Annotated in this window: 60 protein-coding genes (1 of these 60 cut by a window edge); 42 read left to right on the top strand and 18 right to left on the bottom strand. The window is 61.3% G+C overall.

Going from position 1 to position 54,052, the window contains the following annotated elements; genetic code table 11:
* On the top strand, window positions 1-721 hold the 3' portion of the coding sequence (locus tag PPL01S_RS19115; RefSeq protein WP_016394637.1) for a lipoprotein-releasing ABC transporter permease subunit. Its footprint begins 521 nt before the window's first position; the window shows 721 of its 1,242 coding nt (coding positions 522-1,242); the start codon falls outside the window, past its left edge; its stop codon occupies window positions 719-721.
* Between the two features lie 60 nt (window positions 722-781).
* Here the strand turns inward: PPL01S_RS19115 and PPL01S_RS19110 are convergent, their stop codons facing one another.
* Window positions 782-2,119: a heavy metal sensor histidine kinase gene (locus PPL01S_RS19110; protein ID WP_174435907.1), complete on the bottom strand. Its 1,338-nt coding sequence runs from the start codon at window positions 2,117-2,119 to the stop codon at window positions 782-784.
* Window positions 2,119-2,799, bottom strand: coding sequence for a heavy metal response regulator transcription factor (locus PPL01S_RS19105; protein ID WP_016394635.1), 681 nt, complete (start codon window positions 2,797-2,799; stop codon window positions 2,119-2,121). Before PPL01S_RS19105 ends, PPL01S_RS19110 begins: the two co-directional genes overlap by 1 nt.
* A gap of 149 nt (window positions 2,800-2,948) precedes the next feature.
* Here PPL01S_RS19105 and PPL01S_RS19100 point away from each other — a divergent pair, with 149 nt between their 5' ends.
* Window positions 2,949-3,467, top strand: coding sequence for a cupredoxin domain-containing protein (locus tag PPL01S_RS19100; RefSeq protein ID WP_016394634.1), 519 nt, complete (start codon window positions 2,949-2,951; stop codon window positions 3,465-3,467).
* Window positions 3,468-3,535: 68 nt separating this feature from the next.
* Window positions 3,536-4,366 carry an NADPH-dependent 7-cyano-7-deazaguanine reductase QueF gene (gene queF / locus PPL01S_RS19095; RefSeq protein WP_016394633.1) on the top strand — a complete coding sequence of 277 codons (831 nt, stop codon included), beginning with the start codon at window positions 3,536-3,538 and terminating at the stop codon, window positions 4,364-4,366.
* 61 nt (window positions 4,367-4,427) lie between these two features.
* On the opposite strand, the gene PPL01S_RS19090 is transcribed toward queF, so the two are convergent.
* On the bottom strand, window positions 4,428-4,691 hold the full coding sequence (locus PPL01S_RS19090) for a DUF4404 family protein (RefSeq protein ID WP_004376395.1): 264 nt from the start codon (window positions 4,689-4,691) through the stop codon (window positions 4,428-4,430).
* A gap of 123 nt (window positions 4,692-4,814) precedes the next feature.
* Window positions 4,815-5,378 (bottom strand): HAD superfamily inactivated hydrolase PcrP, encoded by a 564-nt coding sequence (pcrP, locus tag PPL01S_RS19085; protein ID WP_016394632.1) that lies wholly within the window; start codon window positions 5,376-5,378, stop codon window positions 4,815-4,817.
* A 190-nt stretch (window positions 5,379-5,568) separates the two neighbouring features.
* Here pcrP and PPL01S_RS19080 point away from each other — a divergent pair, with 190 nt between their 5' ends.
* The 3 genes from PPL01S_RS19080 (at window position 5,569) to rssC (ending at window position 8,277) form a co-directional block, all read left to right on the top strand.
* The gene (locus tag PPL01S_RS19080; RefSeq protein ID WP_016394631.1) at window positions 5,569-6,276 is read left to right on the top strand and encodes an MlaA family lipoprotein; all 708 of its coding nucleotides are present in this window, start codon (window positions 5,569-5,571) and stop codon (window positions 6,274-6,276) included.
* 337 nt (window positions 6,277-6,613) lie between these two features.
* The gene (gene rssB, locus PPL01S_RS19075) at window positions 6,614-7,798 is read left to right on the top strand and encodes a two-component system response regulator RssB (protein WP_016394630.1); all 1,185 of its coding nucleotides are present in this window, start codon (window positions 6,614-6,616) and stop codon (window positions 7,796-7,798) included.
* Complete coding sequence (rssC, locus tag PPL01S_RS19070; protein ID WP_016394629.1) at window positions 7,795-8,277, top strand: anti-sigma factor antagonist RssC; 483 nt, start codon at window positions 7,795-7,797, stop codon at window positions 8,275-8,277. Before rssB ends, rssC begins: the two co-directional genes overlap by 4 nt.
* A 107-nt stretch (window positions 8,278-8,384) precedes the next feature.
* On the opposite strand, the gene PPL01S_RS19065 is transcribed toward rssC, so the two are convergent.
* The 3 genes from PPL01S_RS19065 to dusA all read right to left on the bottom strand — a co-directional run bounded on the left by PPL01S_RS19065 (window position 8,385) and on the right by dusA (window position 12,544).
* Window positions 8,385-10,235, bottom strand: coding sequence for an alkaline phosphatase D family protein (locus PPL01S_RS19065; protein ID WP_028625751.1), 1,851 nt, complete (start codon window positions 10,233-10,235; stop codon window positions 8,385-8,387).
* Between the two features lie 123 nt (window positions 10,236-10,358).
* Complete coding sequence (gene tal, locus PPL01S_RS19060; RefSeq protein ID WP_016394627.1) at window positions 10,359-11,285, bottom strand: transaldolase; 927 nt, start codon at window positions 11,283-11,285, stop codon at window positions 10,359-10,361.
* Window positions 11,286-11,560: 275 nt separating this feature from the next.
* Window positions 11,561-12,544 (bottom strand): tRNA dihydrouridine(20/20a) synthase DusA, encoded by a 984-nt coding sequence (gene dusA / locus PPL01S_RS19055; protein WP_033743531.1) that lies wholly within the window; start codon window positions 12,542-12,544, stop codon window positions 11,561-11,563.
* A gap of 128 nt (window positions 12,545-12,672) precedes the next feature.
* On the opposite strand from dusA, the gene PPL01S_RS19050 reads away from it, so the two are divergent.
* The 3 genes from PPL01S_RS19050 (at window position 12,673) to PPL01S_RS19040 (ending at window position 19,130) form a co-directional block, all read left to right on the top strand.
* Window positions 12,673-13,794 (top strand): site-specific integrase, encoded by a 1,122-nt coding sequence (locus tag PPL01S_RS19050; RefSeq protein ID WP_016394565.1) that lies wholly within the window; start codon window positions 12,673-12,675, stop codon window positions 13,792-13,794.
* A 360-nt stretch (window positions 13,795-14,154) separates the two neighbouring features.
* Entirely contained in the window at window positions 14,155-18,018 is a 3,864-nt protein-coding gene (locus tag PPL01S_RS19045; protein ID WP_244212834.1) for a response regulator, read from the top strand.
* The gene (locus PPL01S_RS19040) at window positions 18,015-19,130 is read left to right on the top strand and encodes a response regulator (protein WP_016394563.1); all 1,116 of its coding nucleotides are present in this window, start codon (window positions 18,015-18,017) and stop codon (window positions 19,128-19,130) included. Before PPL01S_RS19045 ends, PPL01S_RS19040 begins: the two co-directional genes overlap by 4 nt.
* A gap of 263 nt (window positions 19,131-19,393) precedes the next feature.
* Here PPL01S_RS19040 and PPL01S_RS19035 read toward each other — a convergent pair whose 3' ends face one another.
* The 6 genes from PPL01S_RS19035 to PPL01S_RS19005 all read right to left on the bottom strand — a co-directional run bounded on the left by PPL01S_RS19035 (window position 19,394) and on the right by PPL01S_RS19005 (window position 22,425).
* The gene (locus tag PPL01S_RS19035; protein WP_016394562.1) at window positions 19,394-19,669 is read right to left on the bottom strand and encodes a pyocin activator PrtN family protein; all 276 of its coding nucleotides are present in this window, start codon (window positions 19,667-19,669) and stop codon (window positions 19,394-19,396) included.
* Window positions 19,666-20,094: a nucleoside/nucleotide kinase family protein gene (locus PPL01S_RS25755; protein WP_248694078.1), complete on the bottom strand. Its 429-nt coding sequence runs from the start codon at window positions 20,092-20,094 to the stop codon at window positions 19,666-19,668. Before PPL01S_RS25755 ends, PPL01S_RS19035 begins: the two co-directional genes overlap by 4 nt.
* Window positions 20,091-20,588: a hypothetical protein gene (locus PPL01S_RS19020; RefSeq protein ID WP_016394560.1), complete on the bottom strand. Its 498-nt coding sequence runs from the start codon at window positions 20,586-20,588 to the stop codon at window positions 20,091-20,093. Before PPL01S_RS19020 ends, PPL01S_RS25755 begins: the two co-directional genes overlap by 4 nt.
* An 85-nt stretch (window positions 20,589-20,673) precedes the next feature.
* Complete coding sequence (locus PPL01S_RS19015) at window positions 20,674-20,919, bottom strand: pyocin activator PrtN family protein (protein ID WP_016394559.1); 246 nt, start codon at window positions 20,917-20,919, stop codon at window positions 20,674-20,676.
* Window positions 20,916-21,425 (bottom strand): hypothetical protein, encoded by a 510-nt coding sequence (locus PPL01S_RS19010; RefSeq protein WP_016394558.1) that lies wholly within the window; start codon window positions 21,423-21,425, stop codon window positions 20,916-20,918. The genes PPL01S_RS19015 and PPL01S_RS19010 overlap by 4 nt, the downstream gene beginning before the upstream one ends.
* 298 nt (window positions 21,426-21,723) lie before the next feature.
* On the bottom strand, window positions 21,724-22,425 hold the full coding sequence (locus PPL01S_RS19005) for a S24 family peptidase (protein ID WP_016394557.1): 702 nt from the start codon (window positions 22,423-22,425) through the stop codon (window positions 21,724-21,726).
* A gap of 97 nt (window positions 22,426-22,522) precedes the next feature.
* On the opposite strand from PPL01S_RS19005, the gene PPL01S_RS19000 reads away from it, so the two are divergent.
* From PPL01S_RS19000 to PPL01S_RS18975, 6 genes are all read left to right on the top strand, one after another.
* Window positions 22,523-22,747, top strand: a complete 225-nt coding sequence (locus PPL01S_RS19000) for a transcriptional regulator (protein ID WP_016394556.1) — start codon at window positions 22,523-22,525, stop codon at window positions 22,745-22,747.
* Between the two features lie 126 nt (window positions 22,748-22,873).
* On the top strand, window positions 22,874-23,362 hold the full coding sequence (locus tag PPL01S_RS18995; RefSeq protein ID WP_016394555.1) for a phage regulatory CII family protein: 489 nt from the start codon (window positions 22,874-22,876) through the stop codon (window positions 23,360-23,362).
* Window positions 23,355-23,558, top strand: coding sequence for a TraR/DksA C4-type zinc finger protein (locus PPL01S_RS18990; RefSeq protein ID WP_016394554.1), 204 nt, complete (start codon window positions 23,355-23,357; stop codon window positions 23,556-23,558). Before PPL01S_RS18995 ends, PPL01S_RS18990 begins: the two co-directional genes overlap by 8 nt.
* Complete coding sequence (locus PPL01S_RS18985) at window positions 23,555-26,335, top strand: bifunctional DNA primase/polymerase (protein ID WP_028625749.1); 2,781 nt, start codon at window positions 23,555-23,557, stop codon at window positions 26,333-26,335. The genes PPL01S_RS18990 and PPL01S_RS18985 overlap by 4 nt, the downstream gene beginning before the upstream one ends.
* Window positions 26,336-26,660: 325 nt before the next feature.
* Window positions 26,661-27,209 (top strand): hypothetical protein, encoded by a 549-nt coding sequence (locus PPL01S_RS18980; protein WP_016394553.1) that lies wholly within the window; start codon window positions 26,661-26,663, stop codon window positions 27,207-27,209.
* Between the two features lie 206 nt (window positions 27,210-27,415).
* On the top strand, window positions 27,416-27,799 hold the full coding sequence (locus PPL01S_RS18975; RefSeq protein ID WP_016394552.1) for a phage holin family protein: 384 nt from the start codon (window positions 27,416-27,418) through the stop codon (window positions 27,797-27,799).
* 190 nt (window positions 27,800-27,989) lie between these two features.
* On the opposite strand, the gene PPL01S_RS18970 is transcribed toward PPL01S_RS18975, so the two are convergent.
* Window positions 27,990-28,274, bottom strand: a complete 285-nt coding sequence (locus PPL01S_RS18970; protein ID WP_016394551.1) for a hypothetical protein — start codon at window positions 28,272-28,274, stop codon at window positions 27,990-27,992.
* 353 nt (window positions 28,275-28,627) lie between these two features.
* On the opposite strand from PPL01S_RS18970, the gene PPL01S_RS18965 reads away from it, so the two are divergent.
* Window positions 28,628-29,215 carry a hypothetical protein gene (locus PPL01S_RS18965; RefSeq protein ID WP_016394550.1) on the top strand — a complete coding sequence of 196 codons (588 nt, stop codon included), beginning with the start codon at window positions 28,628-28,630 and terminating at the stop codon, window positions 29,213-29,215.
* Between the two features lie 4 nt (window positions 29,216-29,219).
* Window positions 29,220-31,259, top strand: a complete 2,040-nt coding sequence (locus tag PPL01S_RS18960) for a phage terminase large subunit family protein (RefSeq protein ID WP_016394549.1) — start codon at window positions 29,220-29,222, stop codon at window positions 31,257-31,259.
* Window positions 31,260-31,262: 3 nt separating this feature from the next.
* Here the strand turns inward: PPL01S_RS18960 and PPL01S_RS18955 are convergent, their stop codons facing one another.
* A complete protein-coding gene (locus PPL01S_RS18955; RefSeq protein WP_016394548.1) occupies window positions 31,263-31,700 on the bottom strand; it encodes a hypothetical protein in 438 nt (145 codons plus the stop codon).
* 281 nt (window positions 31,701-31,981) lie between these two features.
* On the opposite strand from PPL01S_RS18955, the gene PPL01S_RS18950 reads away from it, so the two are divergent.
* The 25 genes from PPL01S_RS18950 (at window position 31,982) to PPL01S_RS18830 (ending at window position 51,875) form a co-directional block, all read left to right on the top strand.
* On the top strand, window positions 31,982-32,188 hold the full coding sequence (locus PPL01S_RS18950; protein WP_016394547.1) for a phage head-tail joining protein: 207 nt from the start codon (window positions 31,982-31,984) through the stop codon (window positions 32,186-32,188).
* Complete coding sequence (locus PPL01S_RS18945; protein WP_016394546.1) at window positions 32,185-33,672, top strand: phage portal protein; 1,488 nt, start codon at window positions 32,185-32,187, stop codon at window positions 33,670-33,672. Before PPL01S_RS18950 ends, PPL01S_RS18945 begins: the two co-directional genes overlap by 4 nt.
* Window positions 33,669-34,826, top strand: a complete 1,158-nt coding sequence (locus PPL01S_RS18940) for a head maturation protease, ClpP-related (RefSeq protein WP_016394545.1) — start codon at window positions 33,669-33,671, stop codon at window positions 34,824-34,826. Before PPL01S_RS18945 ends, PPL01S_RS18940 begins: the two co-directional genes overlap by 4 nt.
* Window positions 34,823-35,170: a head decoration protein gene (locus PPL01S_RS18935; protein ID WP_016394544.1), complete on the top strand. Its 348-nt coding sequence runs from the start codon at window positions 34,823-34,825 to the stop codon at window positions 35,168-35,170. The genes PPL01S_RS18940 and PPL01S_RS18935 overlap by 4 nt, the downstream gene beginning before the upstream one ends.
* 62 nt (window positions 35,171-35,232) lie before the next feature.
* The gene (locus PPL01S_RS18930) at window positions 35,233-36,228 is read left to right on the top strand and encodes a major capsid protein (protein ID WP_028625748.1); all 996 of its coding nucleotides are present in this window, start codon (window positions 35,233-35,235) and stop codon (window positions 36,226-36,228) included.
* Between the two features lie 2 nt (window positions 36,229-36,230).
* A complete protein-coding gene (locus tag PPL01S_RS18925) occupies window positions 36,231-36,545 on the top strand; it encodes a head-tail joining protein (protein ID WP_028625747.1) in 315 nt (104 codons plus the stop codon).
* Window positions 36,542-37,204, top strand: a complete 663-nt coding sequence (locus tag PPL01S_RS18920) for a hypothetical protein (RefSeq protein ID WP_028625746.1) — start codon at window positions 36,542-36,544, stop codon at window positions 37,202-37,204. The genes PPL01S_RS18925 and PPL01S_RS18920 overlap by 4 nt, the downstream gene beginning before the upstream one ends.
* Window positions 37,197-37,730 (top strand): hypothetical protein, encoded by a 534-nt coding sequence (locus tag PPL01S_RS18915; protein ID WP_016394540.1) that lies wholly within the window; start codon window positions 37,197-37,199, stop codon window positions 37,728-37,730. The genes PPL01S_RS18920 and PPL01S_RS18915 overlap by 8 nt, the downstream gene beginning before the upstream one ends.
* Complete coding sequence (locus tag PPL01S_RS18910) at window positions 37,727-38,287, top strand: phage baseplate assembly protein V (protein ID WP_028625745.1); 561 nt, start codon at window positions 37,727-37,729, stop codon at window positions 38,285-38,287. The genes PPL01S_RS18915 and PPL01S_RS18910 overlap by 4 nt, the downstream gene beginning before the upstream one ends.
* Window positions 38,288-38,329: 42 nt before the next feature.
* Entirely contained in the window at window positions 38,330-38,566 is a 237-nt protein-coding gene (locus PPL01S_RS18905) for a hypothetical protein (RefSeq protein WP_033743525.1), read from the top strand.
* A gap of 4 nt (window positions 38,567-38,570) precedes the next feature.
* Window positions 38,571-38,897: a GPW/gp25 family protein gene (locus tag PPL01S_RS18900; RefSeq protein WP_028625744.1), complete on the top strand. Its 327-nt coding sequence runs from the start codon at window positions 38,571-38,573 to the stop codon at window positions 38,895-38,897.
* Entirely contained in the window at window positions 38,894-39,775 is an 882-nt protein-coding gene (locus PPL01S_RS18895; protein ID WP_028625743.1) for a baseplate assembly protein, read from the top strand. Before PPL01S_RS18900 ends, PPL01S_RS18895 begins: the two co-directional genes overlap by 4 nt.
* Window positions 39,775-40,383: a phage tail protein I gene (locus PPL01S_RS18890; RefSeq protein ID WP_028625742.1), complete on the top strand. Its 609-nt coding sequence runs from the start codon at window positions 39,775-39,777 to the stop codon at window positions 40,381-40,383. The genes PPL01S_RS18895 and PPL01S_RS18890 overlap by 1 nt, the downstream gene beginning before the upstream one ends.
* Complete coding sequence (locus PPL01S_RS25750) at window positions 40,376-42,316, top strand: phage tail-collar fiber domain-containing protein (RefSeq protein ID WP_050483671.1); 1,941 nt, start codon at window positions 40,376-40,378, stop codon at window positions 42,314-42,316. Before PPL01S_RS18890 ends, PPL01S_RS25750 begins: the two co-directional genes overlap by 8 nt.
* Window positions 42,317-42,319: 3 nt before the next feature.
* Window positions 42,320-42,748: a phage tail assembly chaperone gene (locus PPL01S_RS18880; protein ID WP_016394533.1), complete on the top strand. Its 429-nt coding sequence runs from the start codon at window positions 42,320-42,322 to the stop codon at window positions 42,746-42,748.
* Window positions 42,749-42,830: 82 nt separating this feature from the next.
* Window positions 42,831-44,009 (top strand): phage tail sheath subtilisin-like domain-containing protein, encoded by a 1,179-nt coding sequence (locus tag PPL01S_RS18875; RefSeq protein WP_028625741.1) that lies wholly within the window; start codon window positions 42,831-42,833, stop codon window positions 44,007-44,009.
* Window positions 44,010-44,021: 12 nt separating this feature from the next.
* Window positions 44,022-44,531, top strand: coding sequence for a phage major tail tube protein (locus PPL01S_RS18870; protein ID WP_028625740.1), 510 nt, complete (start codon window positions 44,022-44,024; stop codon window positions 44,529-44,531).
* 33 nt (window positions 44,532-44,564) lie between these two features.
* A complete protein-coding gene (locus PPL01S_RS18865) occupies window positions 44,565-44,867 on the top strand; it encodes a phage tail assembly protein (protein ID WP_028625739.1) in 303 nt (100 codons plus the stop codon).
* Between the two features lie 125 nt (window positions 44,868-44,992).
* Entirely contained in the window at window positions 44,993-47,650 is a 2,658-nt protein-coding gene (locus tag PPL01S_RS18860) for a phage tail tape measure protein (protein WP_028625738.1), read from the top strand.
* A 9-nt stretch (window positions 47,651-47,659) separates the two neighbouring features.
* On the top strand, window positions 47,660-48,505 hold the full coding sequence (locus PPL01S_RS18855) for a phage tail protein (RefSeq protein ID WP_028625737.1): 846 nt from the start codon (window positions 47,660-47,662) through the stop codon (window positions 48,503-48,505).
* Entirely contained in the window at window positions 48,480-48,686 is a 207-nt protein-coding gene (locus PPL01S_RS18850; protein ID WP_028625736.1) for a tail protein X, read from the top strand. The genes PPL01S_RS18855 and PPL01S_RS18850 overlap by 26 nt, the downstream gene beginning before the upstream one ends.
* 61 nt (window positions 48,687-48,747) lie before the next feature.
* The gene (locus PPL01S_RS18845) at window positions 48,748-49,800 is read left to right on the top strand and encodes a phage late control D family protein (protein WP_028625735.1); all 1,053 of its coding nucleotides are present in this window, start codon (window positions 48,748-48,750) and stop codon (window positions 49,798-49,800) included.
* Between the two features lie 19 nt (window positions 49,801-49,819).
* On the top strand, window positions 49,820-50,371 hold the full coding sequence (locus tag PPL01S_RS18840; protein WP_028625734.1) for a glycoside hydrolase family 19 protein: 552 nt from the start codon (window positions 49,820-49,822) through the stop codon (window positions 50,369-50,371).
* Complete coding sequence (locus tag PPL01S_RS18835; protein ID WP_028625733.1) at window positions 50,368-50,928, top strand: lysis protein; 561 nt, start codon at window positions 50,368-50,370, stop codon at window positions 50,926-50,928. The genes PPL01S_RS18840 and PPL01S_RS18835 overlap by 4 nt, the downstream gene beginning before the upstream one ends.
* Before the next feature lie 152 nt (window positions 50,929-51,080).
* Window positions 51,081-51,875, top strand: coding sequence for a DNA adenine methylase (locus PPL01S_RS18830; protein ID WP_028625732.1), 795 nt, complete (start codon window positions 51,081-51,083; stop codon window positions 51,873-51,875).
* Window positions 51,876-51,988: 113 nt separating this feature from the next.
* Here the strand turns inward: PPL01S_RS18830 and PPL01S_RS25195 are convergent, their stop codons facing one another.
* Genes PPL01S_RS25195 through PPL01S_RS24770 form a run of 3 tightly spaced genes read right to left on the bottom strand, consistent with a single transcriptional unit; the run spans window position 51,989 to window position 53,931 of the window.
* Entirely contained in the window at window positions 51,989-52,513 is a 525-nt protein-coding gene (locus PPL01S_RS25195) for a hypothetical protein (RefSeq protein ID WP_156042668.1), read from the bottom strand.
* A gap of 13 nt (window positions 52,514-52,526) precedes the next feature.
* On the bottom strand, window positions 52,527-52,853 hold the full coding sequence (locus tag PPL01S_RS18825; protein ID WP_028625731.1) for an STAS-like domain-containing protein: 327 nt from the start codon (window positions 52,851-52,853) through the stop codon (window positions 52,527-52,529).
* Window positions 52,834-53,931: an ATP-binding protein gene (locus tag PPL01S_RS24770; protein WP_081833311.1), complete on the bottom strand. Its 1,098-nt coding sequence runs from the start codon at window positions 53,929-53,931 to the stop codon at window positions 52,834-52,836. Before PPL01S_RS24770 ends, PPL01S_RS18825 begins: the two co-directional genes overlap by 20 nt.
* Window positions 53,932-54,052: the final 121 nt, after the last annotated feature.

Here is a 54,052-nt window from a genome sequence, read left to right as displayed (position 1 = left end):
GGAACCGGGCGGCATCACGCCGCGCATGCAGCGCCTGACCGTGGTCGGCATCTTCAAGGTCGGTGCCGAGCTGGACGGCTCCCAGGCCTACATGCACGTGGCCGATGCCGGCGAGATGCAGCGTTGGGCACCGGGCCAGGTGCAGGGCGTGCGCTTGAAACTGCACGACCTGTATGCCGCGCCGCAGGTGTCCAAGGCCATTGCCGCGGGGCTGGGCGATGCCTACCGCGCCGACGACTGGTCGCACACCCAGGGCAGCCTGTTCAGTGCGATGAAAATGGAAAAGACCATGATCGGCCTGTTGCTGCTGATGATTATCGCGGTGGCGGCGTTCAACATCATCGCCACGCTGGTGATGGTAGTGAACGACAAAGGGCCTGACATCGCCATCCTGCGTACCCTGGGCGCCACGCCGGCGCAGATCATGGGCACGTTCATGGTCCAGGGCAGCCTGATCGGTATCGTCGGCACCTTGATCGGTGGCGTGCTCGGGGTGATTGCCGCGTTCAATGTCAGCCAGATCGTCGGTTGGCTGGAGCGGGTGAGCGGGCAGCACATCTTTACCTCGGATGTGTACTTCATCAGCAGCTTGCCGTCGGAGCTGCAGTGGGGGGATGTGGGGATCATCTGTGTGGCGGGGTTGGTGATGAGCTTCCTGGCGACCATTTACCCGGCGTATCGCGCTTCGCAGGTACAGCCGGCGATCGGCCTGGCTGTCTGATGATTTGTTGAGGGCCCTGTCGCTGGCTTGCCAGCGATGGGCTGCGAAGCAGCCCCAGATTCACTGACTTTCGGGCAACTCGATCACGAACCGCGTCCAGCCACCCGCGCATTCTGCGCGAATGCTCCCGCCATGGGCTTGCACGATCGACCGGGTAATTGCCAACCCCAATCCGGCATGCTCGCTACTGCCTTCCCGTCGCGCCGGGTCCACCCGATAAAACCGATCGAACAGCCGTGGCAATGAAGCAGCCTCGATCGGCGCACCAGTATTGGCCAGGCATATCCGCAACCCCGGTTCCAGCGTCACGCGAATCTGCCCGCCAGGCGGCGTAAACCTCAAGGCATTGTCCAGCAGGTTCGACAAGGCCCTGCGCAGCATGTGCCGGTCGCCCCGTAACATCGCCTGTCCCTCGCGCAACAGCCGCACTTCGCCGTCCTCGGCCAGCGGCGCGTAGTATTCCAGCAGCGCATCGACCTCCTCGTGCAATGCCAATGGCGCCTGGCCCGGCACCAGCAGGCCGTGGTCGGCCTTGGCCAGGAACAGCATGTCGTTGATCATTTGCGCCATCCATTGCAGCTCTTCCAGGTTGCCGTGCAGTGCCTCGCGGTATTCTTCCAGGCTGCGCGGGCGGGTGAGGGTGACTTGGGTATGGGTCAGCAGGTTGGACAGTGGCGTGCGCAGTTCATGGGCGATGTCGGCCGAGAACGCCGACAGGCGCTGGAAGGCGTCGTCCAGGCGTTGCAGCATGGCGTTCACGTTGCAGGCAAGCACTGCCAGTTCCTCGGGCATCTGCTCCGCGGGCAGGCGGGTGGTCAACGAGCGCGCCGAAACGCTGTCCGCCACCTGGCCCATCTGGCGCAACGGTCGCAACCCGCGGCGAGCGGCCCAGGCACCGAGCAATGCCGTGGCCAGTGCCGACAGGCCTACGGTAAGCCAGATCAGGCGTTGCATGCCTTGCAGGAAGTGCTGGTGGTGGGTGATGTCGAGGTACAGGGTCAGCCGGGCGCTCTCGTTCAAGGGTACGGACAGGCTGCGGTAGTCGACGCCTTCGGCATGCACGGTCGCCAGGCCCGTGCCGGAGGGCACTTCGGGCAAGGGATTGCGGCTGGCGTACCACAGCGCCCCGTCGCCGCCTGATAGGCGCAAGGCCAGGTCGGCCTGATGGCTGAGCTCGTTGCGCAGGGCTGGTAGCCGGCTTTCCAGGCCACCTGGGCTGTTCAGGCCGGCGAGCTGGGTACGAAACAATGACAGGCGCGATTCGAGCAATTGCTGGTCAAGCTCGATGAAGTGCTGCTTGCTTGCGTGGGTGAAAAGCAACCCGGCGCCCAGCGAAACGGCAGCGGTGCAGGCCGCGAACAGTAACGCCAGGCGGTTGCCGAGGGAGAGCCTGCGCATCAGTCGGGCCGCTCTTCCAGCACGTAGCCCATGCCACGCACGGTGTGGATCAGCTTGTTGGAGTGGGCGTCGTCGATCTTCAGACGCAGGCGGCGGATGGCGACTTCGATGACGTTGGTGTCACTGTCGAAATTCATGTCCCACACCTGCGAGGCGATCAGGGATTTGGGCAGCACCTCGCCCTGGCGCCTGAGCAGCAGTTCGAGCAGGGCGAATTCCTTGGCGGTCAGGTCGATGCGCTGGCCAGCGCGGTCGGCACGGCGGCGCAGCAGGTCCAGGCGCAGGTCGGCGAGCGCCAGGGTGGTTTCCTGGCTGACGCTGGTGCCACGGCGCAACAGGCTGCGTACCCGAGCGAGCAGTTCGGAGAAGGCAAACGGTTTGACCAGGTAATCGTCAGCACCGAGTTCCAGGCCATGTACACGGTCCTCCACGGCGTCGCGGGCGGTGAGGAACAGTACCGGCGTGTCCAGCCCGGCCTGGCGCACTGCCTGGAGAATCTGCCAGCCGTCGCGGCCAGGCAGCATCACGTCGAGGATCAGCAGGTCGTGATCGCCGGTCAGGGCCAGGAACTGGCCGGTTTCGCCGTCGGCCGCAAGCTCGGTGGCAAAACCGGCTTCGTTGAGGCCCTGGCTCAGGTACTGGCCGGTGCGGGCCTGGTCTTCGACGATCAGCAGTTTCATGCAGTGTCCGCGGTCTGAGTAGTGGCTGAAATGATACGTGACTCTGCCCGCCGTCGCCCGAGCTGACAAAGTTGTAATCTTGCCGTCAGGTGGCTGCCAGTCAGCCCGCCCTAAAGTGGCCCTATCCCATTGAAAGACCTGGAGTCATCATGAAACACCTGTTCGTCGCCGCCACGCTTGCCCTGGCAAGCCTGCCCGCTTTCGCAGGCGAGGCCGGCACCTTTGCGTTCGGCGAGCCGGCCTCGGCGGCCAAGGCCACTCGCACCGTCGAGGTGGTGCTCAAGGATATAGCCTTCGAGCCGAAGAGCCTGCAGGTCAAGGCCGGCGAAACCGTGCGCTTCGTGCTGATCAACCAAGGCAAGCTGCCTCACGAGTTCAACCTGGGCGACAAGGCCATGCATGCCGAGCACCAGAAGGAGATGGTCGCCATGCAAGGCCAGATCTTCACCGCTGGCATGAACCACGAGGGCATGGACCACGGCCAGATGAACCACGGCCAGATGAGCCATGGCGCCCACGGTCATGACGCGGGCAACACCGTGCTGGTGCCGCCCGGCCAGCGCGCCGAGCTGACCTGGACCTTCCGCAAGTCCGCGCCCATCGAGTTCGCCTGCAACGTGCCGGGGCATTACCAGGCCGGTATGGTGGGGCCACTGACCATCGAGTGACTGGCGCTCCAAGGCAGCAGGTAAAACCGGTAGACTAGGAGCATTTACGAACCTTCAGGTCAGTTTCCATGCATCCTGCTGCCGAACACTCTCCGCTGGGCAAGTCCAGCGAATACATCGCCACCTACACGCCTTCGCTGTTGTTCCCGATCCCGCGCACCGCCAAGTGGGCCGAGCTGGGCGTGACTGCCCAGACCCTGCCTTGGCAGGGCGTGGACTACTGGAACTGCTTCGAGCTGTCGTGGTTGCTGCCGTCCGGCAAGCCGGTGGTGGCCATCGGCGAATTCGCCATACCGGCCGACTCGCCGAACATCATCGAGTCGAAGTCGTTCAAGCTGTACCTCAACTCGCTGAACCAGACCGTGTTCGCTTCGATCGACGCGCTGCGCGGTTGCCTGGAAAAAGACTTGTCGGCAGCCGCTGGCAAGCCCGTGGCGGTGCAGGTGCGCACGTTGGCCGAGGTGGAGGCGCAAGGGGTGGTGGCGTTGCCAGGCCAGTGCATCGATGGACTGGACATCGCGATCAGCAACTACGAACAGCCTCAGCCTGAACTGCTGCGCTGCAACCCGGAACAGGTAGTGGAAGAGACCCTGCACAGCCACCTGCTCAAATCCAACTGCCCGGTCACCGGGCAGCCTGACTGGGGCAGTGTGGTGGTGGAGTACAAGGGCAGGGCGCTGGACCACGCCAGCCTGCTGACCTACCTGATCAGCTTCCGCCAGCATGCCGACTTCCACGAGCAATGCGTCGAGCGCATCTACCTGGACTTGAAGAACCTGCTGCAGCCGGGGCATTTGACGGTGTACGCACGCTACGTGCGCCGCGGTGGGCTGGATATCAACCCGTATCGCAGCATGGGGGCCATCAGCCCGGCGAACCTGCGGCTGGTTCGTCAGTAAGGCAGGCAAGCAAAACCTGTGGGAGAAGGGTCACCTGCCTCCCACAGCGCGCCTGGCGATCTCAGATGCCCATGCTGTGCAGCGAGTTGGCGATGCTGCGCAGGGTGGCGGTCAAGTCGGGGTGATCGGCTTCGAAGCGTTCGATCGCCAGATTTACGCCATCCACCAGGTTGTTGTCCGGGGTGGCCTCTTCGAGCTTCAGCTGCGCTTCGATCTGTCTGGCCTCCTCGTGCAGCGCGGCCAGCTCTTCATCCGAAAGCGGTACGTTTCTATCCAGTTGCTCGCGCAAGCTGTTCAGGCGCTCTTGCAATTCGCGGGCAGGCATTGGTTGTTCTCCATCAATGGCTTGGCATGGCATTGACCTCAGCGAAGCGGCAAAGGTTCGTGCCTGTCTCCAAGCGTAATCCACTCGCCGGCGCTTTGCATGATCCGCATCAATGGCGCTGTGTCAGGGTTTTTCACCCTTGCGGCGGCGCTGGGCGATGTCCAGCAGGCAAGTGTCCAGTGCTTCGAGGTGGTCGATCACCGAATGCACCCCCAGGCCGAACAACTCCAGGGTTGCCTTGCCGCGGGCCTGTTCCTGTTGCTGTGCGGTCATGGCTTGCCACTGCTGTGAAGCAGGGTCGCAGGCGGGGCTGCAGGCAGCCAGGCCTATGGTCCACAGCCCTGCATTGAGCCCGGACTGCAGCACGCGCGGCTCGCCGCTGACCAGCACACAGCCGTCCAGCCTTGCGCTGGCCAGGGTCATCAGGGCCTGCCAGCAGGCATCCGGCGCTGGCCAGCGCACACCATTGACGCGCTGGCCCGGCAACCAGTCGGGCAATACGCTGGCAAGGCGCTGGCTTTGCGCGCTGTTCAGGTCATCCAGCCAGATGCACGGCACTTGCTGGCGGCGCAGGCTGGCCAGGGCTTCGAGGGCGCCGGGGGCGGGCAGCGGGCTGGCGCTGGTGGCCCGGACCAGGCAACCGCGCAGGCCGAACAGCACAGCGGTGAAGGCGGGTGCATCATGCATGGCAACTTCCCTGAAATAGTCCGCAGGCTATTCGCCGATTGTTACGCGCCGGTGACTTGCAACAGTTGTTCACAAAATATTTAGCAAAAATGTGTAAAGCTGTTTATCAGCTCGCAAGGCTCTATACTGCCGCCGTACCTGCAGCGCGACCCGTTGCGCTTGTGGCCAAGACATTCGATGGAGAATATTTATGCGTAGGATCGGTGCCGGCGTGATCGAGCGAGTCACCCAGGCCTGTGTCTGTGCCAGTCTGTTGCTGGCACCCGTGGCAGCCACCCAGGCCGCTACCGAAGAGGATCCCTGGGAGGTGGTCAACCGGCCTATCTTCCGCTTCAACGACACCCTCGACACGTATGCCCTCAAGCCATTGGCCAAGGGTTACCAGGCAGTCACCCCGCAGTTCCTCGAGGACGGCATCCACAATGTCTTCCGTAACCTGGGCGATGTCACCAACCTGGCCAACGACCTGCTGCAGCTCAAGCCACATGCGGCTGGCGTGGACACGGCGCGGCTGATCGTCAACACCACCTTTGGCCTTGGCGGCTTCTTCGACGTCGGCACCAAGATGGGCCTGGTGCGCAACGACGAGGACTTCGGCCAGACTCTGGGCTACTGGGGCGTACCCAGCGGCCCCTATGTGGTCATCCCGCTGCTTGGCCCAAGTACCGTGCGTGATGGCCTGGCCAAGTACCCGGACACCTACACCAAGCCCTACCGCTACATCGACCATGTGCCGACCCGCAACTCGATCTTCGCGCTGGACGTGGTCGATACCCGGGCCAGCCTGCTGTCGGCGGAAAAGCTCATCCAGGGTGACAAGTACATCTTCATTCGCAATGCCTACCTGCAGAACCGCGAGTTCAGGGTCAAGGACGGCGAAGTCGAAGACGATTTCTGATTCATGCAGTAGCGAAAAGGCGACCCTCGGGTCGCCTTTTTCATTTTCCGGCAATGTCTGTCGGGGAGGGTGCAACCTTTCAATTCGGCCCTGTGCTCGGCTTTCTTATAACTCCCGGTAATTTGCCGTTCAAAGTGCAACGCACTCGACCCTCGTATGCTTGAAACGCCTGGCGGATGGGAGTACCGTCTGCGCCTTACGAGGTACCTCTGCCGGTTGCCTGGCCACTGTTCTTGGCCTACAACTCAAGTAGAGCGTTACTACCAAGAATTCCAGCAGTCGGATGTCAGCCTTGCAGACGCCCCTGCATCACCCCAAATCGGCGCCGTTCGCCCACATGCAGAAAATCAGTGCAACGCTGCTGATCATCGATGATGACGACGTGGTCCGTGCGAGCCTCGCCGCCTATCTGGAAGACAGTGGCTTCAGCGTCCTCCAGGCCAGTAATGGCCAGCAGGGGCTCCAGGTCTTCGAAGAACATCAGCCCGACCTCGTGATCTGCGATCTGCGCATGCCGCAGATGGGCGGCCTCGAACTGATCCGCCAGATCAGCGAGCGCGCCCCGCAGTTGCCGGTGATCGTGGTTTCCGGCGCCGGCGTGATGAGCGATGCGGTAGAGGCTTTGCGCCTGGGTGCCGCCGATTACCTGATCAAGCCGCTGGAAGACCTTGCCGTACTTGAACACTCGGTACGCCGGGCGCTGGACCGTTCGCGCCTGGTGCTGGAAAACCAGCGTTACCGCGACAAGCTGGAAGCGGCCAACCGTGAACTGGAAGCCAGCCTGCACCTGTTGCAGGAGGACCAGACCGCCGGTCGCCAGGTGCAGATGAACATGCTGCCGGAGAGCCCCTGGGAAGCCGGCGAGTTTGCCTTCGAGCACCAGATCATCCCGTCGTTGTACCTGTCCGGCGACTTTGCCGACTATTTCCGCGTGGATGAGCGGCGCATTGCCTTCTACCTGGCCGATGTCTCCGGGCATGGCGCCTCGTCGGCCTTCGTCACGGTGCTGCTGAAGTTCATGACCACCCGGTTGCTGTTCGAATTCAAGCGCGGCAGCAAGATTCGCGAATTCAAGCCCTCGGAAGTGCTCAGCCACATCAACCGCGGGCTGATCAACTGCAAGTTGGGCAAGCACGTGACCATGGTGGGCGGGGTGATCGACGAGGCGACCGGTCTGCTGACCTACGCCGTGGGTGGCCACCTGCCGCTGCCGGTGCTGTACACCCCGGGACATGCGCGTTACCTGGAAGGCCGCGGTCTGCCGGTGGGGTTGTTCGAAGAGGCGACCTACCAGGACCTGGTGATCGAGTTGCCGCCGCAGTTCAGCCTGAGCTTGATGTCCGATGGCATTCTGGACCTTTTGCCGGGGGACACGCTCAAAGATAAAGAAGCCGCCTTGCCGGACATCGTCAAGGCCTCGGGTGGCAGCCTGGATGGGCTGCGCCAACGATTCGGATTGGCTACGCTTGGGGAGATGCCGGATGATATCGCCCTATTGGTGTTGAGCAGGAACCTTCAATGAGTACCGGTAGAATCCAGTTCGCCGAGCAGAGCGGTACCTTCGTACTGAAATTCGTCGGTGAAGTGCGGCTGACCCTGTGTTCGGCGCTGGATGCAACGATCGAGAAGATCTTCACCGCGCTGAACTTCTCGGCCATTGTCATCGACCTGACTGAAACCGAGAGCATCGACAGCACCACCCTGGGCCTGCTGGCCAAGCTGTCGATCCTGTCGCGGCAGAAAGTGGGCCTGCTGCCCACCGTGGTCACGACCAACCCGGACATTTCCCGCCTGTTGCAGTCGATGGGCTTCGATCAGGTGTTCAACATCGTCGATCGCCCGGTGCCGTGCCCGGAATGCCTGACTGACCTGCCGTCCCAGGATCAGAACGAGGACGTGGTGCGCTCCAAGGTACTGGAGGCGCACAAGATTCTCATGGGCCTGAATGATTCCAATCGTGAAGCTTTCCACGACCTGGTGAACGCCCTCGAGCGGACCTGAGCCTGTACCGGCCTCATCGCCTGCTCCCGCAGCCTGAGCGCAGTGGGGTTCTCTGTGGGAGCCGGCTTGCCGGCGATGAGGCCGGCAAACCTCCTGCAAAACCCAGTTCAGTCTTTCGCCGCCACAAACTCGGCAGCCTCGCTGCCATCCGCACTCAACTGAAGCACCCGCGCCGGCCGCCCCTGCTCATCGAAGAACACTTGCCCCAACCCCGCCCCGTTCCACAGCCTTTCCCCGGCCCTGCTACGGTTGGGCGTGCGCGGTACCACTTCCATCTGCCGCCGCTTGGTAAACCAGTTGAGCGGCGAGCGCGGCGAGTAGAACCAGCGGTTGAGCCGGTCCAGTACATCCAGCAAGCGCCGCGGGAACTCGTTCTTGATACCGCTGCTGGTCACCTGCCACAGGTGCGGGCTGCGCTGGCGGTGACGGATCAGCACTTCATAGACGAACGAGTAGTGCACATCACCCGAAAGAATCACGTAATGCCCCGGCGTGCGCGAATGACGGAAAATGTTCAGCACCACCTGCGCCGCGCCGCGGTGGGCCATCCAGTTTTCGGCATCCACCAGTAACGGGTAGCCCAGCCAGCTGAAGACCCGCTGTACCGTTTCGATCAGCTTCACGCCAAATATCGGCGCTGGCGAGACGATGATGGCCGTGGGGTGGTCCAGCAGCGCCTGCTGCAGCTCGCACAGCGCCTCCCAGTCGAGCAGGCCGGACGGCTTGGCCAGGTCGGTTTCGCTGCGCCAGCGGCGTGTGCGGGTGTCGAGCACCAGCAGCGGCGGGTTGCTGGGCAGGTTGAATTGCCAGCCCTGGAAGCGCAGCAGCTCGTCGATCAGCGCGTCCTGTGACTGGCTGGCCAGCTGCTGACATTGCTCGACCAGCGCCCGGCAGCCGTCCGGGTCGTTGCCCCAGCCCTGGCACAACAGATACCCCAGCAAGGCATTGCCGATGATGCGCCGTGAAAACGGGTGGCCGTAGGCGGTTTGTTCCCACTGCGCCGAAAGGTTCCAGTCGTCGGTGATGTCGTGGTCGTCGAAGATCATCAGGCTGGGCAGGTGGGCCATTACCCGCGCCACCTGGCCGAGGTCGGCGGCGAATCCCTCGATCAACGGCAACTCCTGGCGGTAGCGCGCCTGGTGCTCACCGGCAAGCCCCGCAGGCATCTGCAGATCGACCAGCTGCCAGGGCGTGGGCGACCAGACCAGCAGGTACATGGCCATGACCTCGGCGAAGGTGACCAGGTGGTTGTCGGCGTTGCTGGAGGAAAAGATCGGCTTGCGCTTGCCGCCGAAGAAGCGTTCGCGCAGGTTTTCGTTGCGTTCCTGGGCAGGCAGCAGGTCGGCGCGGTGGTAATAGCTGGCGGGGTGGCGGTAGAGCGCCTGGCTATCGGCGACCACTGCCCCTTGCAGTTGTTCGTCGTACAGCCCCAAGCGTTCGATCAACGCATGAATCGCCCGCAGCATGGGCCCGGCGACGTCGTCGGCATAGACCTGATCGCCCGTCATCAACAGCACTGCGGGTCGCTCTTGCGGGCTCTGGCAGGCCTGCAGCAGGCGATCGGCGCAGAGCAGGCCATCGCTTGCCGGGTAATGCGGCTTGCGGCAGGATCCGTGCAACAACTGGTCCAGGCGACCGCGCAGCACCAGGCTGGGGCGCTGGCAGCCAGGGTAGAGCAGGTGCGGTGCCCAGTCGGCAATGCCTTGGCCATTGATGCGCAGGTCGTATTCGAGGGCAACGTCGCGGGGCAGGGGCTGGCTGAAGTGAATGTCCAGCAGGTGAATGAAAGCATTCCGGCCTACGGGAACGATCTGGCAATCCACCCTGGCTGTGCCGTCCATGATGAACTCGGGCTGCAAGGGTTGCGTGCCGACCAGCCAGATGGCCAGGCGTTGGAGCTCAATGCGGCGCAGTACCGGGCCGGCGAGTACGTGGGGCAGTGGGGCGGAGGAGGTCATCGACAGCTCGGGGGTATGCGGGCCAGAGGGCCCTGGAGTTCAAGTCACGGCTAGCGCTTGGCGATACGAAAACGGGCGGAAAATGCTGAACATTTCCCGCCCGTCTGGCAAACCCGAGATGTATCAGGCTTTTTCAGCCAGCAGCTTTTCCAGCTTCTCCTGGTCCCGTGCGAACTGGCGAATACCCTCGGCCAGTTTCTCGGTGCCCATGGCATCTTCGTTCATCGCCCAGCGGAACTGGCTTTCGTTCAATACCTGCTTGCTCTCGCCGGTATTGCCAGGTTTGAGCATCCGCGGCAGCTCACCCTGGTCGGTGCCCAGTTTATCCAGCAGATCAGGGCTGATGGTCAGGCGGTCGCAGCCGGCCAGTTGCTCGATCTGGCCGAGGTTGCGGAAGCTGGCGCCCATGACCACGGTGTCGTAGCCATTGGCCTTGTAGTAGTTGTAGATGCGGGTAACCGATTGCACGCCCGGGTCGTCGGCGCCGACGTACTCCTGGCCGGTACTTTTCTTGTACCAGTCGTAGATACGGCCCACGAACGGCGAGATCAGGAATACCCCGGCATCGGCACAGGCCTGGGCCTGGGCGAAGGAGAACAGCAGGGTCAGGTTGGTCTGGATGCCTTCCTTCTCTAGCTTCTCGGCGGCGCGGATGCCTTCCCAGGTGGAGGCCAGCTTGATCAGCACGCGGTCCCTGGAAATCCCGGCAGCCTCGTACAGCCCGATCAGCTGGCGGGCCTTGTTCAGCAGCGCCGGCTCGTCGAACGACAGGCGCGCATCGACTTCGGTGGAAATGCGCCCGGGGATGACCTTCAGGATGCCCGAGCCCACGGCCACGGCGAACTTGTCGCAGGCCAGGTCGACATTGCCCTTGGCGTCGGCCTTGACCTGCTTGAGCAGGTCGGCATAGCCAGGCATGGCGGCAGCCTTGAGCAGCAACGACGGGTTGGTGGTGGCATCGACCGGCTTGAGGCGGGTGATGGCGTCCAGGTCCCCGGTGTCGGCGACCACGGTGGTGAACTGCTTGAGTTGTTCCAGCTTGGAGGTCATGGGCGTGCTCTGTCCTGTGCAATGACTCGACATTACCCGAGCCCCGACGGCCGCTCAAGGGGCCTTTGGGGCACTGTCGAATTGTCGAAGGTGATGATTCGAGTCACGCGCCAGCACGAGGTTCCCTGCGCCTGGCAACAGGATGCGTTTCGTCGGGCGCAGCCCCGATTGTGGGAGCCGGCTTGCCGGCGATGAGGCCGGGGCAGGCCCAGCTGGACTGCCTGTCATGGCCCCATCGCCGGCAAGCCGGCTCCCACAAGAGAGGGGGCGTCGCTTCAGCGGCCCTGCAACAGCTCGGCGGCCTGGTCGAACACCACCAGTGGCTCCGGCGCCTTGTGAATATCCGCCGACAGCAGTTGGCGGAACCGCCGCGCGCCCTTGAACCCTTGCCCAAGCCCGAGAATATGCCGGGTCACGTGGTGCATCGCACCGCCGCTGGCCATGTGCGCAACGATGTACGGTCGCAACTGCGCCATCGCCTCGCTGCGGCTGACCACCGGCGCAGCGCTGGCAAACAGCTGCTGGTCCACCTCGGCCAGCAGGTATGGGTTGTGGTACGCCTCGCGCCCCAGCATCACCCCATCGAAGGTCTCAAGATGCGCCTGGCACTCGGCCAAAGTCTTGATACCGCCATTGAGCACGATTTCCAGGTCCGGGAAATCGGCCTTCAGCTGCGCCGCAACGTCATAGCGCAGCGGCGGAATCTCACGGTTCTCCTTGGGCGAGAGCCCTTCGAGAATCGCGATCCGCGCATGCACGGTAAAGCTGCGGCAGCCAGCCTCGCGCACCTGGCCGACGAAGTCGCACAGCTCGGCGTAGCTGTCGCGGCCGTTGATGCCAATGCGGTGCTTGACCGTCACCGGCGTCGACACCGCATCGCGCATGGCCTTCACGCAGTCGGCCACCAGTGCCGGATGCGCCATCAGGCACGCGCCGATCATGTTGTTCTGCACCCGGTCGCTCGGGCAACCGACGTTGAGGTTGACCTCGTCATAGCCCGCCTCTTCGGCCAGGCGCGCGCAGGCGGCCAGATCGGCCGGCACGCTGCCGCCCAGCTGCAGGGCCAGCGGGTGCTCGGAGACGTCGTGGCGCAGGAAACGGTGGGCGTCGTTGTGCAGCAGCGCCCCGGTGGTGACCATTTCGGTGTAGAGCAGGGTCTCTTTGGAGAGTAGGCGCAGGAAGAACCGGCAGTGCCTGTCGGTCCAATCCATCATCGGTGCAATGCTGAAGCGGCGGGACGGCTCAGGGCGCGTGGTCATTGGCTTTGAGCCGGGTTTTGCAGTGATTTCGTTCAACGTGTTTTGTACCGAATTTCGGGGGTTTTGGGGCGTTTTTACCAAGCGCTTGGTACAATGTACCAATCGAATCAGGACGTGTACCAATTCTCATGGCAACCATCAGACCCCGCAAGAAGGCCGACGGCACCATCAGCTACACAGCTCAGATCCGCATCAACCGCGACAAGGTGACAGTCTACCAAGAGAGCCAGACGTTCGCCCGCAAACAGGCCGCAGTGGCCTGGGCGAAGCGACGAGAAACCGAGTTGGCAGAGCCTGGTGCAATCGAGCGGGCGAGCCGGGTAGGGCACACGGTCAAGCAGATGATCGACCGCTACCTGGTCGAGGCCGAGAAAGCCGGGCCGCTGGGTGAGACGAAGCGGCGCACGTTGAATGCCATCAAGAACAGCTACCTGGGTGAGAAGGTGGATTCCGACCTCACCCAGCAGGTGCTGGTGGACTACGCGCTGTGGCGCATGAGCCCTGAAGGTGGAGGCATTAAACCGCAGACGGCCGGCAATGACCTGGCGCACCTGGGGTCGGTGCTGTCCCTGGCCAGGGCGGCGTGGGGATATGAGATTGACGCGCAAGCAATGCCAGATGCGCGCCTCGTGCTGAAGAAGTTCGGCTACAACCTGAAGAGCCGAGAGCGGGATCGGCGCCCTACGCTGGATGAGATCGATAAGGTGCTCGAACACTTCTTCGAGATGTTGCAGCGGCGGCCAAGCGTCATCCATATGCCCAAGGTGGTGGCGTTCGCGATCTTCTCGACCCGCAGAATGGACGAGATCACCCGCATCCGATGGGAAGACCTGGATGAGCACCGGCAGGCTGTGAAGGTGCGGGACATGAAGAACCCCGGTCAGAAGATCGGCAACGATGTCTGGTGTTACTTGCCGGATGAGGCGTGGATCATTGTGCAGAGCATGCCCCAAGAGTGTCGCGAGATATTCCCATACAACACTGATTCAATCGGTACCGCCTGGTCCAAGGCGTGCAAGATGAAAGGGATCAAGGATCTGCATTTTCATGACTTGCGTCACGAAGGGGTGAGTCGACTGTTTGAAATGGACTGGGATATACCGAGGGTTTCAAGTGTATCCGGGCACCGCGATTGGAACTCGCTGCGGCGGTATACCCATTTGCGTGGACGAGGAGATGGGTATAAGGGCTGGAAGTGGCTGGATCAGATCATTCAGGCACCGGTTAAACTCGGCGCCCGGGCTGAGTAGGCGGGTGGGTACGGGTGCTACCTTTATCAGCGCTTACTCGTGGTAGGCATCCGCTTTGGGGTGATTGCGGTCGCCCGCGACCGGCTGCTTTCGACCCATTGCGGACATTGGCGAAAGCCGTACGGGGAACCACGCTCACTCGCTTTATCCATGACAACCTTTAGATATACCGGTTCGCTACGGCTGGCCAGTTTAGGCGCTGGCGCTTGCTTTCCGGGCTGCCTACACTGCGAAAGTCTGTCTGGACGGGCCTCGCTGATAATTAAGTGCCGGCCGGCAAAGAACGCGTGAAAAGGACCTTCAGAAGGGATAAGTCGTGTGCCTCGTGATCATTTACCTACCAGCAGTTGCTTTTTGAGCATGAAGGCGCGCTGGAGGATATGGCTTGCGCTGGTGAACTTGTTGGCGCTGGCCATTCCATGTGTGGAAGCGCGTACGTTGGCCCAGGTTCGGGAAAGCGGCGTCCTGCGCATATGCGTCGCTGGCTCGAGTGCTTCCTTTTATCGGACCAATGCCGAGGCGTTTGCCCGGTCACTCGCGGTGCGCCCACAGGTAACGGAGCTGCCGAGCTTCGATGCGCAGTTTCATAACGCTCGGGGTGAAACCGTACGCGACGCAAGCTACGACCCGAAGCTACTTGCCGACGGCAGTTGTGATCTCTATCCAAATGACCTGCAGATCGTACCCTGGCGCGAAACGAAGATGCTGCTGGTGCCTTACTACAAGGTTCGCAATCTCGTCATCGTCCATCGCTCCAGACAGTCGCTGGGCAATGAGGTGGCTGATCTGCGTGGCCTGACGGCGGCAGTGCAGAAGGGCACGGGCTACGAGCAATGGATCGATGAAGCCAACCGCGGCCCTCTCTCCAGTCAGCCGGTGAAGCTGGTCTATGCGACAACCGATCAGGCGGTGAAACTGGTCGCCGATGCAAAGGTGGATTTCACCGTGCTGGGTAGCGAAAGTGCGCTGCGCTGGGCACGCGAAGACCCCGAGCGTCTCTCCATTGCGTTTCCGGTCAGCGAACCGACCAGCGTTGGCTGGGGTGTTGCGCGCAACGCTGCGGATCTCGCGCGCGCGCTGGAGCGGTTCTTCAAGTCCAGCAATCGTATCGATTCGCCACTCGATGCGAGCTGGCGACAGTACTATCACGTATCGCTGATGGAATATCGGCTGTTTGAGGAATCCTTCAGCGAGGACGGCCTCGATATCAAAGCAGTTATGAGCTGGGCAATTCCTAGTGTTATCGCGGTCCTGCTGCTACTTGGCGCCATGCTTGCGTGGAACCGACGCCTGAACCGGGAAGTGGACGAGCGCAAGCGCGTTGCTGCGGAGTTGGCCGAACGTGAGGCGTTCACCCGAGCGCTCATGGATACCAGCCCAGCGAGTCTGATACTGGCAGACCGGAACGGCGCAGTCAGGGAAGTCAGCCAACGCTTTTCGCAGGCGACCGGTTATGTCGCTGAGGACCTGCTCGGGCGCAACACCACCAGCTTGTATGTTGACCCTGACGAGCGCGAACGCTTCCTTGAACTGCTGACACGCAACGGCAAGGTCGAACACTTCGAGACCCGCCTGCTGCACAAGGATGGCTCGATCCTCTGGGTTCTGGTGGGCGCATCATTCGTGACGATCCACGGTGAGGTCTTGATCGCCAGCTGGATGCGTGATGTCACGGAACACCATGCGGCAGCGGTGGCGCTCAGTGAAGAACGCATGCGGCTGCAGGCGATCCTCGATATCAGTCCGATCAACATAGCCTTCTCGATCCAGGGCGTGATCCGCTTCGCCAATCCCCGTTTCTGTGAAACGTTCGGCCTGGGTGTCGGTGACGCTGCCCTGCAGCTCTACGTGAACGGGCAGGATCGCCAGGCCATCGTCGAGCGCCTCGCGGACGATGGCATTGCCAAGGGCCAGGAAGTGCAGATGCTCGACCGGCACGGGTACGAACGCACCATGCTGGTCACTTACCTGCCTATTCAGATCCAGGGTGAGCAAGGGCTGCTTGCTTGGCTTCACGACATCACCGAACGCAAGGCAGCGGAACTGGCTCAGCAGCGGGCGAAGGAGATTGCTGAAGAGGCGACGCGGGCAAAAAGCGATTTGCTGGCCAACATGAGCCACGAAATCCGCACGCCCATGAATGCGATCATCGGCATGTCCTACCTCGCGCTTCAGACATCGCTGGACCACCGGCAGCGCGATTATGTCTCGAAGATCCACAACGCGGGCACTTCGCTGCTTGGCATCATCAACGACATCCTTGATTTCTCCAAGATCGAGGCCGGCAAGCTCAGCGTCGAGACAGTACCGTTTCAGATCGATGCAGTGCTCGACAACGTGTCCTCGTTGATTGCGCAAAAGGCCTACGACAAAGGGCTCGAACTATTGTTCGACCGAGCGCCGGACGTGCCCGACACACTGCTCGGGGATCCGCTGCGACTGGGGCAAATCATCCTCAACCTGGTAGGCAACGCGGTGAAGTTCACCGAATATGGCCAGGTGATGATGGTGGTCCGCAACCTGGGCCGCACCGGGGACAAAATTCAACTGCAGGTTCACGTTCACGATACCGGCATTGGCATGACGCCCGAGCAGGCCGGGCGACTCTTTCAGGCCTTTGCCCAAGCCGATAGCTCGACCACCCGGCAATATGGCGGCACTGGTCTGGGCCTTGCCATCTCCAAGCGCCTCGTCGAACTGATGGGCGGAACGATCACGGTGGACTCTGAACCGGGTAACGGCAGCACCTTTTCTTTCAGCGTCTGGCTTGGGCTTGGCCCGCAACTGCAGGCGCAGCGCCAGATCGTCCCTGCCGAGCTTGCCGGAGCGCGTGCATTGGTTGTCGATGACAATGCTGCCGCACGTCAGATCCTTTCCGACATGCTGCGCGTAGCGGGGCTTACGCCGGTCGCGGTGGCGTCCGGCGAGGCTGCCCTGGAAAGCCTGCACAGTGCCACAGCAGACGACCCGTTCCTTGTGCTGTTCGTGGACTGGTATATGCCGGCGATGGATGGGATCGAAACAACGCGCCGGGCCCTTGCGCTGCGTCCTGCACTGCACGCCGTCATGGTCAGTGCATTCGGGCATGATGAAATGCGCGCCGCCGCGCAGGCAGCCGGCGTTCGAGCGTTTCTGGTTAAACCGGTCAACCAATCCTCGCTGGTTGAGATACTGGTCAACCTCTTCGTGCCGCAAACAGGCGTAGTGGCGGCAGCCGTACCCACTGCGCAGGCGCAGGTGCTTGCCGGGGTGCGCCTGCTCGTCGCAGAGGACAACGAAATCAACCAGCAGATCGCCAGGGAGCTGCTTGAGGCCGCCGGTGCCCTGGTAGAGGTTGCGGGCAATGGCTGCGAGGCACTGTCCATGCTTGCCGCTGCGCAATACGACGCTGTATTGATGGATGTGCAGATGCCGCAGATGGATGGTGTCGAGACCACCCGGCGTATTCGCGCCGAGCCGCACTGGGCAAAGCTTCCGGTGATTGCGATGACCGCCCATGCCAGGGTTGAGGATCGCGAGCGCTGCATCGAGGCGGGCATGGTCGACCATGTGACCAAACCCGTGGACCCGCAGGCGTTGATCGCCACGGTGCTGCGCTGGGTCGTACCTCGGTCGGCCGTAGCGCAGCCGACCAGCGCCGCTTCAGGCGAGGATTGGCTGCCGGACATCCCGGGGCTCGATAGCGCCGACGGATTGAGGCGAGTGGCGGGCAATCGCCATCTATACCTCAAGCTGCTGGGGCATTTTGCCGAGCGCAAGGCGCTGGCAGGGCAGGCGTTGCTGAACGCGCTGCGGGCCGGTGACCGGGCCTCGGCCGAGCGCATAGCCCATGCCGTAAAAGGTGTTGCAGGCAACCTCGGTTTCAGTGGCCTGCAAATCATGGCTGGGAAGCTGGAGACCGCAATCAAGGCGTACGCCGAGTCGGACGCCTTGGTGAGTGACGTCATTGAGGCGCTTTCGCTGGCCGTGCAGGCGATCCGTCGAGCCTTGGGCAGTGAACAGGTAGCTCCACTGGTAGTATCGAGCATCGACGATACGCAGCATGCCAAAGCGCTGATGCAGCTGCTGGAGGCCAATGACGGGGTCGCCCCGGATTATGTCCAGCAGCACGCAGCTGCGTTGCAGGGTGTTCTTGGCAAGGATTGTTTTGAACAGTTGTGCAATGAGGTGAACAACTTTGACTTCGAGGCCGCGCGGCAAACGCTGCGGGAGGGAACATCATGAATGAAGTCCTGAGCACCCCCCATGGCCCTATCATCCTCATTGTCGATGACACGCCAGAGAACATCACACTGATCAATGGGCTGCTCAAGGATCGTTACCGTACGCGGGTGGCCATCAACGGCGAGCGCGCGTTGAAGGCAGCGGCCCAGGAGCCCCGCCCGGATCTGATCCTGCTCGACATCATGATGCCCGACCTGTCGGGTCATGAAGTGGCAGGGCAGCTCAAGCGCGATCCGCGCACAGCCGATATTCCGATCATCTTCCTCACCGCCATGGCGACCATGGAAGACGAGATCCTCGGTTTGCAGATGGGCGCCGTGGACTACATCACCAAACCTATCAACCCGCCGATCGTGTTGGCGCGGGTGGAAACCCAGTTGAATATCAAGGCGGCCGCCGACTTCTTACGAGATCAGAAGGCTTATCTTGAGCAGGAAGTGCAGCGTCGCACCGCCGAGGTCATGGCTATCCAGGATGTGACCATTCAAGCCATGACCTCGCTGGCCGAAACCCGCGACAATGAGACGGGCAACCACATCCGACGAACCCAGCACTACGTCAGGTTGCTGGCCGAGATGCTGCGCGAACACCCGAGGTTCCGCCATTTCATTGATGATGAGAGCATCCGACTGCTATTCAAGTCGGCTCCGCTGCATGACATCGGCAAGGTCGGTATACCCGATCACATACTACTCAAGCCGGGGCGTCTCACACCGGAGGAGTTTGAGACGATGAAGACCCATACGGTGCTGGGAGGCAATGCTATCCGGCACGCCGAGGAGCAGCTGGGCACCTCGGTGGGGTTTCTGCGTCTGGCCAAGGAAATCGCCTACGGCCACCACGAGAAGTGGGATGGTACCGGCTATCCCGAAGGGCTGAGTGCCGACGACATTCCCATCAGCGCCAGACTGATGGCGGTGGCGGACGTGTATGACGCACTGATCAGCCGGCGCGTTTATAAGCAGGGCATGTCCCATGATCAGGCGCTGGAGATTATCCGCCAGGGACGTGCCAAGCATTTCGATCCGGATATATGCGACGTTTTCCTGGCCAACCATGAGCACTTCCAGGCTATCGCGGAGCGCTTTGCTGATAGCGATGAGGTTGGCTGACACTTCAATGCCCAAGGCTGCTTCAGCCTGTACGTGAGCGTGTAACAGCGGTAAACATGGCACAATCCGCCCCGAATTATATGGACTTTAGGGCCTGCTGACCTTAGCTATTGGCTACCGCCCAGGTTGCCTCTGTCACGGTATAGGTCTCTAGCGGAGGGCAGCTTTGGGTCGTTATCTGCCCTCGCCAAAGGCCGGTCCGGGTGATCGTCGACGATGTCGACGGCCACCGACACCTGGCCAGGCGAGGTGCAATCTCCCGGTTAGCCGGCCCGAAGCGTCTTGTTCAATTGCGCACACTCCTTACGGGCAGCCTCCCGCTGCTGATCCAGGTATTGCGCCAGATCGGCAATATGAATGCCTCGTGCGCTCTTCTGGCTTGTCTCGAGCCTGGTGATAGGGAGCTTGATCTGTCCGGCAAGAACCTTCCGCTGAAACATGTCAGGGGTGAGGTGAGTGAAGTAGTCACTGCATACCTGCTCGAGCGAGATAATCGCCATGCCGTTGTACTGCGCCATCAAAACAAAGGCTGTGTTCATGCATGGCCCTCCTGCTGGCTGAGCACTTGCTTGCTGGCAAGGTTGAACAGTTCATCGGCGGAAACTGGAGTGACGGACTGCTCAAAGTTGCGCACTGCGTCAAACCGAGTGCGGTACAGCCCGGCCTGGCCGAGCCAAGCGGCGGCGGGATGTTCTGCGGTGGGTGCGGTGCAGTCGTGAGCCTTGGCATGCTCAACCAGCAGCATCGCCTGATCGAAGCTCAGCACTCGGCCATTGAAGTACCAGGCGGGATTGTCAGCGCTGGTCAACACCAGGGTGTCGAGCAGTGGCACGGGTGCGCCTGCTTCCCAATTGTCGCGAATGTGGCTCAAGCCGAGCGCCTTAGCGATGGCTTGAGCGTTAGTGGATTTACCGCACCCAGTCGGGCCATGGACGATGCAGCTGCGTGGGGTGGGAGTGGTCATGCTGCAGCTCCTGTGGTTACGGAGCTACCAGGTGTGCTGCGTAGTTGGGCATGGATCCGTTTGGCCAGCTCATCAATGACATCTGCCTGCGCGCCAGCTCGGGCTGCCTCCGCTTCGGTTTTCAGGGCTTTGAACGTGCGTTGAGCCAGACGCATGATGGACAAGGCGCTGACCAGACTCTCGTAGTCCGCCTTGGTCACCGGTAAGCCGGTATACGACATGATGCGGGCTTCCAGTTCGAGCATACTCGCTTTGAGGTTGGCGACATCCTGGTGATGCTTGCGTTGGCCGGCTTCGGACTGAATCCGAGCCTCGTCCAGATCATCCTGCAGGCCTTTGATCTGCAGTTTCAGGTCAGCCCTTTGCTGCTGTCTGCCTTCGTCCAGACCTCGAATGAAGGCGCGGTGCCGCATTCTCGGGATGATGAAGGTCAGGGCGATAAGGCCGATAAGCCACGCGATACCCAGGGCAAGTACTTGTTGATGTGGTTGCATGTGCTGTGCTCCGAAATGGCCCGCCGCCGGGTAAGGTGAGAGTCGGTGGCGGGCTGGGTGCCCCTGCTGGCCGGGGCCGCTTGGTTCAAGCGGATTGACGAGATCGTTCTGCCTGTCGGTCCAGGTACTCGGCCAAGTTGTGCAGGTAGACAACGTGCTGCGCCTTCGCCGAGTTGTGCAGCTTGCTCAGCACCAGCTTGATCTGTCCCTTGTTGATGAGCTCCCTGAGACGGCGATCTGAACCAATGTGAGGGAAGTAGCGCTCCCTCACAGCGGTCAGTGTCGGGCAGGGCGTGGAGAACTCGCCGCGCAGTTGTTCCAGGGTGCTCATGCGCACTCCCTGAGATTGTCGGGGCCGGGCTGGAGCTTCGCTCGGACTGCATCAGCGAGGTGCTCTTTGCTGGTACCTGTGACAGCCACGCAGACATCGCCCTGGTCGTTGGTCACGACGGCGCCGAGGGGAAGTTGGCGGTTGACCGTGGCGATGACGTAGGCGGTTTGGCCGGTCAGGAGTACCTCTTCAACGCTGACCTGCGCTTCCATGAGAGCGAGCGCTTCCTCCGACTGAGCGCCGGAGTCAGCTCGGCCATTGGCCAGGTCTTGCACAAAGTCCCTCAATGACAGGCATTTGGTGGAGAGGGCGCGCGGCAGGCTCAGGCTGCTGCAGAGCGATCCAAGGATCACCTTGATGCGGTGGTGCGTGCAGTCGTTTTCGATCTCGATCTGCGCGTCGACGGTGGCCTCAGGGCGCTGCAACTTGCAGGTCGCAATACCGCCGTTATCCAGGGTGCGCTGCAGCAGCATGATGTGGCGTAGGGAGATCTGGAACTCGCTCATGCTGCACCCCCGTTCGCAGGTACGGCGTGGGCTTTGCCATCCAGGGAGACGACCAACTGCAAGCCGGTGCTGCGTTGGAACGCGTGGATTTTCGCCAGGCTGGTGCAGGCGGTTGGATGGATGAGGACCGCTACGGATCCGTTGCGCTGTGCTGATTTCATTCTTCCGTGTCCTTGATGTGAGAGAAGGCACGGGACTGAAATTAGCAAGGGCTAATTAATTGTACAATAGCAAATGCTAAATTGATTGGGCGTGATTGCGCCCCGGCAGATGGCCGGTGAAACGCAACACGAGGGGGTTAGAGCTTCTTCGCGTTCCAGGCCAGCAGGACGCGGGCTTGTATGTGCATGCGTTCGATCATCGACTCATCGATGGTAATCGGTGGGTAGATGGGGTTGTCGGAGATCATTCGGAGCTGGCCTCCGGTAAGGCGCTGCAGGCGTTTGATGTAGAGGTCGCCGTCGAGGGTGAAGACGTATATCGCGTCTGTTTTCACCTCGGAAATCCCGCGATCCACAAGCAGGGCGTCGCCGTCGGCGAACGTACCAGACATGCTATCGCCATCCCCTGTGATGATGGCCAAGTTGTCGACATTCGAGAAGGTCAGGCCCTGCATCCTGAGCCAGTCGAGGTGAACCGTCATGTCACGGATGACTTCAATCATACCTGGGGCTGCCTTGCCATGCCCCATAGACGCCGCGATATCGAGGTGCGGAATCAGCACGAAGTTCTTGTCCTTTGCCGCCCTGGTGGGCAGGCGAACCACGTTGGCTGGGGCTGCGGTGGATGGCTCCTCGGAGGGAGGAGATGTCAGCGTCCCTGCTGCGAGCCCGATCTTGAGCTCCAGATTAAGCGCAGCCTTTTCCCCCAGCTTGCGATGGCCGTTGAGCAGTTGTGACAGGTACGACGCGTCTAGGTCGTGAGCCTCAGCGAATTCCTTCTGGCTCAGTGCACCCATGATCGTACGGAGGGAGGCGATACGCCTTTCATTGATATCCATTTGGCGATGATTGCTTTCCGTTAGCAAACAGTAAATTACTACTTGCTATTGCCTTGCTAATTAGCAATTGCTAATCTCGCCACCAACGGAGGTGTCTATGACGCTTAGCGAGTACTTGAAGACGATGGACAAGGAAGGGCTCGAGGCTTTCTCGCGACGTTGCGGTACGTCTGTTGGCCAGTTGAAACAAGTGGCCTACGGCAACCGCCGCGCTAGCGCGGGACTAGCTGTCTGCCTGGATCGAGAAACGGCAGGTGTGATTCGTTGTGAAGCACTGCGGCCGGACATCGATTGGGCATATTTGAGGCAAGTGAAGGAATAAGGTGCTGGACCAGGGACTCTCACCTCCCTGGCCCAGCGACGACGACGCACAGCACAGTACGGTCGTAGCTGTAGGATAGGTCCTACCTCATCCTGTGGCTACACCGTAAACCGAGGATTTACGGTTATGAGTCGCATTGATCTACTGCCGGACGCGGGTCCGGTTCTCGCATTGCGGCAGGCGCTCTACCGCGCCGGTCGCGACTATCACGGTGGTATCACCAAGCTGGCCTTCGATATGGTCATGGACGTTGATACCCTGCAGAAGAAACTCCATCCCACCGAAGAGCGGCGCTGGCCAAGTCCGGATGAGATAGAAGAGATCGTCCGGTGGACCGCAGATCAGCGGCTGCTGGATGCCCTCGTTCGACCGGCCGGTGTTGTGTGGTACCGCCCGGAGCCATTGCCAGCGACCAACGAAGCCCTTCAGGCGGTAGCCAAGCTGCTTGAGGAGTCCAGCGAATTCGTTGGCAGTCTCCACGATGGTGCCGCCGACAACGTCTGGACGGAGTCCGAGGTGTTGGATCTGGAGCACCGCGGGATGGATGTGATCCGTCAGGTGCTGGCGATCATGGCAGGTGCCCGCCAAGCCATGGAGGATGAAGCCCATGGCTGACGCCGTCGATTTCGCCAACGATCACGCCGAGTACTTCCTGCAGCTGTCGCTGCAGCGCCTTGCACGACTCCCTGAAAAGCCAAGCGCCCAGTTCTGCGAGGACTGCGACGAGCCGATCCCGCTCGCTCGTCAGCAGTCGGCTGCGGGTTGCGAGACCTGCATCGATTGCCAAGAGCTGCGGGAGCGCCGCAGATGAGCGAGCGCCCAACTCCTGCCACAGCTGATTGGGCGCGGCGTTACATTGAAGCCTTCGATCTCGCTCTGGTTCCCATTGAACCAGGTGAGAAAGGCCCTAAGGGGGCTGGCTGGAACAAGCCAGGTGGCTACTTTACTGATGCCTCAAAGGCTGAAGCGTTCTGGATAGCGAGCCCGAATCACAACCTCGGTGTTGTGCTCGGGCCGAGTCGTGTCTGTTCGCTCGACGTTGATGATGTTGAGCTGACCAGACTGGTTCTCCAGCAGACGCTTGGGCTCGACGTCGACGCTCTTGCTGACATGTACCCGACCTCTGTTGGCAATCCTGAGCGATTCCGCGTGATGTTCCGCGTTCCCGAAGGTGTAGAACTGAGTCGTCACGCTCTGGTTTGGCCCAACAAGAACGACCCTTGTGGCACCATCTACAAAGGGATCATGGCGCAAGCAATTGCTGCCAAGGCCGACGGAGATGCCGAGCGCGAGGCGGCTTTCCGCATGGCGGCTGATCCTTTCAAGAAAGTGACGGTCTTCGAGCTTCGGGGCGGCCTGGTGCAGGACGTATTGCCGCCGTCCATTCACCCTGGTACAGGCAAACCTTACACCTGGCGAACCCCTCCAGCCGCAGAAGGCTTGCCGGTGTTGCCGGCCGACCTCTTGGCCATCTGGCAGGATTGGGACGAATTCAAGCCGATGGGGGAGGGGGTTTGCCCATGGAAGCCTAAGTCGGCAGCGCCTGCGTCTGCAGCTCGTCCCGTGGCCAAGCCATCACCAGCTGCAGCACGATCCGGCGACCGGCTTCCCGAGGTCATCCCCGAGTTCAATCGCATCCATGATATCGCCACGATAATTGAGGCACATGGATACAAGCGTATCGACGGCAAGTGGTTGAGCCCACACAGCAGCTCCGGCGCACCCGGCGTGACGATCACGGATGGCAAGCTGTATTCGCACCACACTTCGGACCCGCTGGCGAACGGACACAAGAACGACGCGTTCGATGTGTTCTGCATCCTGATGCACGACGGCGACCAGAAGGTTGCTACCAAAGCAGCGGCGCGGATCCTCGGCATTGATGCAAAGTCCCGTCCACCGGCACCGCCGCCATTGGGCGAACTTCCCCGCGCCCCATCGGTGGTCGAGCAGGCCGAGCTGCCTTCGCTCGAGGGCAGCGATGCCGAGAACCTTCCCCACGCCCCATCGGACGATGAAGCGCCCAGCCCGGCCGGCTCCTCGGCCAAAGGGGGGGCAGGGGGTGACGCCCTGGACATCAATGGCGCAATGCGCCGATTCGCCCTGGTCGAAGGCACCACCAGTGTGTGGGACTTGGACAATGGGCGGGCGATGAAGCGGGCAGGCTTCGAAGCTCTGGTTGGCAAGCCCCTGGCAAAGGAGTGGATAGAGCGAACCGACAAGAAGCTCATTGCCTCCGAGCAGGTGACAGAGCTTGAACAGGCCCGAAAGATGGCCAGCAAGAAGGGCGGGGCGCTGAAGCTGGAGCCGCTCGACCGGTACATCTACATCGACGGTACGAAAGAGGCCTGGGACCGCGAGAAGAAGCGGCGCCTGCCCGAGGGTAGCGTCAAGATGGCCCTGGGTGATGCTTATCAGCTATGGCTGAACAGCCCGGATCGGCGGGTGGTGGACGTCGACCACATCGTGTTCGACCCGACGATGACCAAGGATCCTGCGATCTACATCAACACCTTCGAGGGCTTGCCGCTTGCGCCGGTGCGCGATGACGCTGCCTGCGAGAACCTGCGCTGGCTGATCTCGTTTCTTTGCAACAATGACACTGAAGCTCTGGATTGGCTGGTCAAGTGGCTGGCCTACCCGCTGCAGCACATGGGCGCGAAGATGGACACTGCCATCCTGTTCCACTCGACCATGGAAGGCTCGGGCAAAAGCCTGTTGTTCGCGGACATCATGGGTGAGCTGTACGGCCGTTACGGCGCCACAGTTGGCCAGACGCAGCTTGAAGGCAACTTCAACGCCTGGCAGAGCGGCAAGCTGTGGGCCGTGTTCGAAGAGGTTGTGAGCCGCGACCAGCGCTACAACCAGGTCGGCAAGATCAAGCACATGATCACCGGCAAAACAGTGCGGATGGAGTCGAAGTTCATCAACGGCTGGGAAGAATCCAACCACATGAACTCGGCGTTCCTGAGCAACGAGATCATGCCGTGGCCGATCAGCGAAGACGACCGCCGGATGCTGGTGATGTGGCCTCTGGAGACGCTGCCGCCTGAGAGGCAGAAGGCAATCGCCCGGGAGCTGGCGAATGGCGGGGTGGCTGCCTTGTACGGTTGGCTGCTGGACGTCGACCTCGAGGACTTCAACCAGCGCACCCGTCCGCCTAAGACTGAGGCCCGTCAACGCCTGGTTGAGCTGAGCCGCACGGCCTGGCAGACATTCTTCCACCTCTGGCGGAACGGTGAGCTTGGGTACGGCCTGTGGGGTTGCTGCCTGACCTCGGATGTGTACGCCATGTTCATTGAGTGGTGCGCCCATAACAAAGAGCATGCCATGAGCCAAACCAAGTTCTCCTTGATGCTGAGCGCTAAGGTGGAGAAGACGAGGGCTATCCCCTGGTCGGACTGCTCCACGGGGCACGGCACTCGGCGATTCGCGGCGTTCTTCATGCCCACTGATGGTGATCCTTCCCTGCCCCCATCCATGAATGCGGCCGTGCTGGGCAAGAACGTCATCGAGTGGCGTGAGCGAGCGAAGCTCTCGGGCTGGACGGTGGAAGCCTGGGACCACATCAAGAGGGTTGCAGCATGACTCTGTCGGTAAGTGTGTTGGGTGTGTTGGGTGGGTGTTGGGTTGGTTTCCGCAAGCCAACACAGATTCAGGCCCCGGAATCCGTGGATTGGCGGGAGTGTGTGTTGGGTGTGTTGGGTTCGCGCACGCACGCGCGCAGGCGATCTTCTTCAAGCGCTGAAATCGAAGGCCCGATAAATCTCTATGCGAGCCCTGAAAAACTCAACACACCCGACACACTAAACACAGATGCTTTCAATCCATTGAATTTATTGGGTTTCGAGTGTGTTGGGTTTGTGTTGGGTTGGCTAAATGTGTGTCGGGTACTGAATTCGGAGGGATGGCGATGACGATGGACTTGGAAAGACGCCTTCAGCGTCAGGTGCAAGTGGCCCAGCACCTGAAGGATATGGCGGAGTTGATTGATCCAGCCGAGCGCCTGCGTCTGGTCGGCGGACTGATGCAGCACTGGGGCGAGCAGCGCAGGCAATTGGGATTGGAAGCCAGCCTCGGTAGCCAGATGGGTACGATCATGGAATGGAAGGGGGCGGCGCCCCGCACTGGCTCCTCTGGAGCGCGGATTCTGATGTCGGGCGCTGGCCTGGATTACGCCGCCGCCGAAGTCGATGCAGCCGTCGCTGAGTTGGCTCGCGGGGACAAGCGTGCGGCAACGCTGGCCAAGCTGGCCGAGCTGCGTTACCTCCACCAAGTCACTATCAGGGAGCAGATGCGCGAGGTCGGGCTTGCCGAGGAAGCCGACCGGACTTACCGCAATTGGGTCAAGGCTCTGCACCTGCGGGTGTTTGCTCAACTGGCCGCACGCTCTGGTCGCGTCCGACAGCAGACCGTTCGTCGGGTCTCTTTGCAACTTGTGTGCAACATTGATGCTACATAGCGATCACATTGCGACGAACCGAAAAACACCCCTTTTCGGTTTTTCCGGTGGCATGTAAAAAGTCCCCACGATATCAAAAGTGCGCTTAGGCGCTTCCCCACAAGCACTGTGCTGTGCAATCCGCCCCGACCTGTCGGTGCATCGAGAACCCTGCCAACCGGCGGGGTTTTCTTTTTCCGGCGCCGTGCTTTGCCAATGAGGCTTACATGAACAGCGAGCAACAAGCGTTAGCCGAACTGCCGATCTGGATGGTGATCGTACTGTCCCTGGTCGGAGGTGTATCGGGTGAGATGTGGCGGGCGGACAAGGCGGGTGCTCGCGGTTGGGGGCTGATTCGCCGTTTGGCATTGAGGTCTGGTGCCTGTGTCACCTGCGGACTGTCGACCAACATGCTGCTGTACGCCCTAGGTGTTTCGGTGTGGGCGGCGGCAGCGGTTGGTTGCCTGACCGCGATGGCCGGTGCCGATGTGGCGATCAACCTGTACGAGCGCTGGGCGGCCAAACGGCTGGGTGTAAGCGAGATGTCGCAAGTTGGTGATATCAACAAAAGATCGGGAGGTACCTGCGATGCAAGTGCGAGTGATCGATGAGGCTCAAGATATTTTGTGGGTCAAAACAGAGACCGGCGGTCTGACTAGCTTGTCATACCGCCGGGATGGAGCGCTGGCGAAGATCATTGCGCACTTGGAGTCTGCATTGGAGCAGGCTCGGGGAGAGTTGATCTGCCAAGAGACGGGCGGAGATGTGGCGCAGCAGAATTCTGCCGCCCTTGAGGAGATGTTAGATCGTCAGCTCTTTGTTGATGTTGGCCATCACCCATCCCCAAATGTTCGGGGAGCGGAAGAACGAATGCCACGCGGGTGGGGCCCGGAAGTAAACCCTGTTGCCTGACTTCCAGATCGCCACCACATTCCCCGCAAGATCCGCGCTCCAGGCTGCTTGCTGGAGCGAGTCCATGATGTCCTGCTGTTGACTGTCGGATTTGCTTCCGAACGAAGATTCCAGGGGGAAGACAATCATGTCCTGCCCACTGTGATGCACGTGAGCGATTTTGTACTTTGCCATCTCGGTTCCTTGTGGTTTTGGAGGTAGTCCTTCCTCGGCATGCCTTCTGCTAGGAAGGACTTCGAGATGCTAGCACTTTGAGGTCAAGAGACGATGCTTTATCAGTTTGATAATCGGCTTACATCAATGCGGAATCCTCCAGGGCTGGGGCATCTCCGGGGTGTCGCCAGCGAGCAGCGGGGCGGGGGAGTGATCTGCCCGGGAGCCAGGGAGGGGCGGGGGACCCTGTCGAATTTCGCCGGGTACGGGGCAGGAAACCCGCGCTTCTTTGTTAGCGGGAGGTTCACCAGCTTAGTGAACTGCGGTGAACTGGTTAACCCCTTGAATTCATTGGGTGAACTGGACGTTTTGACATGACCCACCTGACGAAATCGGAGTTCGCCGCCCGGCACGGATGGTCGAAATCCTACGTTTCCAAACTGGCCAAGCAGGATCGCTTGGTGCTGACCGATGACGGCAAGGTCGACGTCGAAGCCACGGAGCTGCTGCTGGCCGAGTCCGCTGATCCGAGCAAGGCAGCTGTCGCTGCCCGGCATGAGGAGAACCGCGTCGAGCGGGACGTTCGAAGCCAGCTCCAGCCCGGCCTCGGTCCATTTGCGGTGCCGCAGCCGGATCCGGCGCCGGCGCCCGGCGGGGCTCACAACTTTCAGAAAGCGAAGGCGCACCGCGAGTACTACCTCGCCCAGCTGGCCGAAGCTGAGTTCAACAAAGTCCAGGGCAACCTGGTCGAGCGTAAAGCGGTGGAAGATGCGGCTTACATGGCGGGCCGGATGCTGCGCGACCAGTTATTCGGGCTCACGCCGCAGCTCGCCGCCGAGCTAGTGGGTATGAGTGACCCGTGGGAGATCGAAAAGCATCTCGCCAGCGCCTTCCGCCGCGTCCTAACAGAGGTCAGCAAGATGACCGACGCCGACCTCAACCAAGCCATCACACAGAGCTGAGCCTATGCCCACCGGATACGCAGACGGTGCCGAGGTGTACCGCGAAGCGTATTGCCGAGGGCTGACGCCTGACCCCGAACTGTGGGTTGATGAATGGGCGGACGAGTACATGCGGATCCCGCGTGATACCGGCGCCGCCGAACCCGGCAAATATCGCACCGCGCGCACGCCCTACGCACGTGAACCGATGCGCTGTCTTTCTCCTGCGCACCCGTGCAAGCGGGTGGTGACCAAGGTTGCCTCGCAGCTGATGAAGACGCAGATCGCCCTGAACTGGATCGGCGCCCTGATCCACATGGCCCCATCCAACATTCTGACGCTGCTGCCCAGCCTGGGGCTGGCCAAGCGTGTGTCATCCCGGATCGGCAAGACAATCGACGCAACGCCCGAGCTCAAGGCGCGCGTGGCGTCTAACCGCTCCAGGGACGCCCGCAACACCATGGACACCAAAGAGTTCGAGGGTGGCACGTTATACGCCACTACCGCTGGCTCGGCTGCCAACCTGTCGGAGTTGTCGGCTCGTTATGTCTACGGCGATGAGGTCGACCGCTGGGACGTTGACGTCGACCAAGAGGGTGATGGCATCAAGCTGGCTGAGGCGCGGGGCAGTACCTTCGGCCGCAACGCCAAGTTCTATTTCTCCAGCTCCCCGCTCATCAAGGGGGCCTCGCGGATCGATGATCTGTTCATGATGGGGGATCAGCGGCACTACTACGTACCATGTCCGACCTGTGGGCACATGCAGGTCCTCAAGTGGGAGCGCCTGCTTTACTCCCCTGACTTCAGCGCGGTTCATTACCAGTGCGAAGGGCCTGAGTGTGATGTGCTGATCGAGGAGCACCATAAGGCAGAGATGCTGGCCAAGGGTGAGTGGCGAGCCCATGCCCAAGGCGACGGCGAAACAGTAAGTTTCCACCTCAATGCGCTTTATGCACCATTGGGTTGGCATTCTTGGACCATGCTGGCCCGCGAGTTTGAGGGGGCAAAGCGTGCCCAAGATCGCGGGGACCTGGAACCCATGCAGGTTTTCTACAACACCAGGCTTGCAGAGGTCTGGGACAGCGCAGTCGAGCAGACTAAGGCTGAGGTGCTGCAAGCCCGGGCGCTGCAAGAGGACTACGTCCTTGGCACTCTGCCTGTGGGGGCGCTTGCCTTGACGGCCTCCGTCGACGTTCAGGCCAACCGCCTGGAGCTGATGGTCATGGCCTGGGGTGCTGGCATGGAGCGCTGGGTGGTCGATCACCAGGTAATTCCCGGCGACCCGGCCGACGAGCGCACTTGGGCGCTGCTCGATGACCGCCTCAAGATTCGCTACCGCCATCCTTGCGGCGTGAGCCTGGGGATTTTGGCCACTGGCATTGACTCCGGTGGCCATCACACCCACGAGGTCTACCAGTTCACCCGAGTGCGCCGTTGGCGCAACGTGTTTGCGCTCAAGGGGGCGAGCAAGCCGGGCCGGCCAGTGATCGCCCAACGCCCGTCGCAGGTGGATGTCACCTGGAAGGGGCAAACCGAGCGCAACGGCGCCGAGCTGTGGATCGTCGGTACCGACACGGCCAAGGACTGGATATACAACCGTTACAGCTTCGAGACGGGCCCTGGTGCGCTGCACTTCGCCAAGGACCTGCCGGACGAGTTCTTCCAGCAGTGCGTGGCCGAACGCAAGATCGCTCGCTACGTGAAGGGCTACAAGCGGATCGAGTGGGTCAAGAGCAAGGCCGAGCGCAACGAGGCACTGGACCTCATGGTTTACAACCTGGCCATGGCTAACTTCCTAGGCCTGCACCGCTACGGCGAACAGGATTGGGACAAGCTCCGGCAGGCGCTTGCGCAGGCCAACTTGTTCGAGCAAAGCGAACAGCAGACAGCCCGGCCCCAAGCTAGCGAGCCTGACGCTGAAGACCAGACCGACGAGGTCGATTCGCCGGCTCCTGTCCCTGTTCCGGTCAAGCGAAACGACACGCCATTCGCACCGGTGCCGCGAACCTCAACCCAACCGGCGTTACGCCGCAGTTCAAGCAGCGGTTACCTGAAGAGGCGTTAAGCGCTAGCTCAGTCCAATCATCGGGCTGATGAATCTCGCACCCAATGCCAAGGCTTCTGTTACCAAACCTTTGGTTGCTTCTCGACCTTGCTCCTTAGCGAGGCCGGAAAGTTGCTCGCCTATAGAGTCCTTCGAGCTAACGCTGTCAGGTACAGCTTTCAGAACCTCAAGCCCCTTTGCAGTAAGGACCGCCTCAGTGAAGTGGGTGAAGGGGTGCGGCTTAGCGGTTAGATAACCAGCGTCCATCAGCCACTTGCCTGTTGCGAAGAAAAACTCTGCTTCCTTTGTGGGTACTTCCATTCCCTGCCGTTCATCGAATTGCGTGGCATTACTCACGAAGTCTTCGGCTGTTAGGTACGTCGGTAAGGGGAACTGCAGGTACAGCTTCGCGAAGAGCTTCCCGGTGATTTCGTCAAACATCTCAATATTGGAGACAGCCATGTCACAAGATTCCACTTCAAAGATTGAAAAGGTAAAGGCATCCGCTGAACTTCAAGGCGAGCTAAGGCGCGTGATAGCCGACCAACTGACCGGAAGGATGGATTGGGTCAGGGCCCGAACCTACTGGACCCTACGACTGCCTGGCATACCTGCTGAAGAACTGGCGGATGCTCTATCGCACGTCCTCGCCGGAGGAAGTTACCGGCAGGAAATAGGCTCTCGGCATCAGAACTTCCTCTAATACCTAACGCAGTCGGCAGCACTGCTGCAAGAGGCTTTTAATGGCGTATACAAAAGCACACCTCGACGCTGTCGAGCGGGCGATTGCGCGCGGTGAAAAGATCGTTCGCTACTCGGACCGCACCGTCGAGTATCGAACGGTCGACGAGTTAATCAAGGCTCGCGACCTGATCCGCACTGAGCTGGCGAACGCCGCCGGGCCGCGCTCGCGCGTAGTACGGGTATTCCACGGAGGCAAAGGGCTGTGAGCGGACGCTACCTGACTCTCGGTCGCTCGGGCATCTTGGTGCCCGAACGGATCAAGGCCAGCTACGAAGGCGCCGCCGAGGGACGGCGCTCATCGAACTGGGATGCGCCGGACACCGGCGTGAACAGCTTGATCATGCCGGCCTTGCGCAACCTGCGTTCCCGCTCCCGCAGCGCGGTGCGCAATGATCCCTACGCGGCTAACGTCATCGACAAGCGCGTCAGCAACCTGATCGGTACCGGCATCACGCCGCACCCGCGATTGCTCGACAAAGCGATCCGCAAGGTGATGCAAGAGTTGTGGGAGGACTGGGTGGATGAGGCTGATGCCGATCAGCTCACGGACTTCTACGGCTTGCAGGCGCTAGTGGCGCGCACGGTAGAGCAATCGGGCGAATGCTTCATTCGCCTGCGGCCGCGCCGGCTGGAGGATGGTTACGCGGTGCCGCTGCAGTTGCAGTGCCTATCACCGGAGTTTGTTCCGCATGACAAGTTCGAAATGACCCGTTTTGGCAACGTCATTCGGGCCGGCATCGAGTTCAACGCCATGGGCCGTCGGGTGGCTTACTGGTGCTATCGCAACCACCCCAGCGACAAGTCCTCGCTCAATGTGGGCTACAACCAGCTGGTGCGGATCCCGGCGGAGCAGATGCTGCACGTGTTTGAGCCCCTGGAGCCTGGCCAACTGCGCGGTGTTCCGCGCTTGGCGCCCGTCCTGAAACGCCTGCGCAGTCTGGACAACTTCGACGACGCGGTGTTGTTCCGCCAAGAAGTGGCCAACCTGTTTGCCGGCTTCGTTCGCAAGCCATCGCCAGACGGCCCGCCGCAACTCGACCCGCTTACCGGGGCGCCGGTCAAGTATGACCGCGACGGCTTCACCCCTATGGTGGGTTTGGAGCCGGGCACCATGCAGGAGCTGCTGCCAGGTGAGCAGGTCGAGTTTTCGGACCCGCCGGACGCCGGCAACAACTACCCCGACTTCATGCGGCAGCAGCTGATGGCCGCCGCCGGGTCGGGGCTGCCCTACGAACTCATGACCGGCGACATGCAGGGCGTGAACGACAGGGCAATTCGCGTGGTGCTGACGGAGTTCCGCCGGCGGCTGGAGCAGCTCCAGTTCCAGGTGTACGTCCACCAACTGTGTCGACCAGTGCGCAAAGCCTGGCTGGACATGGCCGTGCTCGCAGGTGCGCTTGACCTGCCGGACTACGCACAGCGACGTCGAGAATATCAGCGCACCCGTTGGGTACCGCAGGGATGGGCCTACATCCACCCTGTGCAAGACGTTCAGTCGCGCAGCATGGAGATCGCCGCAGGCTTCGCGTCGCGCAGCGAGGTCTGCCTGCGCAATGGAACGGATGCGGAGGTGGTCGACGAAGAGAACGCCGCCGATATCGCCCGGGCGAAAGCCCTAGGCCTCAACTACAGCAGCTTGCCGGCCGTCGAGGATGACCCTGATGAGTCCGGTGACAAGGGGAAGAAATGAAAGAGCTGATGCCGTTCCGCATCTTCAACAAGGCGCCGTCGGTGCCGCAGGTCGAAGACCAACACTGGTACAAGATCAGCGCGGCGGCTGAGGGGCAGGACGCTGCTAAGGCCGACGCCACGCCCATCGAGATCTACATCTATGGTGAAATCGGGGGCTGGGGCATCACCGCGAACGAGTTCATTCAGGATTTGAAGGCGATTGATGATGGTGTTTCCCCGGTGGTGGTGGCGTTCAACACCATCGGAGGCGATCTGTTCGACGGCCTGGCCATTCATAACGCGCTGAACCGACTAGGTGAGCGCTGTACTGCCCGTGTTGATGCCTTGGCAGCCAGCGCGGGTAGTGTGGCTGCATGTGGTGCGCACCGCCTGGTGATGGCTTCAAACGCGATGCTGATGGTGCACAACCCGTGGACATGGACCAGCGGTGATGCCGAAGACTTGCGCCGGGTTGCTGACGTTCTCGACCAGACCTTCGAGGCGATCATCGCTGCTTACAAGGCCAAGGCGCCGGGCATTGATGATGCCGAACTGCGGCGCATGGTCAACGACGAGACCTGGTTGACCGCGCAAGAGGCCCTTGCGCTGGGGCTGGCCGATGAAGTAGGCAACGGGGTCGAGGTCAAGGCGTGTCTGGGCCAGGGCGCCGCGATGAAGCGGTACCGCCAGACGCCCAAGGCGCTGCTGGATCAGCTAGCCGAGCAGCCGCCGTCATCAGATGAGGAGCCGGCAACCCCACCAGAGCCACCGGCTGCTGGGCCCGGCGACTCTACCGCGTTGGCCTTGATGATCACCCAGGACTGCGCCAAGGCGGGAATCAGCAACCTGGTCGAGCCGCTGATCGTTTCCACCAAGCTGACTGACCAGGCCACGGTGCAGGCCGCGCTGAAGCGCGCCAAGGGCATTCACGATCTCTGTGCCGCTGCCCGGCTGCCCGAGCTGACCGCTGAATACGTGAAGGCCGGCCTGGAGCCCGATGCGGTGCGGGCCCGGCTGTTCGAGAAATTGGTCAGCTCCGGCAAGGGCTTTGAGATCGACAACAGTTTGCCGCCGGCTGACGACGAACAAGAGACGGTCAAGGCGCAACTCCCCAACCCAACCGACATCTGGGCTGCCCGCCGGCAGGCCGCCACCAAAGGAGCACGAGCATGAGCACCATCCAAGAGGAACCGGTCCACGCCGGTGAGTTTCTGCTTTCTGAAGGTGCGGGGAAGATCTCCCGCGAAGCCATCAACATCGTGGCCGGCCCGGCCCTGGTTGCAGGCCAATTGCTCGGCCTGGTCACTGCGAGTGGTGAGTTCGCACCTTACAACCCAGCGGCTGAGGACGGCAGCGAGAACGCTGTCTGCATCCTCTTCGCCCCGCTCGGTGAGTCGGACGTATCGCGGCGCGGGCGCGCGGTGGTGCGCCTGGCCGAGGTCACCGAGGCATTGCTGACGGGCCTGGACGGCGATGCGGAAAAGTCCCTGGCGGCGAACTTCATCATCCTGCGTTGACCTGACCCTTTCTTATCTCCCAACCCCGCCTCGAGCGGGGTTCTTACTTTCTGGAGTACCCCATGGCTGAGATTGCCATTTTTCAAGATGATGCCTTCAGCGTTGCAGCCCTGACTGCGGCCATCAACGAGCAGGAGTACGTGCCGGGCCGCCTGGCAGCCCTCGGCTTGTTTCGCGAAGAGGGCGTCCCGACCCTGACCGTTCAGATCGAAAAGGACGGCGATACCCTCGCTCTGGTGCCTGCGGGTGAGCGCGGAACCTCCGGCTTGGTGGTCGGTGGCAGCAAGCGCAAGCTCATCCCCTTCAACACCATTCACTTGCCGCAGCGTTTCTCGATCAAGGCTGATGAGATCCATGGCATTCGTGCATTCGGCTCCACCACCGAGCTGCAGGCCGTTCAGGCGGTAGTGAACAAGCGCCTGGGCAAGGCCCGGAGCCAGCTGGATGCCACCCACGAGTATCACCGCATGGGCGCAGTCAATGGCCAGGTGCTGGACGCCGACGGCTCGTCGGTGCTGCTCGACATCTACAAATCCTTTGGTGTGTCTCGGCAGACGCTTTCGATGGGGCTGAACGATCCGAACACCAACATCCAGGTTCAGTGCGTCGACGCGTTGGACATGCAGGAAGACGCGCTCGGTAATGTCACCACCACCGGCGCGCGCGCGTTCTGTGGCAAGACGTTCTGGAAGAAGCTGATCGCTCACCCGTCGGTGGTCGAGACCTACAAGGGCAGCCAGCAAGCCGCTGCCTTGCGGGGCGATGGTCGGGAGGGCTTCGAGTTCGGTGGCATCAGCTGGGAGCGCTATCGCGGCAAAGTCGGCGGCAAGGCCTACGTGTCCGATGACGAAGCCCGCCTGGTCCCAGAGGGTGTCTCGGATCTGTTCCTGTCGATCTACGCGCCGGCGGACTACATCGAGACCGTGAATACCGAGGGCCTGCCGTACTACAGCAAGATCGAGGAAATGCCTTTCGGGAAGGGTATCGATGGCGAGGCGCAATCCAACCCCCTGCACCTCTGCACCCGTCCCCGTGCTGTCCTGCGCCTGACGCTCTAATCATGGCCTTTCGGGACTTGATCGACGAAGTGGATGACACGGTGTTCGAGGTCCTGGGTGATCGCGCTCTGATCGAAGGGCGCGAGGTGCAGGGCATGTTCTCCGCGCCCTGGCTCCAGCCCAAGCTCGGCCAGATCCGAACGGCCCTGCGAGAGCCGCACCTGGTGATCCGCGTCGGCGACAACGCTGGGGTCGAAACCAGGCAGAAGGTGTTCATCGATCTGCCGCCTGAGGATGGCGGTGGGAACTACACCATCGTGGCGAGCGAACCGGGCGGTGATGGCCTGGTCGCGCTTGTGCTGAGGAAGACACCATGAGCGTTGGCAGCTACCACAAGCAGTCGGCCCTTGGCGGGATGATCTCGCTGAGGGTCGACCCGCAGGACATGAAGGCCTTTCAGGATTTCGCACAACTGTTTCCAAAGGCGGTTGCCGCGGTGCAGCGGCGAGCCATCAACAAGGTTCTTCGCTGGCTTCGCACGCACATCGCCCGCGATGTCGGCCGTCAAGAGCGCATTGCAATCGCCGCAGTACGACAGCGCCTCAAGGCGTTCCCGGTCTCCAGCAATGGGGTGGGGCGCTTGTGGTTCGGTATCAACCCAATCGAAGCCAGCCGGGCTGGCCGGCCGCGACAAAGCCGCTCGGGCGTGTCGGTGGCCGGGCGTCGCTACGAAGGCGCTTTCTTCAAGCGAGTCTACGGCGGCAGCCCAGACATCTGGATTCGCACGGCCAGCAAGCACTTCGATGCGAAGGACTACCCCGACAGCCAGGTGTCAGGCAGCGGAGGTCGCAGCTCCGGTTGGATCTCGGAGAACGACAGCCGCTTCCCCTTGGCCAAGGCGAAGATCTCGCTGGATGACACCCGCGTGCACTTCGAGAAGTGGACCAGTCAGGCGCATGAGCGCCTGCAGGTAGTGATGGAGCAGGAAATGAACTTCGAGTTGCAGAAGTATTTGCGGAGGTCGGGCAATGGATGACGATCCGATAACTCTCGGGCAAGTGTTTGCTGCCATTGAGGAGCACATCAGGGACGCGATCCCTGGCCTGGCCTATGTCGGGACCATGCCGGAAGGCATCCGGACGATCCCGCCGCCGGCAGTGGTGATTGAGCTGGCGGGGTTTGAGGCAGCGGACAAGGACCCTGGCACCGGGCAGGTTGCGGTGGAGGGGCGCTTTGAGGCCCGTGTGATCGTGGGTCAAGAGGAGGCGAACTGCCTACAGGTGGCGGCATTCGTCGCCGCGCAGCTGGCGGTGCTGCTGCGGATGCAGTCCTGGGGCTTGGCCGTCGAGCTTGCCGAGTTTGTGCGTGCGGAGCGGGATTGGACTCGCCCAGAGCTGGATGGCTATGCCGTGTGGGTCGTCGAGTGGGTGCAGACCATCTACCTCGGCGAAGAGGAATGGCCCTGGCCTAATCAACCCCCAGGCAATCTGGTGTTCGGTTTCAGTCCGGATACTGGCCCTGGTAGCGAGCACCACTACCAGTCGCCGGAGGACATGGCATGAGCTACGCGTCAGCCCAGCACGACCGCATGCTGGCCTCCGTAGTGATCCCCTGCACGGTGGTCGCCGTCGACCTGTCGGTTGCTCGCGTTCGTGTCTCGGATGGCGGCAACTGGACCAGCGCCTGGGTTCGGTGGCACGCCCAGGCCGCCGGCAAGGCTCGCCACTGGCGGGCGCCCAGTCTGGGCGAGCAGGGCCTGTTGGTCAGCCCAAGCGGTGAGCCGGCGCAGGGCACCTTCGTGCCGGGCCTTTATGGCAACGCCGGCGACCAGCCTGATAACCGCGATCACGTTGAAGTCTGGCGCTTCGATGACGGTGGCTCCCTGGTCTACGACTGGGCGGCCAACAGTTACACCATCAAGGTGCCATCCGGCACTGTGACCATTGAGGTAGGGGGGACCAAGGCTGTCCTTACCGACGACGCTATCACCGCTCAGTCAACGAGCATCACGCTGACCGGCAGCGTCAAGATCGTGGGGCCGCTACAGGTCACAGGGGACATCAACGGTGGTGGCCGCATCATTGACACGACCGGCAACACGGCCAACCACAAGCACTGAACCAAGCCCGCAAATGCGGGCTTTTTCGTATCTGGAGGCAGCATGGCCAAAGCAGAGAAAGAAGCATCGTCCGAAGGGGCGGGGCAGGTGATCGCCGCAGAGCCGGTACCGGCCACACCGATCACCTTCCGAGACAAGGATTACAGCGAGCGCATCCTGCTTTTGCGGGATTGGCGCGAACTGCGGGTAAAGCGGGCGCGAGTGACGGTGCAGGCTGATGATGCGGTCGCCATCGCCTACCTTCGCAAGCGTCCTGATTTCGAGCAGCTGCAGGAATAAGCCCATGATCGGACTGGATCGTCGCACCGGGCAGCCGCTTTCTGGCGTGGCCCATCTGAAACAGTCCATCGAGGACATCCTGACAACCCCGGTCGGCCACCGGCGCATGCGCCCGGAGTACGGCAGCAACCTGCGCCGCTACGTCGACCTGCCAGTGAATGAGGGCTGGAAAAGCGCAGTGCAGGCCGAGGTGGCGCGTGCCTTGGGGCGCTGGGAGCCGCGCCTGAAGCTGGAGCGCGTGCGCGTGGTTGCGGTGCTCGACGGGCAAATCACGCTGTCGCTGTCCGGAACCTACGTGGGTGACAGCGTCGTAATGGAGGTGAGTGCATGAGCGCGATCGATCTCTCCCAGCTTCCGGCGCCACAGGTAGTGGAGGACTTGGATTATGAGGCGCTGTATCAGGCCGACCTGACGACCTTTCGCGCTCACATGGGCGATAACTGGAGTGCGATCTTGGAGAGCGACCCGGTGACCAAACTGCTGGAGGTTGGGTCGTATCGCAAGCTGCTCAACCGCTCGCGGATCAACGACGCGGCCAAGGCGTTGATGCTGACTTACGCCAAGGGCACCGACCTGGACCAACTTGCGGCCAATGTCAGTCTGTTGCGCCTCGTGGTGCAGGTCGAGGATTTGACGGCGGTGCCCCCGGTGTCCCAGGTGCTGGAGGAAGACGACGCGTTGCGTGAGCGGGTCCAGCTGGTCTACGAAGGGCTCACCACGGCCGGCCCGCGTAACAGTTACATCTTGCATGCGCGCAACGCCTCCGGACAGGTCGCGGACGCCACAGCCGAGAGCCCATCGCCGGCAGTGGTGGAAGTAACGGTGCTGGCCCTGGATGGTGACGGCTCGGCCTCGGCCGAACTGCTCGCGACCGTTGATGCGTACCTGAGCGACGATGACGTTCGACCGGTAGCCGACCGCCTGACGGTGCAAAGCGCGCAGATCCTGCCGTATCGGATCGACGCCAAGATTTACCTGGCCGGCAGCGGCCCGGAAAGCGAGGCGATTCTGACCCAGTGCCGGGCACGCCTGGGAGCATGGATCAACCCCCGCCGTCGGCTGGGCATTGAGGTGGCGCGCTCTGGCATTGATGCCCAGTTGCATATCGACGGGGTCAGCCGCGTCGAGCTGGAGGGGTGGGCCGATATCCGACCGACCAAGGCGCAAGCAGCCTGGTGCTCTGGGTTCACCGTTGAGTGGGGTGAATGATGGCCAGTCTGCTGCCTCTGAATCGAACGCCGCTGGAGGCCGCCATAGAGGTGGCAGCCGACGAAGACCTGGCCGTCATGCTGCGCACGCTCTACAACCCGGACACTTGCCCGGCCAACCTGCTGTACCTGCTGGCCTGGGCCTGGTCGGTCGACCGCTGGGACGACCAGTGGGCCGAGGAGGTCAAGCGCTCCGTCATCCGGTCGTCGTTCTACATCCATAAGCACAAAGGGACCATCGGCGCGCTGCGCCGCGTGGTCGAGCCGTTTGGCTACCTGATCGAGGTAATCGAGTGGTGGCAGACCGAGCCCCTGGGCGTGCCGGGTACCTTCTCGCTCAAGGTCGGTGTGTCGGATGAAGGCATCGACGAGGAAACCTACCAGGAACTGACCGCGCTGATCGATGACGCCCGGCCAGTCAGCCGGCACATGGTCGGCCTGGCGATCAGCCTGGAAACTGCCGGCCCCCTGTACCTGGCCACATCCGCATACGACGGCGACGAACTCGACGTTTACCCGCCCGAAGCGGTTGACCTGGAGGTCACCGGCGAAATTGGCCGTGGCGGCCGTGACCACATCATTGACTATCTGGACGTTAACTATGGTTGACCAGACTTCACAGTTTTACGCGATCCTGACCAACGTCGGGGCCGCCAAGCAAGCTAACGCGGATGCTCTGGGCGTGCCCTGGACCTTCTCGCAAATGGCCGTAGGCGACGGCAATCCGAACAACCTGGAGAGCCCGCCGCTGCCCCTGCCAACGGCCAGTCAAACGGCACTGCTCAATGAATGGCGCCGGGCGCCGCTGAATCAGCTCAAGGTCGACCCGAGCAATGCAGCGGTAATCATTGCCGAGCAGATCATTCCGGCCGATGTGGGCGGTAAGTGGATTCGCGAGATTGCCCTGTACGACGCCGATGGCGACATGGTGGCGGTGGCCAACTGTCCGCCCACCTTCAAGCCGCTGCTTAGCCAGGGCTCTGGACGTACCCAGGTAGTGCGCCTGAACCTGATCGTCAGCAGTTCCAGCAACGTACAGCTCAAGATTGACCCGAGCGTGGTGCTCGCTACCCGTGAATGGGTTGAGGGCGAGTTGGCTAAGTTGGACTTCAAGCAGTCTGTAGTGGTGGCCACCACCGCAAACATCGCCTTGAGCGGGCTGCAAACCGTTGACGGTGTGGTGCTGACTGCCGGCGCACGGGTGCTGGTGAAGGACCAAACCGCCGGAAAGGACAACGGCATTTATGTGGTAGTGGCGGGTGGGGCTTGGAGTCGCAGCGCCGATGCCGACCTGAGCGCGGAAGTCACCCCCGGCCTGATGGTGTCGGTGGAAAAGGGCACCGCCAACGGCGATAGCGTCTGGCAGTTGGTGACCGATGCGCCGATTACCCTGGGCGTTACGGCGTTGACCTTCGAGGCGGTGGCCGGCCGCACCGGCGTAACGGTGGGGACGTTCAAGAGCGTAACCGTCGATAAGCTCGGGCGTGTAACCGGGGGGACCAATCCAACCACGCTGGCCGGTTATGGCATCGTCGACGCGGTCAAGCTCGGCCAGTATGGCGTCGGCACCCCGCTGCCGCTGGATGGTGGCTCCAATCTGAATACGCTGTTGCAAGACGGCGTGTATGCCTACACCTCGGGCGAGCCATTGGCGAACGCGCCCATTTTGGGGGCTAGCCATGTGATTGTTCGTGGCGCCCTTGTCTACCCGCACCAAGAGGTGAAGCGGGTCTATCAAAACCGTTTCTTCTACCGAGCAGCGAACAAGACCTGGCCAACATCGTCGGCCGATGACTGGGAGCCTTGGGTGGAGATGCTGCACACCGGCAACATGGTGCAGGCAACCCAGGCCGAGGCCGAGGCGGGTGTTTCGTCGACGGCATGGATGTCAGCCCTGCGGGTAGCTCAGGCGATTGCCAAGGTGGTCACCCAGGCCACGGAAACAGTGTTTGGTTGGCTCAAGGTTTCCACTCAGGCGCAGGTCACCACCGGCACGGATGACGCCACGGCGGTAACGCCAAAGAAGCTGCGGGGAGCCCAGGCCACGCAGGTCGAGGCCGAGGCGGGCGCGCTAGACACCAAGTTGATGACGCCGCTGCGGGCCCTGCAGCTGATCCGCAACGTGACGGCGTTGGCCACTGAGGTGCTTTACGGTGTGCTGCGTGTGGGCACCCAGGCCGAGGTCGATACCGGTACGCTGGATATGGTCGCGGTAACACCCAAGAAAATGCGTTGGGGCTTTGCCTTCTCGTACAACTCCAGCGGCTACATGGTGTTTCCGACCTGGTTGGGCGGCCTGATCATTCAGTGGTCCAACGGGCAGATCAACGCTGGCGCAGGGATGGCACGAATCACCTTGCCGCTTGAGTTCACTTCGAGCCTGGTGGTGTATTCCATCGGCACCTCGTCGGCAGGCGTGACCATGACCGGTCAAGGTGCCTCCACGACCGGCATTGATGTAAACGCGCGGACAGTGATCAGCGGCGCGCTCACTGTGCCACCTGGCATCGTGGGCTACACCTTCTTGTGCTTGGGGAAATGAGGCATGCGTTACTACAGTCAAACCACCGGGTGCTGCTACCTGACGGGTATTCACACCAGCATGCCGGCGGATGCCGTGGAGATTCCCGACGACCGCTATGAGGCGGTGATCGGCAACCCTGATCCGGGCAAGGTGCGTTCGCATGACGCTCAGGGGCTTCCGATCCTGATTGACCCGCCTGGACTGACCGCCGACGAGGTGGCGGCTCAGGAGCGCGCCTGGCGCGACGGCGAGCTGGCGGCCCGGCAGTGGCTGCGCGACCGTCACCGTGATGAGCAGGACCTGGGCCGCGCCACCACGCTCAGTGAGGCGCAATTTGCCGAACTGCTGGAGTATCTGCAGGTGCTGCGCGATTGGCCCCAAACCCAGGCATTCCCCGACACGGCGCTGCGTCCAGTACCGCCTGACTGGATTGATCTCTACACCCAATGACGCCCCGCACTGACGGGGCGTTTTCATTTCCGCTGTACCACCTGGCCCTGCACTGCGGGGCCTTCTCATTTCTGGAGAGTCTATGAGCGGTTTCTTTCACGGCGTTACCGTAACGAACGTCGACACCGGCGCCCGCCAAATCGCCTTGCCGTCGTCCTCGATCATTGGTTTGGTCGACACCTTCACCCCTGGCCCTGGTGCTGACGGCACCCCCACGGCCAAGGCAAACGACCTGGTGCTGATCACCAGCGAGCGTGAGGCGGTGGCTGCCTTCGGTGCCAGCTCGGCCATTACCAAGGCGTGCCGGGCGATCTACATACGCGCCAAGGCGGTGATTGTCGCGTGTGGCGTGGCCAAGCTGGAGGACGCGGCCGAGCAAACCTCGGCAATCATCGGCGGCGTGTTGGCCGATGGCACCCGTACTGGCATGCAGGCGCTGCTTGATGGCAAAAGCCGCTACAACGCCCAGCCGCGGCTATTGGTAACCCCCAAGCACAGCGCAACCCAGGCCGTCGGCACCGCGCTGGTGGCCCTGGCCGATAAGCTGCGGGGTATCGCGATCATCGACGGCCCCGGCACCACCGACGAAGCTGCCGTGGCCTACGCCGGCGAGTTCGGCGCCAAGCGCGCCTACCTGGTCGACCCCGGCGTGAAGTTCTGGGACACCGACGCGAGCGCGACAGTGGATGCCCCTGCATCGGCTTGGGTGGCCGGCCTGTTCGCGTGGACCGACAGCGAGTACGGTTTTTGGGCCTCGCCGTCCAACAAAGAGTTCGTCGGCGTCACCGGCACCACCCGCTCAGTGGAGTTCTTGGACGGCGACGAGACATGCCGGGCCAACCTGCTGAACAACGCCAATATCACCACCATCATCCGCGACGACGGCTACCGACTGTGGGGCAACCGCACGCTGTCGAGCGATCCGAAATGGGCCTTCGTCACCCGCGTGCGCACCATGGATATCGTCATGGACGCAATCTTGTACGGCCACAAGTGGGCTGTCGACCGCTCGATCACCGCGACTTACGTCAAGGACGTAACCGAGGGCCTGCAGGCCTTCATGCGCGACCTCAAGAACCAGGGCGCAATCATCAACTTCGAGGTATTTGCGGATATCGAACTGAACACCGCCAGCCAGCTGGAGCAGGGCAAGGTGTACTGGAACATCCGCTTCACCGATGTGCCGCCAGCGGAAAACCCCAACTTCCGCGTCGAGATCACCAATCAATGGCTGACCGAAGTCCTCGACTCGGCCGCATAAGGAGCGCTTCGCATGGCAATGATTCCCGAAACCCTGGCCAACCTGAACCTGTTCGTCGATGGCATCAGCTTCCAGGGCGATGTACCCAGCCTGACCCTGCCCAAGCTCACGCTCAAGATGGAGGAGCACCGTCCCGGCGGCATGGATATGCCGGTTGAAATGGATCAGGGCATGGAGAAGCAGGAAGCCAGCTTCACCACCACCGGCGTGCGCCGCGAGTCGCTGAAGTTCTTCGGCCTGGCCGACGGCACCGCCTTCAACGGCACGTTCCGGGGGGCTTTCAAAGGTCTCAAGGGCAGAATCAATCCAGTGGTAGTCACCCTGCGTGGCAGCCTGAAAGAGATCGACATGGGCGACTGGAAAGCTGGCGACAAGGCCGAGATCAAGCACGCCGTCAGCCTGACCTACTACAAGCTCGAAGTCGACGGCCGCCTGGTCTACGAGATCGACGCGCTGGGTATGAAACGCGTCATTGATGGTGTCGACCAGCTGGCCGCGCAACGCACCGCCCTCGGCCTGTAACCCCCTCTCTGCAATCACAAGGACTCTTCCCCCATGGGTACTATCACTAAAACCCCTGTCTGGCTCACTGTCGCCCCAGATCGCGTGATCGTGAAGCTGACCAAACCCTCCGAAGCCAACGGCGTACAGGTCGACCAGATCAGCCTGCGCGCACCGACCGTGCGCGACATTCGTGCGGCGCAGCAGGGTGCCGGTGCCGACGATGAGCAGCGTGAACTCAACCTGTTCGCCTCGCTCGCCGAGGTCGGCGTCAAGGACCTGGAGGGACTAGCCCTCAAAGACTACAACCGCTTGCAGACTGGCTACTTTCGCCTGGTGCAAGACGACGACGTTTGACGCGGAAACGCAGCGGCGGCTCGCCAAACGGCTGGCCGCCGAGCTGCATTTCTCGGCTGCTGAGATATCAGGCATGAACTTTGTGGACATGCTGTGGTGGCTCAATGACTGAGTAGGGATAACCGATGGCAAAGATGAAGTTAGCCCTGGAGATCGGCGGATCCGTTGCGGGGTCGGTCGGTGCGGCATTCAAGGACGTTCAAGGACGGATTCAGAAGCTCGAGCAGACGAGCAACAAGGCCAAGGTGCTCAAGGGCACCATCGGCGACACCATGAAGCTGCAGGCCGAGTGGAAGCGGGCGCATGACACTGGCGCTGCCGGTGCCGACAAGCTGTTGCGCAAGCTCAACGGTAACTTGGAGTCGCTGCGTAAGCAGGGCGTCGAGGTCGGCCGGTTGAGCCGTGAGTACCAGCGCTTGGCCCGTGAGGCGAAGGGCGCCGATTTACAGCTCAAGGGCCAGCAGCAAATCAATGCGGGCAAGTCGTCACTCAAGGCGAATGTAGGTGCTGCCGCCGTGGGCATTGGCCTGACCGCCATTCCGACGAAGATCAGCGCCGACTATCAGGCAATCATCCGTGACATTGCGATCAAGGCCGATGCCGTCAATAAGCCTGAGGAGGTCCAGCTAAGCCGCACGGTGATCCAGACGGCCAAGGACACAGGCATGGGCCGCAACGATGTGGCCGACCTGATCAACCAGCTTGTCGGTGCGGGTATGGAACTGGACAAGGCCATGTCCTACGCGCCGACGGCAGCCAAGTTCGCCATCGGCCAGGGCGCCTCGGGCGTCGACACGGCCAGCATGATCATGGCGCTGCAGCAGAACGCCAAGATTACCGATCCCAAGGTCATGGAGCAGGCCCTGGAGGCCATCGCCTACCAAGGCCAGGCAGGCAGCTTCGAGGCCAGCGATATGGCCAAGTGGTTCCCGCAGCTGCTCGCGGGGATGGAGAAGAACGGCATCACTGGATTGGATTCCGTTTCATCTCTGGGCGCCATGCTGCAGGTGCAGATGAAGACTGCCGGCGGGTCTGACGAAGCGGCGAACAACTTCAAGAACTGGATGGAGAAGATCGGCTCGGGGGAGGTGGTCAAGGCCTACAAGGATGCAGGCATTGATTACCAGGCCTCGCTGAACACTGGGCTGCAGAAGGGCATGAACGTTATCGAGTCCTCCATGGCGCTTGCCATGAAGTATGTCGAAGCGACCGACCCGGCCAAGGCCCAAAAAATGAAGGAAGCCCAGGCCAATATGGACAAGGAAGTCGACCCGGAGAAGGCCAAGGCTGCGCTTGAGGCCCTTGAGAAGACACTGCGCACCGGCGACCTGTTCGCCGACATGCAGGTCAAGGCGGCCCTGACCGCCTACGCGCAGAACCGGGGGCTGTATACCCAGCTGAAGGCCGACTCGCAGAACGCTACCGGCATTCTGGACAAGAACCTGGAGGAGCGCCGCGAAACGTCGTCGCAACGCTGGGCAGAGCTCGGCCAGGCCTGGAGCGATTCGATGCGCAGCGTGGGAGATGCCATCCGGCCCGCGACTGACGCGGTTGCCCAGGGCCTGACGGCGATTGCGCAAGGCATGACGACGCTGTCGGACAAATTCCCGGCGGTGATCATGGGTATTGCGGGTCTGACGGCGGCGGTCAGTGCCGTGCTGACTGCACGTGCTGGGGGCAAGGTTGCCCGAGGCGTATACAGCGTGGCCCGTGGCCGCGTCTGGAGTGCTCGACGTCGTGGCAAGGTTGAAGACGCGTCGGGCGGGATGGCTGCGCCCAAGACTGGCAACCAGGTTGTGGATACCGGCATAGGCATGCTTGGCCAAGTATTGGGTTCACCGGCTAGCAACGATGTGGGCCCGGGCTTGGGCAGCCAGCCGCAGCGCGTCTTTGTGGTCAATGCTGATGCTATCGGCCGGCTGGGCGGTAGCGTTGCTGACATGGGAACGGCAGAACCTGGTAGTCGGCGTGCACGCCGTCGACGGCGGAGGCGGGCAGGATCGCCGGCCAAGGTGCCGGCGGTACACCTACCATCACCCGTGGTACCGCCGTTGGTTGGTCCGAGCATAGCCGGAGAAGTGGGCGGCTTCGCTCGAGCAGTGCATAACGTGCGTGGCGTGACCAAGAGCATGTCCAAGCTGCCGGGCGGCAAGTTACTCGACATGGCGCCGGGCGTGCTGGATGTTGCGCTGAACGCAGAAACCCGAGATGAGAAGGCCGAGGGTTACGGTGGTTTGGCCGGCGGCATGGCCGGCGCTTGGGCAGGTGGCTCCACGGGGGCGATGGCGGGTGCGGCAATTGGATCTGTCGTGCCGGTCATTGGTACCGCTGTTGGTGGTGCTGTGGGAGGCGTGCTTGGCATGGTGCTCGGCGGCCTGGGAGGCGAGTCCGTCGGTGGCTGGCTGGGCAAGCGATTGTTCGGCGAGGACAAGCCGGTAGAGGTCGCTGATGCAAAGCCCCCAGTCAAGGCGGTGCCGAAAGCCGAGGTGCCTGGGGCGGTAGTGCGTGCCCTGGACAAGGAATCATCGCCTCCGGCGCCGGCGGCCGCAGTCCCCGCAGCCGTGAAGCCCACCGAAAAGGCCAAGCCTGTGCAGCCGAAGGTTGACCAGTCCTTCACCTTTGCGCCGGTCATGCCCATCAACGTGCATGGCGATGTGAAAGACCCCAACCAAATCGTGCGTGAAGCCGAGCAGGCGCTGCGTGGGATGTGGGAGGGGTTTCAGCGTGAAGTGGCGTCTCGTCAGGCCTCAACTCAACTGTATGACGCGCCAGATGTCGCGTAAGGAGGTGCCATGGGCTACATGGAATTATTGGGCTCGACGTTGTCTTCCCTGGTGGCGGCCGGCATGGCTGGACGTACCAGGCTTGATGGCATGTTAGGGCCACTCACGGGCGCTGTTAGCGACATGACTGGCGCGGCATCGGAGCTGGAAAACCTGCCGATTGTTGGACCGGCAATCGGCGAGAAGCTGCAACGCACCATGCGCCAGATCAACGCAGCACAGTCCGCTGTCGGACAGGTAGCCGCGAAGTACAGCCAGGTCGTGTCGGCGGCCTCCCAGGTGCAGGAGCGCCTGGGCTCACTCAAGGAACAAACCAGCAAGGCCGGCGCGGCCGTCAACCGCATTGCCGGCTCGCTGAGCCCGAGCCTCGGCAACATTTTCCCGAGCAGCGTTCTGGGGGCGGACATGACGCCTTCGGCCGCAGCGGTTAAGCCGTTCCCGCATCTGCTGATCATCCAGCCCCAAGACCCGAAGCTGAAGCCCTATTACTTCAACCTGGACACGGCCGCGTTTGATGAGCTGATGCGTAAAACCGCCTTCCGCTGGGCCGGCCAGGAGCGCCTGACGCGCCACATTGCGCAGCAGGCGGTAGGGCAGGGCGAGGACAGGCTGACGATCAAGGGCGCGATCTTCCCGCTGTTCAAGGGAGGCATAGGCCAACTGAGCGAGTTACGCACCATTGGCAGCCGCCTGCAGCCGCTGACCCTGACTACAGGTTATGGCGAAGTGTTGGGCAACTGGTGCCTGTTGAACGTGGACGAGGAGCAGGGCGCGCTGCTCGCTGGCGGTATCCCTCGCAAGCAGTCCTTTAGCCTGGAGTTTGTCGCTTATGGCAATGACATGCAGAACGTCTGAGGGCGACCTGCTCGACAGCCTGTGCCACGCCTACTACGGCACCCTGGTGGGAACCGTGGAGGCGGTGCTGCAGGCCAACCAAGGCTTGGCCGAAGAGGCACAGCCGTTCCGCGCCGGTGTGCTGATTCACCTGCCGGACTTGGCCGCGGCCGAGATCGAGGAAGTCACCCTCTGGGATTGATCCCGCTTTACGCATCACGAACCCCGCCCTGTGCGGGGTTTTTCATTCCGGAGCAGTCCACATGAAACCCATGTTCCAAATCGTCGCGGATGGCAAGGACATCACCGCGCTTATCAATGACCGTCTCCTGCTGCTGCGCACCTCGGACAAGCCTGGCATGGAGTCGGACGAATTTGAGCTGCGCATAGACGACCGTGACCAGGTCATCACGCTGCCCTCGCGGGGAGCCAAGATCGAGGTCTATCTGGGCTATAGCGCACAAGCCCTGGCACGCCTCGGCAGTTACACAGTGGACGAGATCGAGGTTACCGGCCCGCCGGACACGATCACTCTGCGCGGCAAGGCCAGCGACATGCGTGGCAGCGGCAAGACCACCCGCAGCGGTAGTTGGGAGAGCGTGTCCCTGGCCAAGATTGTCGGTGACGTGGCGGCACGCAACGGCTGGACGCCGGGTTGCTCGGTGCAGACCAAGGTGCCCCGCGTCGATCAGCGCAATGAATCCGATTTCAATTTCATCACCCGCCTGGCCAAGCAATACGACTGCACGGCCAAGGTGGCCAGCGGCAAGTTGCTGGTACTCCCCCGCCAGGGTGGGCAGAGCACAAGCGGTAAGGCGCTCACCGTCGTCACCATCACCCGCGCAGATGTGAGCCGCTATTCGTTCCGGCTAGGTGATCGCAACACGCAAAAGGCCGTGCAGACCCAGCACCAGGACAAGAAGACCGGCAAGTTGCAGGTGGTGCAGCTGGACAACGACGACGCCCCGGATGGCGTGCCGGGCGTGCATACCGACCGGCATATCTATCCCGACAAGAGCGCCGCTCAGCAGGCCGCTAAAGCCCGCCTCGCGGCATTCAACCGGAGTACTGCCGGCGTTCGCCTGGAAATGGTCGGGCGCACCGATCTGTTTGCCGAACGGACCATCAGCGCCCAGGGCTTCAAGAGTGGTCTGGATGGCGAGTACCTGTTGGAAAGCGTCGAGCAGCTCTTCAGCGCGGCCGGCTGGTCGACCACCGTCGAGTGCAACGGCGGCAAAAAGGGCAAGGCGAAGGCCAAGGGCAAGAAAACCAAACAAACCAAACCACTGCGCACGGTGGATGTAGCACCGGCGTGAGACTTGAAGGAGCAAAGCGATGCCTATTACTGAAAAGCAGCTGCAGCAGATCCTCCCGAACGCCGGCCGCAAAGCCGGCGTTTTTGTTCCCGGCCTCAACGCCACCATGGGCAAGTACGCGATCATCACGCGGCTGCGTATGGCCGCGTTTCTCGCTCAGATAGGACACGAGTCGGGCCAGTTCTTGTACGTGCGCGAACTCGGCGGCGATGACTACCTGTCGAAGTACGACACCGGCCGCTTAGCGCAGCGGCTGGGCAATACGCCGGACGCTGACGGCGATGGCCAGCTGTACCGTGGTCGAGGGCTCATCCAGGTGACGGGGCGTTCGAACTATGAAGCCTGCAGCGAGGCGTTGTTCGGCGACAGCCGTCTGCTCAACACGCCAGAGTTGCTTGAGCAGCCGGTATACGCCTCGCTCTCTGCTGGCTGGTTCTGGCACAGGGAGGGCTTGAACAGCTTGGCCGACAAGGGCGACATCCTCGCCATCACCAAGCGAGTCAACGGCGGTACCAATGGCCTGGAGGATCGCAAGGCCATCTACCAGCGGGCGCTTGAGGTGCTGCAGTGAGCGCCTGGGGAACTCGAATTATCGCGCTCGTAGCGCTGGTGATGGCGTGCGCCATCGGCGCCCGGGCAGCCTGGGTTTGGCAGGCCAATGCCTACGGTAAACAGCTCGCTGAGCAGGCCGACGATTATGGAAAACAGTTGGCGGATAAGGACCGCGCATACGGCCGTGAGCGAGAAGAGGCCGCTGCATCGGCGCTCAATCAACTGGCAGCGCAGCAGGGCGCGCGCCGCGCCCTGGAGGCTCGCCTGCAGGACCAGACCAAAACGCACTGGAAGGAAATGAACGATGCTCACCAAGCTCAGGCTCGTCTGCGTGACCGGCTTGCTACCGCTGATCTGCGGCTGTCAGTCCTTGTCGACGCCGGAGCCCTTACCGCCTCGAGTAGTGACGGTGGGCTGCGAGAAGCCGCCGACACCGGAGGCCTGGTACATGGAGCCATACGCGCCCAACTTGACCGAGCGCATGCTCAACGAATTGTCGCCATCACCAACGAAGCTGACCGGGGACTGATCGCGCTGCAGGCCTGTCAGGCCTACGTCCGCGAAGTCACCAAGTAGTAAAGAGGCGAGCCGGGTGGATGCGTCAACATCCAGCCCGGCCCACCGAACCCGCAGACCCTTCCTGCAAGTCCAGCCGCAGCCTCTGCCTTGTGCACAAAGCGCGGCGAGCCTAACACCTGTTTATCCATACAGTAAAGACTTGCATACCTATGACCTCTCCAATCATCCCCTGGATGGGTGGCAAACGCCGCCTGGCCGACCGCTTGATCCCCCTCTTTCCCCCTCATGAATGCTATGTCGAAGTCTTCGCCGGCGGTGCCGCGTTGTTCTTCATGCGCCCTCAGCCTGCTCCAGTGGAGGTTCTGAATGATCTCAACGGTGACCTGGTCACCCTCTACCGTGTTGTGCAGAACCACCTGGAGGAGTTCGTGCGCCAGTTCAAGTGGGCGCTCAGCTCCCGCCAGATCTTCGAGTGGCAGAAAATGACTCGCCCCGAAACCCTGACCGATATCCAGCGTGCTGCCCGGTTCTTTTACCTGCAGCAGCATGCGTTCGGTGGCAAGGTCACCGGGCAGACCTTCGGTACCGCCACCACTGGACCGGCCATCAACCTACTGCGCATCGAGGAGAATTTGTCTGCTGCCTGGCAGCGTCTTGGCGGCACCTACGTTGAGAATCTCTCATGGCTCGCCTGCGCTGAGCGCTACGATCGAGCGCACACGTTCTTCTATATGGATCCGCCCTACTGGCAGACCGCCGGCTATGGTGTGGACTTCCCCTTCGAGGAGTACGAGCGCATGGCCGAGTTCATGCGCCGGTGCAAAGGCAAGGTGATGGTCAGCATCAACGACCACCCAGACATCCGGCGTGCATTCGCCGGTTTCCACTTCGAGTGCTTGGATATCCGCTACAGCAACACGAACCAGCGACAGGGCAAGGCGGAGGTGGCCGGCGAGCTGGTGATCATGAACTGGCTGCCGTCGTCGTTGGGAGGGCTTTTCTAGCTAGACAGTCTGAAACCGCTTTGTGGCTCGGCCCACCTAAGGTCGTGGGCCGAATGCTTGCCAAATAATTCGCCCCCATGACCACCGAGGGGGCAGATGAGCAAAAAATGAGGCTAGCGCAAGCTATCAAGGCGATCAGTGGCTCGTCGCACATTTTCCCGAAAGTCGGATATAAGGCGTGATGCTGTACTGATAAACGGGTCGTTTGGAGGTAACGCAGGGCGGCTCAAAACTTCAAATTGGCCGCCGGTGACATGCCTCCTGACTAAAGAAAAATCATCGCCAGCTCTCTCCCACAGGAATGACCTGTACTCAAGGCACCGTGATGAGAAATCTTTAAATTTGACTTTGAGCATCAATGCTGATGTGGCACCCTCGCGGCCGTCCCTAGTCCAATACTGAAGAGTCAATGCTAATAACTCTTCCAAGTCTTGACTCATTTTTTCCAAGCGGAGCTTGCGATTGACTTTTGCAAGCTCTTCTTTTGCGGATTCCCTGAGTTTGTCTCGATCTTCTGCAGCTTTTTTTGCTGATTCCGCTTGTTCTGCTGCAGAGCGCTTTTGCTGCCTGTTTTGAGCTATGTGCGTATAGAGAGATATCGCAAGTGCAACCCAGGCTGGAAAGTCCCCGTAATCCATATCGAGATATCCATTAGGCTGGAGCTTTTGCGGAGTCGATGTAATACCAAACCTCTTCGATAAGGTATGGGTCTTCTTTGTATTTTAATGAAAGTTTTCGATGTAGGATTTCTTTTGTAAACTTACCTAGTCTTACTAAGCCGCCGAATGCCTCTTCTAAAAATGAGGAGCCATATCCCATAGAGCCATCGAAAACTATCTCTACGACGTCACTTTCAAGTAGGTTGGGCACGAGTATTTCCTCCCTGAAAACTTCTCCGGAGTAGTCGCCGTCTACCCTGTATCTCCCAGCAGGGTATTCACTGAAGTCTTTAGAGATATCAATTTTCGACATTTTCATCTTCCCGTACCTGCTCGTCTGTGATCGGCACCGACCACTGAATGACTGTGCCCAGTATAGAACGTTGGTGGCCGCCTTGGATATAGGTAGGGGTTCCCTCGGAAAAATCAACCCCTACCACGCCTGCATTGCTGTAGACATGGAGCCGACCCTGCAGTTCCTCTGCGGCTTTCATCACGTTTTGGGCTAAGCCTTTGCCTCGGTGCCCTTGGTCGGTGCGAGTACGTCCCAGCTCCAGCGCTCGCCGGATCATCCTCATGTCACGCTTCCCAGGGGTAAGTGACGTCAATCGTACAATATCACTAATTGATTCTGACCATTTTTCTGGGAGTGTTACAGGGATGCCCAATCCTAAGTCACAGAATATAACTGAAAGGCGACCGTCATTAACCTGGGCAAATACCCACCATCGTTTGTCATTTGATTTATCAAGTCCGCTTCTGCTGATCCGATCTTCCCTTGGTCGCAAGTAGGCATGGTGTACAGCGTTATCCATGGCCTCGCTCACGCCGGGGACTAAGCGGAGGTATCCTCTGGGGATTTTGTCTCTGATAGCTTTCAGTAAAATATCTGCATCTTTAGGGTTGACGCTGACTCCGGAGGCATAACGCCAATTTTTTACCGTGATGTCATCTTCATTTATTTCGAGTCGATGTGGCTTGTCCAGGATGTTGAAAAAACCAATCTGCTGGAAAACTTTCTCAACTGTTTCATCTTGCGGGTAACTACAGGTTATTCTGCACTTATCTCCCAGTACGGTTCGTAGTCGATCGATCTCCGCAAGCATCAATAACATACCAGTGCTAATGACCTTGTTGGTTTTGCTGAAGTCAATTCGAATTCTGCGCTGACGTAAGGACTCCTTTCTAAGCGTGGAAAGGAATCTTGTTAAGTTGGAGTGCAGAGTTTTTGAGTGAAGTCCTATTACCTCGGGTGCTTCGATTGTTAGGCTTTCTTCAGACGTCTGGTGGCAAATATATGGATTATTTTTTGTCTTGTCACGACCATGCTTTTGCCAGTTACGTTGCTTGGCAATTCGTTTTTGGCGAAGGTAGTGATCATCTGTTAAGAGCTTCACATGATGTCCATTCAATTTGTGAGTTTATGTAAGACAGTTAGTAACTATTTTTATGGGTGGCAATCTGCCTGCATTTGCCCTCTACGTCAATTGCTAAGGCGGAGCTTTAGTGGTTGGTCTG

It is taken from the genome of Pseudomonas plecoglossicida NBRC 103162 = DSM 15088 (genome assembly GCF_000730665.1).
Lineage (GTDB): Bacteria > Pseudomonadota > Gammaproteobacteria > Pseudomonadales > Pseudomonadaceae > Aquipseudomonas > Aquipseudomonas plecoglossicida.
Note: the sequence above shows the minus strand (reverse complement) of the source record. Positions and strands in the feature narration are given on the sequence as shown.

Bases quoted from the DNA above. Each gene is read 5' to 3' on its own strand.
- PPL01S_RS19110 (WP_174435907.1), bottom strand. From the start codon at position 2,119: ATGCGCAGGCTCTCCCTCGGCAACCGCCTGGCGTTACTGTTCGCGGCC.
- PPL01S_RS19105 (WP_016394635.1), bottom strand. From the start codon at position 2,799: ATGAAACTGCTGATCGTCGAAGACCAGGCCCGCACCGGCCAGTACCTG.
- PPL01S_RS19100 (WP_016394634.1), top strand. From the start codon at position 2,949: ATGAAACACCTGTTCGTCGCCGCCACGCTTGCCCTGGCAAGCCTGCCC.
- queF (WP_016394633.1), top strand. From the start codon at position 3,536: ATGCATCCTGCTGCCGAACACTCTCCGCTGGGCAAGTCCAGCGAATAC.
- PPL01S_RS19090 (WP_004376395.1), bottom strand. From the start codon at position 4,691: ATGCCTGCCCGCGAATTGCAAGAGCGCCTGAACAGCTTGCGCGAGCAA.
- pcrP (WP_016394632.1), bottom strand. From the start codon at position 5,378: ATGCATGATGCACCCGCCTTCACCGCTGTGCTGTTCGGCCTGCGCGGT.
- PPL01S_RS19080 (WP_016394631.1), top strand. From the start codon at position 5,569: ATGCGTAGGATCGGTGCCGGCGTGATCGAGCGAGTCACCCAGGCCTGT.
- rssB (WP_016394630.1), top strand. From the start codon at position 6,614: ATGCAGAAAATCAGTGCAACGCTGCTGATCATCGATGATGACGACGTG.
- rssC (WP_016394629.1), top strand. From the start codon at position 7,795: ATGAGTACCGGTAGAATCCAGTTCGCCGAGCAGAGCGGTACCTTCGTA.
- PPL01S_RS19065 (WP_028625751.1), bottom strand. From the start codon at position 10,235: ATGACCTCCTCCGCCCCACTGCCCCACGTACTCGCCGGCCCGGTACTG.
- tal (WP_016394627.1), bottom strand. From the start codon at position 11,285: ATGACCTCCAAGCTGGAACAACTCAAGCAGTTCACCACCGTGGTCGCC.
- dusA (WP_033743531.1), bottom strand. From the start codon at position 12,544: ATGACCACGCGCCCTGAGCCGTCCCGCCGCTTCAGCATTGCACCGATG.
- PPL01S_RS19050 (WP_016394565.1), top strand. From the start codon at position 12,673: ATGGCAACCATCAGACCCCGCAAGAAGGCCGACGGCACCATCAGCTAC.
- PPL01S_RS19045 (WP_244212834.1), top strand. From the start codon at position 14,155: ATGAAGGCGCGCTGGAGGATATGGCTTGCGCTGGTGAACTTGTTGGCG.
- PPL01S_RS19040 (WP_016394563.1), top strand. From the start codon at position 18,015: ATGAATGAAGTCCTGAGCACCCCCCATGGCCCTATCATCCTCATTGTC.
- PPL01S_RS19035 (WP_016394562.1), bottom strand. From the start codon at position 19,669: ATGAACACAGCCTTTGTTTTGATGGCGCAGTACAACGGCATGGCGATT.
- PPL01S_RS25755 (WP_248694078.1), bottom strand. From the start codon at position 20,094: ATGACCACTCCCACCCCACGCAGCTGCATCGTCCATGGCCCGACTGGG.
- PPL01S_RS19020 (WP_016394560.1), bottom strand. From the start codon at position 20,588: ATGCAACCACATCAACAAGTACTTGCCCTGGGTATCGCGTGGCTTATC.
- PPL01S_RS19015 (WP_016394559.1), bottom strand. From the start codon at position 20,919: ATGAGCACCCTGGAACAACTGCGCGGCGAGTTCTCCACGCCCTGCCCG.
- PPL01S_RS19010 (WP_016394558.1), bottom strand. From the start codon at position 21,425: ATGAGCGAGTTCCAGATCTCCCTACGCCACATCATGCTGCTGCAGCGC.
- PPL01S_RS19005 (WP_016394557.1), bottom strand. From the start codon at position 22,425: ATGGATATCAATGAAAGGCGTATCGCCTCCCTCCGTACGATCATGGGT.
- PPL01S_RS19000 (WP_016394556.1), top strand. From the start codon at position 22,523: ATGACGCTTAGCGAGTACTTGAAGACGATGGACAAGGAAGGGCTCGAG.
- PPL01S_RS18995 (WP_016394555.1), top strand. From the start codon at position 22,874: ATGAGTCGCATTGATCTACTGCCGGACGCGGGTCCGGTTCTCGCATTG.
- PPL01S_RS18990 (WP_016394554.1), top strand. From the start codon at position 23,355: ATGGCTGACGCCGTCGATTTCGCCAACGATCACGCCGAGTACTTCCTG.
- PPL01S_RS18985 (WP_028625749.1), top strand. From the start codon at position 23,555: ATGAGCGAGCGCCCAACTCCTGCCACAGCTGATTGGGCGCGGCGTTAC.
- PPL01S_RS18980 (WP_016394553.1), top strand. From the start codon at position 26,661: ATGACGATGGACTTGGAAAGACGCCTTCAGCGTCAGGTGCAAGTGGCC.
- PPL01S_RS18975 (WP_016394552.1), top strand. From the start codon at position 27,416: ATGAACAGCGAGCAACAAGCGTTAGCCGAACTGCCGATCTGGATGGTG.
- PPL01S_RS18970 (WP_016394551.1), bottom strand. From the start codon at position 28,274: ATGGCAAAGTACAAAATCGCTCACGTGCATCACAGTGGGCAGGACATG.
- PPL01S_RS18965 (WP_016394550.1), top strand. From the start codon at position 28,628: ATGACCCACCTGACGAAATCGGAGTTCGCCGCCCGGCACGGATGGTCG.
- PPL01S_RS18960 (WP_016394549.1), top strand. From the start codon at position 29,220: ATGCCCACCGGATACGCAGACGGTGCCGAGGTGTACCGCGAAGCGTAT.
- PPL01S_RS18955 (WP_016394548.1), bottom strand. From the start codon at position 31,700: ATGGCTGTCTCCAATATTGAGATGTTTGACGAAATCACCGGGAAGCTC.
- PPL01S_RS18950 (WP_016394547.1), top strand. From the start codon at position 31,982: ATGGCGTATACAAAAGCACACCTCGACGCTGTCGAGCGGGCGATTGCG.
- PPL01S_RS18940 (WP_016394545.1), top strand. From the start codon at position 33,669: ATGAAAGAGCTGATGCCGTTCCGCATCTTCAACAAGGCGCCGTCGGTG.
- PPL01S_RS18935 (WP_016394544.1), top strand. From the start codon at position 34,823: ATGAGCACCATCCAAGAGGAACCGGTCCACGCCGGTGAGTTTCTGCTT.
- PPL01S_RS18930 (WP_028625748.1), top strand. From the start codon at position 35,233: ATGGCTGAGATTGCCATTTTTCAAGATGATGCCTTCAGCGTTGCAGCC.
- PPL01S_RS18925 (WP_028625747.1), top strand. From the start codon at position 36,231: ATGGCCTTTCGGGACTTGATCGACGAAGTGGATGACACGGTGTTCGAG.
- PPL01S_RS18920 (WP_028625746.1), top strand. From the start codon at position 36,542: ATGAGCGTTGGCAGCTACCACAAGCAGTCGGCCCTTGGCGGGATGATC.
- PPL01S_RS18915 (WP_016394540.1), top strand. From the start codon at position 37,197: ATGGATGACGATCCGATAACTCTCGGGCAAGTGTTTGCTGCCATTGAG.
- PPL01S_RS18910 (WP_028625745.1), top strand. From the start codon at position 37,727: ATGAGCTACGCGTCAGCCCAGCACGACCGCATGCTGGCCTCCGTAGTG.
- PPL01S_RS18905 (WP_033743525.1), top strand. From the start codon at position 38,330: ATGGCCAAAGCAGAGAAAGAAGCATCGTCCGAAGGGGCGGGGCAGGTG.
- PPL01S_RS18900 (WP_028625744.1), top strand. From the start codon at position 38,571: ATGATCGGACTGGATCGTCGCACCGGGCAGCCGCTTTCTGGCGTGGCC.
- PPL01S_RS18895 (WP_028625743.1), top strand. From the start codon at position 38,894: ATGAGCGCGATCGATCTCTCCCAGCTTCCGGCGCCACAGGTAGTGGAG.
- PPL01S_RS18890 (WP_028625742.1), top strand. From the start codon at position 39,775: ATGGCCAGTCTGCTGCCTCTGAATCGAACGCCGCTGGAGGCCGCCATA.
- PPL01S_RS25750 (WP_050483671.1), top strand. From the start codon at position 40,376: ATGGTTGACCAGACTTCACAGTTTTACGCGATCCTGACCAACGTCGGG.
- PPL01S_RS18880 (WP_016394533.1), top strand. From the start codon at position 42,320: ATGCGTTACTACAGTCAAACCACCGGGTGCTGCTACCTGACGGGTATT.
- PPL01S_RS18875 (WP_028625741.1), top strand. From the start codon at position 42,831: ATGAGCGGTTTCTTTCACGGCGTTACCGTAACGAACGTCGACACCGGC.
- PPL01S_RS18870 (WP_028625740.1), top strand. From the start codon at position 44,022: ATGGCAATGATTCCCGAAACCCTGGCCAACCTGAACCTGTTCGTCGAT.
- PPL01S_RS18865 (WP_028625739.1), top strand. From the start codon at position 44,565: ATGGGTACTATCACTAAAACCCCTGTCTGGCTCACTGTCGCCCCAGAT.
- PPL01S_RS18860 (WP_028625738.1), top strand. From the start codon at position 44,993: ATGGCAAAGATGAAGTTAGCCCTGGAGATCGGCGGATCCGTTGCGGGG.
- PPL01S_RS18855 (WP_028625737.1), top strand. From the start codon at position 47,660: ATGGGCTACATGGAATTATTGGGCTCGACGTTGTCTTCCCTGGTGGCG.
- PPL01S_RS18850 (WP_028625736.1), top strand. From the start codon at position 48,480: ATGGCAATGACATGCAGAACGTCTGAGGGCGACCTGCTCGACAGCCTG.
- PPL01S_RS18845 (WP_028625735.1), top strand. From the start codon at position 48,748: ATGAAACCCATGTTCCAAATCGTCGCGGATGGCAAGGACATCACCGCG.
- PPL01S_RS18840 (WP_028625734.1), top strand. From the start codon at position 49,820: ATGCCTATTACTGAAAAGCAGCTGCAGCAGATCCTCCCGAACGCCGGC.
- PPL01S_RS18830 (WP_028625732.1), top strand. From the start codon at position 51,081: ATGACCTCTCCAATCATCCCCTGGATGGGTGGCAAACGCCGCCTGGCC.
- PPL01S_RS25195 (WP_156042668.1), bottom strand. From the start codon at position 52,513: ATGGATTACGGGGACTTTCCAGCCTGGGTTGCACTTGCGATATCTCTC.
- PPL01S_RS18825 (WP_028625731.1), bottom strand. From the start codon at position 52,853: ATGAAAATGTCGAAAATTGATATCTCTAAAGACTTCAGTGAATACCCT.